Raw genomic sequence first — 40,768 nt, 5'->3', positions numbered from 1 at the left:
TCCGTTTTCTCTTGTTTTAAAAGTTTCCTGCATTGCAAGATTTGTAAAATATGCAAGTATGCAAATACAAGTAAAAGTTACAATAATTTGAAAGCAAAGGCCAACTATTTCTGTACTCTCAAAGAAAAAACCAGGTATATTTACAAATTTCATAATAGATATAAAGGGCCATACCATATTGACAGCTTCTTTCATTCCAAACTTTACGATAATTAGTAAATAACATGCAACATAAATAATTGTGCTGATCATAATAAATCTTTTATTTATCATTATGTTTTTTTCTTTTATTGATACCTTGCTATTTGAAAACAATAGTACTGATGAACCGAAGAATCCAAGAAGTGCAATTGGAACTGATTTTACTACACCTTGCACATCAGCTGGATAAATGGGAAATATATTTGTGTAATCTGCATAATACGTAGAAAAAATTATTATCAGCAAATAAGGTATCAGTGCTACTATAACAGCTATATTGGTAATGTTGGCTATTGACTGTATTCCTTTTTTGGCAGCATATCCAGCTATCAAAAGAATTACAATAATAATTGTGCTTATGGGCGTTCTAAAAAGCATCATAAGTTTAATCTGTTCAGCAAAATCCTTCATGAGCAGGCTGTTTGATAATAAAAACATCAGTATGTAGTACAATCCAATAAATTTTGAAATTGCTTTTGGAAATAATTTGTTGGAAATGGTTATTATTGTATCTTCATTGTATTTTGTCATCACTTTATTTATTGGCTTCAAAACCAAGTACAAAAGTAATGCAGCTATTGCAATTGAAATCCATCCAACAGGTCCATCAATTTCAGACAATATTATTGGCATGAGCATTGATTGAAAAGCAAATGAAATCAATATTAAAATCGATATATTTTGATATGGGGTAATATCCTGATTAAACATTTATTTTCCTTTCTCTTTTTCTATTTGTAAATATCTGGGCTTATGAACCATATCTTTGATTTTTGGTCTTACGATTGTATCCTTTAAATCTTTTCTGCTTTCAATGAAATTTGAAAATGGCGTCATATATGGTACGCCGCAGCTTTTTAATGTGCAAAGATGAATTATTAAAATACATAATCCAATTGATATGCCAAACAATCCAAAAGTAGCAGCAAGTATGATAAATGCAAATCTTATCATTCTTAAAGATGCGCTGAAATTATAGCTTGGAATAGTAAAGGAAGCTATAGCCGTTAAAGCTACAATAATTACAGCTAAGGGCGTAATCAACCCTGCTTCAACTGATGACTGTCCTATTACCAAGCCTCCTACAAGCCCTATAGTTGAACCAACAGGACTTGTAATTCTAAGTGAAGCTTCCCTTACAAGCTCTATAACAAGTTCCATGAGAAGCGCCTCAAAATAAGGAGGAAAAGGAACATTTGCTCTGGAGGCGGCAACATAAAGGGCAAGCTGGGTAGGCAGCATATTAGGATGAAACTGAGTAACCGCTACATACAAAGCAGGAAGAAGCATTACAATAGGCAACGCCAAATATCTTATCAATCGTGTGACGCAGGATGGCAACCATCTTTCATAATAATCCTCCGAGGATTGCATAAAGGAAACAAAAATTGCAGGGGCAATCAGAACTGATGGTGTATTGTCAACTGTTATTACAACTCTGCCTTCTAACAACGCTGATGCCGCTGCATCTGGCCTTTCTGTGTTTTCAATTTGAGGAAAAAGCGAATAACTATCGTCTTCTATCATTTCTTCGATGTACGAACTTTCTAAAATAGCTTCAATATCAATGTTTTTTATTCTTTTTTCCACTGTATCCAATACTGTTTTATTTACTAAATCTTCTATATATAATATTGCAATGTCTGTTTTTGATCTGCTCCCTACCTGGGTATATTTAACCTTAAGTTTTGGATCTCTAATTCTCCTTCTTATAAGTGTGATGTTGACTTTCATTGTTTCATTAAAACCATCTCTCGCACCTCTGATAAGTGTTTCTGCGGATGGTTCTTGAATGCCTCTCATTGGCCATCCTCTTGAAGCAAGCATTATTCCCTTTGAACAAGTATCTAAAAGAAGCACCGTTTCACCTGAAAGTATTTTGTCAACGCACTCTTCAATAGTCATAAGAGATTGCACTTCTGAAATTGCTATGCTCGTTTTTATTATTGCATTTTGCAGCTCGCTGTCAGGACTGTTTTCAAGCTTTTCTAAATCTAGGTTCAATAAAAGCTTCTCAATTGCATATTCGCTTATTGCTTCTTTTGTGGTCATTCCATCCACGTAAACAATAAGCATTTTTAACTTATGGTTTTGACCGCCCTCCAATTTTCTGAAAACTATATCATTTGCATTTTCAAATACTTCTCTTAATGCTGATTCATTTTTGCTTATGTCAGTTTCAATTTTTCTTTGTATTTTTTGTTTATTTTCACTCATTTCATCACCTATATATATATTGCCACTACAGCAGCAAGAGCAAGTATCCCGTATAATACCCCAGTAGTCTTAACTATTTTATAATCTATGTGATAATTGTTGCGCTTAAGCTCCTTGCTGGTATTAAAAATTAAAATATAACTTATAACTAAAAAAATTATTATTATATCATTGTTTATTATGTGCTTTAAATCATTTATAAAATACATAACCCCTCCTATGCTTGTAACACACTATTAGTAATATTTGCATTTTTAGGTTTTTTATTCATTATAAAAAAAATAACCGCTTGCGCGGTCATAAAAGTTAATTATTTAAATTATATTTTTGTTTTTTCCTTACTAATGTTGATATGTCTATCCCCAGTCTTCCTGCTGCTTCTTTCAAATTCTTTGAAACAGCTAATGTTGTTTCAATTATCTCTTTTTCATAATCATCTATTTTGTCTTTTAATGTTTTATTGTCGATTAAAAATATATTGTTGTTTGCTGCATCGCTACCTGTCTCATAAAGCATTAAATTCTCTGTGAATAAATTTGTATCAATGAAAGCTTCATCAGTCATAAGCACTAAACGTTCTATTATGTTTTTCAGTTCTCTTATATTTCCCGGCCAATCATATACTAAAAAATGTTCAAGGCAATTTGCAGTAAAATAACAATTCTTGCCATACTTATTGTTGTAATATTCAATAAATTGCTGAGCAAGGGGTATAACGTCTTCTTTTCTGTATCTTAAAGGAGGAATAACAAAAGTTACAACATTTAATCTGTAATATAAATCAGCTCTGAATTTTTTTTCTTCAACAAGATGTTTTAAATCTACATTAGTTGCAGCAATAATACGTGCATTAAATTCTACAGCTGTTGTACCTCCAATTCTGTAAAACATCCTATCATTTAAAGCACTTAAAAGTTTAACTTGCAGTGTATAAGGCATGTCTCCTATTTCATCTAAGTATAAAACTCCACCGTTGGCTTGTTCAAAAAGTCCTTTTTTACCTCCTTTTTGTGCACCGGTAAAAGCACCTTCTTCATAGCCAAAAAATTCTGATTCCAAAAGATGTTCAGGAACAGCGCTGCAATTTATTTTAATAAACTTGCCATTTTTACGATTGCTTATGCTATGAATATATGATGCAATAAAATCTTTTCCAACCCCAGTTTCTCCTAGAATTAAAATTGTGCTGTCCACATTCGCGATTTTTTTAGCCCTTCCATAAATATTTTTCATTTTTTCATTATTGAATACAATAACCGGTTCTTTATTACCTTCCATGACTTTTACATCGGAGTCATTGTTTTCAATAAATAAATTTTTTTCTTTAGCTATATTTTTCATTAAAACATCAAGTTCAGACACGTCCCTTATTACAGCAATGGTTTTTGCCAATCTGCCTTTCTCATCAAATATAGGAGAACCTGATACTAAACATCTTTGACCTTTGTAATAATTATTTATTGTTGAAACAGGCCCATTTGCTTCAATTACTTTTGCACAGCATGAATTCGGCAAAATATTTAATTTTCTTAAATTATAAACAGTTTTTCCAATAATTTGTTCTCTTGTTAATCCTGATAAATTTAAAAAAGCATCATTGACAAATGTAGTTGTTCCTTCTTCATCCGTTATGTAAATTCCGTCATTCAATTTATTTAACATTTCATTGTACAAGTATTGCTGACTGCTTAATCTTACAATTTGTTTTTCTAATTCATTACCTATGGAAAAGTCACAGAAAAAAAATATGTAAAGGTCTTTGTTGTTAAGATTTAGCTTATTATGCAAAACAAAATACACAGAGTTATCCGCGTATTTTACCGGATAAAATTCTTCATTATCAACTTTAATATCTTGAAAAAAAATTGTTATTTTTTTATTTAATATATCTTCACTATTTTTGCATATATTTGTTTTAAAATATTTATTACGATATAAAACATTGAATTTATCATCAGTTATAACAAATCCCACGTTTAAATCAATGATTTTCGACTCCATTTATCCCCCTATGAATAATATATTTAAAATTTTAATTGATATTTTTTTTACAATATGGTATATTTTAACTAAGCATTAATAATATATATTACAAAAATGCATATACTATTATAATATGGAATATGCATTTTTGCAATGTATATCTTAATTTCATATGCATTTTTGCATATAAAAAATGCCGTTTAATTATTTTAGCATCTTTATTTATTGAAATATTAATAATTTATTGCATATAAATTTTTTGGCACGAAAAATGCAATTGATTATTTATATTAAATTTAGGAGGCAAATTTATGAAAAAAGCAGTTATTGTATCTGCAGCAAGAACTCCAATCGGTTCTTTTGGTGGTACTTTATCACCATTATCAGCAGTAGATTTGGGCGTGGTTGCAGCAAAAGAAGCAATTAAAAGAGCAGGAATCGAACCATCAATGATTGAAGAAGTTTATTTTGGCAATGTTCTTGGAGCAGGATTGGGACAAAATGTTTCAAGACAAATTTCCATAGGAGTAGGGGTTCCTGTAGAAATTCCAGCACTCACTATAAACATGGTTTGCGGCTCTGGCTTAAGAGCTGTGAGCATGGCTGCACAATTTATAGAAAGTGACCAATGTGACATAATTCTTTGCGGAGGAACCGAAAGCATGACTAATGCTCCGTATCTTTTACCTAAAACAAGATGGGGTCAAAGAATGGGCGATGGAAAAATCGTTGACTACATGGTTTATGATGGTTTGACAGATGTATTTAATCAATACCACATGGGAATTACTGCTGAAAATATAGCAGAACAATATGGAATAACAAGAGAAGAACAAGACAGAATAGCTGTTCAAAGTCAAAACAGAGCAGAAGAAGCTCAAAAATCAGGAAGATTTGCTGATGAAATAGTACCTGTTGTGATACCTCAGAAAAAAGGTGATCCTGTTATAATTGATCAAGACGAATTCCCAAGACATGGATCTACACTAGATAAAATGGCAAAATTAAAACCAGCATTTAGAAAAGATGGCACTGTTACAGCAGGTAATGCTTCAGGCATAAATGACGGCGCTGCCGCTTTTATCGTAATGAGCAAGGAAAAAGCTGATGAACTTGGAATAAAATATTTATGTGAAGTAATCGCATATGGCTCAGCAGGAGTTGATCCTTCAGTAATGGGGTTAGGTCCTATACCTGCAACATTAAAAACATTATCCAAGGCAGGCTGGACAATTGACGATTTAGATTTAATAGAAGCAAATGAAGCTTTTGCATCTCAAACAATAGCTGTAACACGCGACCTTGGTTTAAAAGAAGAAATAACTAATGTTAATAGTGGCGCTATTGCCCTTGGCCATCCAATAGGAGCTTCAGGAGCAAGAATTCTTGTTTCGTTAATATATGAAATGCAAAAAAGAGATTCTAAAAAAGGTCTTGCAACATTATGTATTGGCGGCGGAATGGGAACATCAATGTTAATACAAAGATAAATTCGGGAGGGATTACCCTCCCCTATATAAATTAATGTAAACTATAAATTGAAAGGATGATAATCTTGATAAATAAAATCATTTCTATTAAAGAAGCAGCTGAAAAATTACAAGAAGGTATGAGTGTGATGGTTGGAGGATTTCTTGCAAATGGAACTCCAGACCGTTTAGTAGATGCACTTGTGGAAAGGAATGTTAAAAATTTAACCCTTATATGCAATGATACCGGTTTTCCTGATAAGGGTGTTGGAAAAATGGTTGTGAATAAGCAATTTAAAAAATTAATTGCTTCTCACATTGGAACAAATCCTGAAACTGCTAATCAGATGAATTCAGGAGAAACTGAGGTTGTATTAATTCCTCAGGGAACATTAGCTGAGAAAATCAGATGTGGAGGAAACGGACTCGGAGGTTTCTACACACCTACCGGAGTTGGTACAGAAGCGGAAATAGGAAAAGAAAAGAAAATTATTAATGGAAAAGAATATATTTTCGAACTCCCTTTAAAAGCTGACATCGCATTGTTAAAAGCTTCAGTTGTTGATAAAAAAGGAAATATGTTTTTTGTTAAAACAACTAAAAACTTTAATCCTTTAATGGCAACAGCAGCAGATGTTGTAATTGTTGAAGCAGATAAAATAGTAGAAGTCGGGGAAATCGATCCGGAACATGTTATGTGTTCAGGAATTTTTGTTGACTATATTGTTGGAGGTGACAAATAATGGATGTTAAAGAAATAATCGCAAGAAGAGTCGCACAGTTATTAAAAGATGGAGACGTTGTAAATTTAGGAATCGGTCTTCCTACCATGGTTGCAAATTATATTCCAGAAGATATAGATATAACATTCCAGTCAGAAAATGGGTTACTTGGATTGGGCCCTGCTCCAGCACAAGGACAAGAAGATTGGGAACTTGTAAATGCAGGAGGAATGCCTTCATCAATTGTTCCGGGAGGAATGTTCTTTGACAGTGCTACATCATTTGGTATAATTCGTGGTGGACATGTTGATGCGACTGTACTGGGTGCAATGGAAGTAGATGAAAAAGGTAATCTGGCTAACTGGAAAATACCGGGTAAAATGGTCCCTGGCATGGGTGGAGCAATGGATCTTGTTGTTGGAGCTAACACAGTTATAATTGCTATGGTACACACTCAAAAAGGCAAACCAAAGATATTGAAACAATGTACTCTTCCATTAACTGCAAAAGAACAGGTTAATATAATAGTAACTGAAATGGCTCTTTTAAGAGTTACTAAAGAAGGTTTTGTTCTTGAAGAACTAGGACCTGATGCTACTGTTGAAGAAGTTATTGCTGCAACAGATGCTAATGTAATAGTATCTCCAAACTTAAAAAAGTATAATTTTGCAAATTAATAAAATTCAAAAAGGATATGAAAATATCCTTTTTTTTATGCACTATTTAAAAAACTTCAGTGCAACAATTAATGCCAAACAAAAAAACAGGTAAATTTATCAGACTATTGACAAACCCCATTTATGTCATCTGAACAAAGTGAAGGATCTCATCTTTGTTGAAAACATAAGATTCTTCGCCTACGTCTCAGAATGACAAGGTCTGAAAGTTAACTTTGAAATTAAGCTGACAGTAAGACTGTTTTTTTGTTGGAAGATTTTTAATGAAAATTGTTTTTGATTTATCTCTGTTCTATAAATCTGTCGGATTTGTTTTTAATGTCATATTGATATTTTCCTCATTGCCATTTCTAATTATAGTTAACTCTATATTGTCGTTATTCTTATATTCATATAAATTTCTTTTTAAATCTGACATGCTTTCAATTTTGTCACCATCTATAGCTATTATTACATCACCTGGCTTCAAACCTGCTGACACAGCTGGTGAATCACTCATTGTTTCGATAACTACAACACCATAATCTGCTGCAACATCAACTCCTAAAGCCATTTCATACGTTTCAACATCTACACCTTTAATTCCAACATACACTGTTGAAAATGTTCCATCATCTATTATTTGTTCAATTATCGGCTTTGCAATATTTATCGGAATTGAAAATCCTAATCCTTCAGCAGTGCTCATTTTTGCAGTATTGATTCCAATTACTTGACCTTTTGCATTAAACAATGGTCCACCGCTGTTTCCTGAGTTTATGGATGCATCAGTTTGAATTAATGGTTCAATAACTGTTCCATCTTCAAAGGCAATCGCTCTGTTTAATCCGCTTATTATACCTTGCGTAACAGTTCTTTCTAAATCCAGTGTCATTGGATTTCCAATTGCCACAGCAGGTTCTCCAACCATTAATTCATCCGAATTTCCTAATTCTACAGCCGGAAGTCCTGTTTTATTTATTTTAACTACTGCCAAGTCCAATGTTGTATCATACCAGAGAACTTCTGCTACTTCAGTTGATCCATCTATTAATGATACCGTAATATTTTCATATCGTCCGTCTCCGATAACATGAGCATTTGTAACAATGTATCCATCTGAATCAACTATGAAACCCGATCCCATACTCTGTGATTTTTGGGTTTGAGGTCCAAAAAATGTATTATATTGTTGCACAATGTTAGTAGTTATTCCGACTACGGTTTTTTGTGTTTTTTCAGCAACTGCTGCTGCAAAATAAACATCATCAGTCAAGTTAATATTAACATCCTGTGCGTTTAAAGTTTCTCCGCTGTTTTTATCGATTATATTTAATTGATTTGTTGCAATATATCCGCCTGAAAGACCTCCAATTAATGAAGAAACCAATGCTACTGCAATGTATCCGAAAATTGATTTTTTCTTTCCTTTTTTCTTGGGTTTTGGCTCCTCATATGTCGGTAATATAAAATTTACGTCGCTTATATTATTTTTGTCGCCTGAAGATTCAGTATTTTGATTAAACATATTTCTTTCATTTTCGTCCATGATATTCCTCCTCATATTACTAATGTTTTTTAATTATTTGTAATGATACCCATGGATTGTGATAGAATTGTGGTGATAATTATTTAAAAATTTTATGAATTATGACAATCACTTTTATTCTTCCACTTTATCCATATATTATCATCAATTTCTTTATTGAAACTTAAAAAATGAACTTTTATACTGGCATAGTATGATTTTCATAATACAAAAAAACACCAGTGGAGAGCATAATTATGTCCATCACCCGTGTTTTTTACTGTTGTATTAAACATTTCTCATTTATATCTTACATTTCTACTTATTTAAAACAAGCTTAATATTTTCTAAATTAGTATTTAGAACAAGTTCTTCCGGAAATTCCAATTCTTTTAGTAGTGCTTCTGCCTCAGTAAACCTACCAACATCATAACAAATATGACTATCAGAGTTTACAATTATTTTTGCACCATACTGCTTGCACTTGACAAGACATTCTCTTGCGTGTAGTATTCCATCTTTTCTTGTTGATTGTGGCAAGAGCGACGAATTATTAAGCTCTATCACTGTGCCATATTCAATTGCAGCTTTTATCAAAGTATCATAATCTACTATATATCTTCCGTCATCTGGATGACCTATTATTTTTACATTCTTATTTTTCATAGCTTTAATCAAAGCATTTGTATTTTCTGTTGGTGTCCCGCTTTTAAAACATGGAGAATGAAGGCTTGCTATAATATAATCTACTTTAACAGCCAAACTATCATTCACATCAATTGTTCCGTCAAAATCTAAAATATTTGCTTCTACACCCGCGAAAATTTTTATACCTTCAATTTCTTTGGGAATAACTTTAAAATTTTCAAAATATATATTTTTAAAAGAACCTGGCATCATCTCGGCATGGTCGCTGAAACCATAGCCCAACAAACCCCTTTTTTTAGCTATTTCGATATTTTCCCTCAATGTGCTATAAGCATGCCCACTGGCTATAGTATGTGTGTGTAAATCAAACAGCAATTTCATTTAATTCTTCCTTCTTTATTAATATTACTTCATCGCCTTCATCATATTTATCCGTAGCATTAGAAAATACATTGTATAATTCTTTATCACACTTAACCTTATAGTGTATTTCTCTGCCGTTGTATTGCTTATTTACAATTGTTCCTTTTATTCCGTTACCAACTGTGGCTATCAATAATTCTTCCGGTCGGATGGGGTATACATTATTTTGTATAAAACAACTCTCTATATTGGGATTTTCAAACACAACTGTTGAATTATTTACGCAAAATTTTTCTTTTTCCCATATCCCTTTAATGAGATTGCATTTACTGACAAAAGTCGCTGAAAAGATTGTCTTTGGTTTTTTATATATATCCATTGGAGTTCCAATCTGCTCTATTTTCCCATCTTTCATAATAATTATTCGATCTGCCATAGCAAGTGCTTCGCTTTGATCGTGGGTAACATAAATTATTGTAGCGCCTGTGAGCTTATGAATATCTTGTATTTCTTTTCTCATGCTTATTTTCAGTTCAGCATCCAATGAACTTAATGGTTCGTCCATTAAAAGAATTGAAGGTTTCCCTACAATCGCTCTTGCTAACGCAACCCTTTGGCGTTGACCACCTGATAATTCTCCGGGAAGCCTTTCTGAATACGCAGTAAGTCCTGTGCTCTCTATAGCTTTCTCAACCAATTCTCTTTTTGTTTGTAAAGACATATTTTTATTTCTTCTGCTTTTCAATGGAAACTCGACTTGCTCTTTTACCGTCATGTGCGGCCAAAGAGCGAAAGATTGAAATACCATTCCCAAATCCCTTTTCTCTACAGGAACATTAATTTTATCTGATGAATAAATTTCTTCACCAAATCTAACCAATCCTTTTGTCGGTTGAATAAACCCTGCAATAGTTCTTAAAAGAGTAGTTTTGCCACATCCTGAAGGACCTAAAATTGCAATAAATTCTCCATCCTTAATTTCTACCGATATATTATTTAATGCTGTAGATTTTCCAAACTCTTTAGTTAAATTTTCTATAACTAAGCTCATCCTACCTCCTAATTGTTGTTATCATATATTAATTTTCCTATTATCGATTTTTTTTGTTGGGACATTCTCTGTTTTTTAGTATGGTAATTTTCTTTAAAATATGTTGAAACAACAAATAATATGACAACCATTCCAACAATTAGCGAACTCATAGCTGCCGATAAATTATTGTTTCCTGCCTGCTGCAAGCTGAAAATTGTTAATCCGATTGTTTTTGTTCCTGCTGCTGCAAGCATAGAAGATAATGTCAGTTCTGTTAACGATGAAATAAAAATAAGAAATGTGCTGGATAATACCTGTTTCGTTAAAAGGGGAATCATTATTTTCCACCATGTTCTTATTTTACTGCTGCCACATACCATTGCAGCTTCTTCTAACGACGGCTCTACAGCTATGACTGCAGTTGTACTTCCTTTAATTTGAAGTATCAAATATCTGGTGACATATGCGATTAATAATATTTTAATCGTTCCATATACATTTGGAATTGCTGTCCAGTGAAATATCATTGCAAGTGCTAAAACTATTCCTGGAACGGCATATGTCAATGAAGCGCCTGCCTCTAATATTCTAATGCTTTTTGCATTTTTTCGTACCTTTATGTATGCTATGGCAGTTCCAATAACAATACATATAATACAAGTGATGACAGCTAATGTAAAACTATTTATAATTGCATGCTTAACTCCACTGTTAGTAAATACAAACTTATAGTTCTCAAAGGAAATTCTGTCCAGTGCAAATTTACCGAAGTTTGGAAGAAAACTTGAAGCAATCATGGTAATTAGAGGAATTATATTGATACATGTTAAAAAAGCCAAAGAAATCCACTCAACATACTTCCTTTTGTTACCCAATTCTATCCTTATTGAGCAGTCTTCCTTTATGCTTTCCATGTTTGAACTTTTTTTAATAAACTTTCCCTGAACTGCAGTACCAATAATGGCAATTATGGAAAGCATAACAGATAATGCTGCAGCTAATCCAAAAGAATCAGGACCAAAACTTATAGCCTTTTCGTAAATATATGTGCTGAGTACAGGAATCCCTGATGATATACCTAAAAACGCTGGAACAGAAAAATTATCTATTGCTGCTAAAAAAGATAACATTCCGCCGCCAATTATTGCAGGCATCGCTTGAACTAAATTAATTTTTCCCATAGTTTCCCAGATGCTGTAACCGGATACCAATGATGCCCACTCCAAATCTCTTGGTATTTTTCTAAGCATATTTACCGTTATTAAATATACAATAGGTGTATTGCAAATTCCAAGAACAAATATTATTCCCGTCATTGTATATATGTCAACCGCTCCAAGTCCTATGCTCAAAAGCATTTGGTTTATAATTCCTTTTTTCGAAAGGAGGCTGCTCCATGACAAGGTTATAATATATGATGGTATGACATATGGTGCCAACACCAGGACTTCCATCATTTTTTTTCTTTTTACATCCGTGTAAGCTACTATGAAGGAAAAAAAGCATCCCATTAAAACTGAAAACATAGTGGAACATACTGCGATGATTACTGTATTTTTAATAGCATTTATAGTTCTTGCTTCATTCAAAAGGTATGCATAGTTTTCTAATGTAAAAACAGATTCAGTTTTAAAACTCATCTCCACCAATCTTAAAATTGGCAGAATGAAAACAAAAATTACCATGAAATAAAACAATGCCTGAAATATATATTTTTTTATTATCTTTGTATCCATTTGATTCTCCTTGTAATATAAAACAGGTTACAACCGTACCCTGTTTTATACATTACATTTTACACTTTAGTTATTCAAACATTTTAGCAAAAGCTTCTTTGTCTGCTTCTCTTGTTTCAACTAAGGTTTTAATATCAAATGTAAGGTTTTTTATTTCATCTGCTGCTTTGAATCCCTCAGGTGCTTCTACTCCTGATTTGATAGGAGTATATCCAATTTCAGATGTTGCCTTTTGTCCATCTTCGGAAAGAATAAAATCAACAAATGCCTTTGCAATATCCTCTTGTTCTGTTCCTTTAATGATTCCAATTGGCTCTGTTACTATTAATGAGCCTTCGCTTGGATAAATAAATTCTACAGGTGCACCTTCGGCTTTCGCTCTAATGGCCATATAGTCAACGATAATTCCACATCCTTTTTCTCCTGCTAGGACTGCAGTCTGAACTGTACCATTTCCCTTGCCTACTGTTACTCCATTTTCCTTGATTCCTTGATAAAAATCCCAACCAAGATTATATGTTCTTGTAATAACCCCTAAATTATAGGCTGCTGCTCCGGAATATAAAGGACTTGGCATTATCAATTCATCCTTTATTTCAGGTTTTAACAAGTCTTTTAAAGATGTAATTTCTGATTTAACTACATCAGTATTAACGATAATTCCTGTAGAAATGATTTTTGTTCCTGTATAAGTATGATCTGCATCATAAAACTCACTGTTTATTCCATCAAGTTCTTTAGATTCATAGCTCATTAATAAATCTTCTTCTTTCAAAGATTCGAAAGTAGCTGCATCTGCCACCAAAATAACATCTGCCTGCAATGAATTAGTTTCTTTTTCCGCCAATACCTTGCTTACAACCTCTTCTGTACCACTTCTGAATATTTCCACATCGACATCTGGATAGCTTTCATTGAAAACTTCTACCAACGCCTGAATGTCAGCTTCCGGCTGAGATGTATACACTGTCAAATCGCCTTCCAATTTGGTTTGGTCTTGTGCTTGTTCGGAATTTTCCGCCTTGCTCTCCTGCGCAGGTTTTACCTCATTACTGCTTGCAGCTGAGCCGCTTTGACAACCTGCAAGACTTACTGCCATAGCTAATCCTAATAAACCCGTTACAAAATATTTCTTAATCATTTTATTCCTCCGATTTTTTTCATAAATTCTAAATTATCTTTCAACACTCCAAAATCATTTCCACCATCGTACCCTTCAATAACTAAAGGTATCTTATGCTGCCTCAATTTTAGAATGAGATCTTTAAAGTTGAAATCCCCCTCAGACAACTTCGTGTGCAATTTTTTGCCCTTTTTATTGCTTATATGAATCTTCGATACATTTTCAACTCTATTGAAATATCTCCAAAATTCTTCCTCTGAGCTGCAGTGTGCCACATCAATTGTATAGGTCATTTCTTTATATAAATCTCTAACCATTACCTTTAATTCTTCGTCTGTTGTCACGAGCTCATTTGTCTTTTTTTCCATTATCTCCAATGAAACTTCAACACCTTTCAACCTTGCAAACTCATATATTTCTCTTAGGCTTGTATATGCAATATCATAATAATACTCTTTATTTCCGCTAAAAGTCTCTCTTGGAGGATGCACCGTAACTTCTGTTGCTCTAACAGCTTCAGCCAATATTATAGATTTCTTTATCTCTTCAACAGATGCTTGTCTTATAGATTTATTCAATGAAGCAAAATTTAAATCCCAGCTCTTGCTGTGCACTATGGTATCAATCCCGTATTGTTCAGCTACTTTTGTATATTCTTTCACCTGATAATTACGCGTTTCAAATTGTTGATCCCAAAGTTCAATTCCTTTTATGCCATACAAATTAACAATTTCAATAATCTGATCAACTGATGCATTCCACATTAGTGTAGAAGAAAAATATATATTATTCAAATTTTTGATTTCACTCCTTTTCTTCTCTAATACACAATGAAGTTTAACACTCAAATGTAAATTTGAAATATTTGTAATGTAATTTTTTAGTATATTTCAATTTTTATAACAAAAAAAAGCACTTTCGTGCTTAATTTTTACTTGTGTCTTTTCGTCAATTCTTTTTTTAAATCGTCAATGGTAACACCTTCATTTACCATAAGCACTAATGAGTGATATATTAAATCGCACATTTCATAAACAAGTTCATCTTTATTTTTATTTTTAGCACCTATAATAACTTCACTTGTTTCTTCTCCAACTTTCTTTAATATTTTATCTAATCCCTTGTCAAACAAATAATTTGTGTATGAACCTTCTATAGGATTTTCTTTTCTGTTGATAATTTGATTGTATACGCGATTTAATATTGCTTGATCCGTTACGTCTTCTTCATATGCTTTATTGAAGAAGCATGAATATGCTCCCGTATGACATGCATTTCCAACTTGATCAACTTTCATCAATATCGCATCTGCGTCACAGTCAAAATATAATCCTTTTAAATACTGAACATGCCCGGATGTATCTCCCTTTCTCCAAAGACATTGTCTGCTTCTGGAAAAATAACATGTTCTTTTTTCTTTTAATGTAATTTCCAAAGATTCTTTATTCATGTATGCAACCATAAGTACTTCGTTTGTTTTATAATCCTGAGCTACTGCAACAACAAGCCCCTTATCGTCAAATTTAACTTCATTTAATATTTTTTCAATTTCCATTTCTATATCCTTCTTTCTTTATATATTAATAATTTATTAACTGATTGAAATATAATATTTTATCTGACTTTGCGGATATTTTGTGGAATTGTACGAAAGAAGAAAAACAGTTTTGGCACATTTAGCGAAGCGTATCTGTGCCATTGTTTTTCGTATTGAAGTAACAATTCCCAAAATTTTAGCAGGAAGAGAAAATATGTATTCAATATTTATTACATTCTTATTTCAACACCATTTTCTTTTAAATACTTTTTCAAATCCATAATTTTAATTTCACCGAAATGAAATACTGACGCAGCCAGTATGCCATCGGCATTAGCGTATTTAACCGCTTCTAAAAAATGTTCATACTTCCCGGCACCGCCCGAAGCAATTACAGGCACATTTACAGCATCAGTTATTTTTTTTAACAATTCTAAATCGTATCCATTTTTCATGCCATCTTCATCAATACTGTTTACAACTATTTCCCCAGCTCCAAGCTCAACACCTTTTCTGGACCACTCAATTGCGTCTAAAGGAGTTTTTTCTCTTCCTCCTTTAACATATACACTCCAAGAACCTTCATCATTTTTCTTTGCATCTATGGACAGTACAACACATTGATTTCCAAAACGTTCTGCTGCTTCCTTAATCAAGTTGGGATTTTTAACTGCTGAAGAATTAACTGATACTTTATCGGCGCCGTTTCTTAAAATATATATAAAATCTTCTAGCGTTGAAACGCCGCCTCCAACTGAAAATGGTATATTTATTTCATGTGCGACTTGTTTTACAAATTCCAAAGAAGTTTTTCTTTCTTCATTTGAAGCTGTTATATCATAAAAAACAAGTTCATCAGCTCCAAAGTCGCTGTAATATTTACCCAATCTTGCCGGATCATCGACATCTTGTATATCCTTAAAATTCTTACCCTTTACAACTCGTCCGTTTCTAACGTCCAAGCATGGTATTATTCTTCGTGCAAGCATAATTCTCTCCTTTTAACAATATATTGAGCAATTGTCTAATGCTTAATACTACCGCTTTATTAATTGATTGATTCTCTATTGCTTCTATATCATTCTTAACGCTTCTTTAAAATCCAATTTATTGTCATAAAGTGCTTTTCCTATTATTGCTCCGTACATATTCATGCTATTTAATTTTTGAATGTCTTCAAGAGTTGTAACTCCTCCTGATGCAATTATGTCTAATTTAGTTTGCTTTGACAATTCTTCATAAACATGAAAATTTGGGCCGGAAAGCATGCCGTCTTTTGATATGTCCGTATAAACTAAAGTTTTAATGCCAATGCTTTCCAAAAATTTGCATATGTCAATAGAATCTACATGACCAACAGACTGCCATCCTCTTGTAGCAACCTTACCGTTAAATGCATCAATTGAAACAGCTAAATGTTCTTTGTAAATTTTAGCAAGCTCTTTGAGCAGTTCTTGATTTTCTATTGCCATTGTACCAACTATTGTTCTTTCTACACCAATATCCAAAAGATTTTTTATTCTTTCTTCATTTCTGATGCCTCCACCGGTTTGCATTGGTATTTTAATTGATTTTGCTATTTTTTCTATTGACTTCCTGTTTTGAAACCCTTCATTTTTAGCTCCATCAAGGTCCACAACATGAAGGTATTCCGCTCCCATGCTCTCCCATTTTTTCGCCATTTCAACAGGATTATCAGAATAAACATTCATTTGTTCAAATTTTCCTTGCGTGAGTCTTACACATTTATTGTCTTTTATATCTATTGCCGGAAATAATATCATATCACTCAGACACGGGGACGTTTCACCTGTCTTTTCTCCTTTCCTATTTTTCTATAATTTCTTTGTATGCTTTAAGTATGTTAATCCCTGTTTCTCCACTTTTTTCAGGGTGGAACTGAATTCCGTAAACATTGTCTTTTCTCACTATTGCAGGAATTTTCTTTTCATATTCTGTATATGCCACAAGTTCGGAGTTGTCTGATGCTGCATAGTATGAATGAATAAAATACACATATTCATCTTGTTTTATATACTTCAATATTGGATCTTCTTTATTGAATTTAAGATTATTCCATCCCATGTGAGGAACTTTCAACTTTACATCCAAAAATTGAATATTTCCCTTTATTATTCCAAGTCCATCATAATCACCATACTCATATCCTTTTTCATATAAAAGCTGCATTCCAAGGCATATTCCAATAATATATTTTCCTTTAGACACTTCATCCTTTATAACAGCACTGAGTCCCGATTCATCCAAAAGTTTAATTGCATCCCTGAATGCTCCAACTCCCGGCAATATAAGTGATTTTGCATTTCTTATATCTTCTTCTTTATTGCTTACTTTTACATCCACATTAAGTTTTTCAAATGCTCTTTGAACAGATGCCAAATTTCCCATTCCGTAATCAATTATAACATGCATTATAGTACCCCCTTTGTGGATTGCAGGCTATCAGATGTCATGCAGCTTGCTGTTTTTAATGCCCTTCCAAATCCTTTGAATACAGCTTCTATTTTATGATGATCATTTTCACCGTAAAGAACATCAATATGTAGTGTAGTCAAAGAGTTATTCACAAATCCTTTGAAAAATTCCTTAAAATCTTCTGTTGCCATTTCTCCAAGCATACTGCGGTTAAAATCAACATTGTACACAAGGTAAGGCCTTCCGCTAAAATCCAATGCCACTCTTGCTAATGCTTCATCCATGGGCAACAACATAAAACCATATCTTTCTATGCCCTTTTTATCCCCGAGAGCTTCCTTAAATGCTTCACCAAGGGCAATTCCTACATCTTCAGCAGTGTGATGAGAATCGACATCCAAATCACCCTTGCACTTTACTATTAGGTCAAAGTTTCCGTGAAATCCAAACAGCGTGAGCATGTGGTTTAAAAATCCAATGCCTGTGTCTATGTCTGTCTTGCCGCTTCCATCAAGATTAAGTTCAACCTGTATATCTGTTTCTTTAGTTTTTCGACTTACAGTGCTGCTCCTCATATGCTTTCTCCCACAATATTTTTTATTTCCTGTACCAATATGTCATTTTCTTCTTTTGTGCCGACTGTAATTCTATTGTAAATCTCTTCATTATACTTAACTTTTCTTATAAGTACTCCACAACTCATGAGTTTTTCAAATAAGTTATCAACAGGTGCCTTAACAAATATGAAATTTGCTCCTGAATCATACACGGTAAAGTTTAATTTTTTTAAGGATTCGCTCAATTCTTTCCTAAGCATTTTAACTTCTTTTATATAATCATTCACTCTGTCTAAATTATCCAATGCCTGTTCAGCTGCATATTGAGATAATATGTTAATGTTGTAAGGTGCCTTCACTTTCCAAATATAATTTATTGTTTCTTCATTGGCAATCATGGCACCAACTCTAAGTCCTGCAAGACCAAATGCCTTTGACATAGTCCTCATTATTACTAAATTTTCATATTCATCAATTAAGTCAATAACTGAATTTTCTGAAAAATCCACATATGCTTCATCTAAAATAACAAGTGAATTTTTAACATTATTTAAAAGTTTTAATACTTCTTCTCTTGTGGATAAAAGACCTGTTGGATTGTTTGGATTACATAGTATTACAATTTTAGAATTGTTTTCATTTGCTGCAGCAATGAGTTTATCAATATTTTGTGTGTAATCTTTTTCATATTCAATCCCCACATATTCAGCACCACAAAGGTCACAGTATGTTTGGTACATGCTAAATGAAGGAGCAAAACTCATTACTTTGTCACCCTTGTCACAGTATGCATTTATAACCGTGTTTATTATTTCACTTGAACCATTTCCAACCATTATATTATCAGCTTTGCAGCCATAATATACTGACATTTTATCTCTTAATACTTTTGAGTCGCTGTCCGGGTATAAATTTGGCTGAAAGTTATCAATTTTAAATCCATCCTTCAATAAATAATTGCTTCCTTCATTTTCATCAAGCTTTACTCTGTAAGGAATGTCATTTACAAAATATGCCTGCAATTTTTCTACGCTTGGTTTTAATTTAATCATGTTTTTTACCTTCCTAATGTCATTATTTTTAATTTCATAATTTTAAACTTTATTTATAAACCTCTTATTTTAATTGCGTTTGCGTGGCCTGTGAGACCTTCATTTTCTGCAAAACGAATTATATCGTCACTGCTTTCTTCCAGAGCTTTCCTGCTGTAATAGATGAGTGATGTTTTCTTAATAAAATCATCCACAGACAAAGCTGATGAAAATTTAGCAGTTGAGCTTGTTGGCAATGTGTGGTTTGGTCCTGCAAAATAATCTCCAACCGGCTCAGGGCTGTACTCTCCGAGAAAAATTGCACCTGCATTTTTAATACTTTTATAAATTTCAAAAGGATTCACTGTCAAAAGTTCCAAATGTTCAGGAGCTATTTCATTTGCTAAATCAATACACTGTTTCATGCTGTCTGCAATTATTATGGCACCTTGATTTGTTAGTGATTTCTCTATTATTTCATTTCGTTTTAGTACTTTGACTTGCTTTTCCAGCTCTTTTGCAACTTTTTCTGCTAAAGACAGTGAATATGTTATTAAAACTGATGCTGCCATTTCATCATGCTCTGCTTGTGAAATCATATCAGCTGCAATATACTCAGGATTTGCCTTATCATCAGCGATTATTAATATTTCGCTTGGACCTGCTATCATATCAATTCCAACAAATCCCGAAACCCTTCTTTTTGCTGCTGCAACAAAAATGTTGCCAGGTCCTGTGATTTTATATACTTTAGGTATTGACTCCGTACCATATGCAAGTGCAACCACACCCTGTGCTCCACCAACTTTGAATATTCTGTCAACTCCTGCTAAAGATGCCGCCACTAAAATTGAATCCTTGATTTTACCGTCCTTTTGAGGAGGAGTTATCATTATAATTTCTTTTACACCTGCAATTTTTGCAGGTATGGCATTCATCAACACTGTGGATGGATAGGCTGCTTTTCCGCCGGGAATGTAAATTCCAGCTTTTTCTATAGGATTTACAAGTTGTCCAATTAAAATGTCTTTTCCTTCAGTCTTGTATTGATATCCTGTTCTTTTTTGCTTCATATGGAAAATTTCAATATTTTCTTTTGCTTTTTTAATAGTATCCAAAAGTTTTTCATCTATAGTGTTGAACGCTTCGTTTATTTCTTCTTGCGTAACTTCCAGATTCTCCAAATATACTTTGTCGAATTCATATGTGTATTTTTTCAAAGCTGCATCTTTGTTTGTTTTCACATCTTCAAGTATTTTATCAACAATTTCGTATACGTTGTTATAGTCCTGTGCATTTCTATTTTGAAGATCTGTTATGAAATTTGGTATATTTTTTTCTTTAATTATCCTTACCATACTTTTCATCCTCTTTCATGATTAATTCAATTATTTCTTTAATTTCTTTTCTCTTAAACTTATAACTTATTTTATTGGATATCACCATTGCAGTTATGTTGTGCATATCTTCAAAAACTTCAAGTCCATTTGCTTTTAATGTGTTTCCTGTTTCAACAATATCAACAATAACATCAGAAAGACCTAAAATAGGTGCAAGTTCTATTGAACCGTTGAGTTTTATAATTTTTATTTTTTGCCCTTTGCTGTTAAAATATTTCTTTGCTGTTTCAGGAAACTTTGTGGCCACTTTTATGATGGTGTCATCCTTGAATATTTTCTTGCCACTAATGCCTGCAACTGACAATTTACATTTGCCTATATTCATTTTGTACAATTCATAAATATCGGATCCATTTTCCATTATCATGTCTTTTCCTGAAATACCTATGTCAGCAACTCCGTTTTCAACATATGTTATAACATCAGAATTTTTTAAAAGAATAAATTTAATATTTCGTTTTTCATCATCAAATACAAGTTTTCTCGACTTTTCATCTATTGATTCCCCAATACCTGATGCTTTGAACATGTCAATGGCCTGGATTCCTAATCTTCCCTTTGGTATTGCAATTGTTAAGCTCATTACTGTTCCTCCTTGTACAGAACTTTTATCAATTCATCTAACTCTACAGTAAATCCTATGGCAGGTATTTTATATCCATACTGTTCTGTAAAAGAATCATATCTTCCGCCCTTAATTATTTCCTTGTTGGAACCATCAATATATCCCCTGAATATTATGCCGTCATAATAACTGAGTTCCGAAACCATTGAAAGGTCGTATGTTATTTTATCAGTAATGTTTTTCATGTAATTATCAATACTTTTAAGTTCTTCAATTCCTTGTTTCATTAAATCATTTAAATACAGTCCTTCTAGTTGGTCTATAATTTGTTCAAAGCTTCCTTCCAAATCAAAAATATTCACCAGTGTGCTCATGGGTTCTTTATAAGTTAATTTTGATAAGTATTCTTTTAGCTCCTGTCTGTTTTTTAAATACAGCAAATCCATAATATTTTCATAATCTTCTTTATTAAAAGAGCACGCTAACATTATTCCCTTCAAAAATTTACTGTTTCCTATTTCAAATAAATACTCATTGCTGTATTTGCTTATAATTCTTGTTGCAGTATTTAATATATTTTCATCAGTATTTTGATTTTTTTCTCCAATTATTTCAACACCCATTTCTCTGTTTTCTTTAATACCTATCCCATTGTGCTTGTATGTTTTTCCATAGTAAAATAATTTGAGTTTCGTCCCTAATTCCCACCTTGGCATAAACTTGTTCACTATACCTGTTGTTATATCAGGTGACAAAATTAAAATTTCACTGTTGTTGTCTAAAAGCTTAACTGTTGATCTTTTGTTGATTCTTGAATTTACGCTCGTAAATTCATCATATCCCTCAAATATGGAAGGTTCAATATTCATATACCCTTCATCATACAGAAAATTTTCTATTTCTTTTCTTAGTACAAACATTTTTTGAAAAAATTTCATTTCATCTTCAATATTTAAAAAATTCATTTCTCCTCCTTGTAATACAATGGTGCAATCCCCAAAAGTTAATCGTCACCAGTGGGCGTATCGCAGTCTCAATCATCAATTTGCTCCCTTTGGTCGAAAAAATAGGGTTAGGGTATAAAAAAAACCACTTGACTTATATCAAGTGGTTTGCATTTATTTATTCACCACAGATACAAGTCTTCATTCTATACGACGAATAGAGCTTGTAATCTGTGAACTTTGAAAGATCACTTACAAACTCTGTACCTATGATGATGCAATTGTTGTGCGCATAATAATTTAATTTCCATCTTACACCTCTTAAAAATTATACTGATTATACTACCAATAAATTTCCCTGTCAAGAATATTTTTACACTTTTAATTATAAAATTTACATTGGAGTTTACATTTTGAAGCATATCATAACTTGACTTAATCAAGCCTCAATGCTATAGTAATAATAACATAAAAAAGAGGTGTTGAGATGTTTTCTGATATAATAGGATTAAACCCTATATTTTTAGCGCTTTTAGGAACAACTTTTACATTTTTTGCTACAGCTGTAGGAGCAGCTATGGTATACCTAATGAAAAAAGATGTAAATCCTAATGTACAACATAGCTTTCTAGGCTTTGCGGCTGGAGTAATGATTGCTGCATCTGTGTGGTCATTGTTAATACCTGCTATTGAAATGGCTGAAGAACAAGGTATATCCGGCTGGATACCATCTGCCGGAGGTTTTGTAATAGGCGGCATATTCTTATTCATACTTGACAAACTTTTACCCCACTTACATATTGATCAAGACAAGCCCGAAGGCCTGAAAAGTTCTTTCAAGCGAACAACAATGCTTGTTCTTGCAGTAACTCTTCACAATATTCCAGAAGGAATGGCTGTTGGTTTATCCTTTGGTCTTGCAGGACAGTTAAATTCTCAATCTGCATTAATGAGTTCTGTTGCTCTTGCCATTGGAATTGGAATTCAAAATTTTCCTGAAGGAGCTGCAATTTCATTACCTTTAAGAAATGAAGGTTTTTCTAAAAATAAATCTTTTGTTTTTGGTGCCTTGTCAGGAATTGTTGAACCTATTGGAGGAGTTATTAGTGCTTTCCTTGTTTCCGGTGTAACAGGAATTATGCCATGGATGCTTTCATTTGCAGCAGGTGCGATGATTTACGTTGTATCTGAAGAACTTATTCCAGAATCACAATCATCAGAACATTCCCATGCAGGAACAATTGGAACAATGCTAGGATTTGTGGTAATGATGGTATTAGATGTTGCTTTAAGCTAATAATTAATTTAAAAATTAAGAAAGATGACTCGAAAGAATCATCTTTTTTGTTTTAATAAACTTTAACTCAATTTTTTCCCTTAAAAATAATTTCATTAAATTTTTTTAGTGACTTGACAAAATGAAGTTACTATGTTATATGTTATTTAGTAAGTATTTAGCTTTTTAATGATACATTAAAATTGAAATTTTATAAATAATTTATATTGAAATGTATATTATTATTTGAAATCAATTACATTAAAAGGAGAAAAAAATGAAAATTCAATACAATTTACCTTGTAATATAGCACAAACATTAAATATAATAGGTGATAAATGGTCTCTTTTAATACTTAATCAGCTTTTTGATGGCCGTGAAACATATAAAGAGATACAAGATGGGCTGGAGGGTATCCCCACGAATTTATTGTCAGAACGTCTTAAATCTTTAGAAACCAATAAACTGATTGTTAAAAAACTTTACCAAACTCATCCTCCAAGATATAAATATATACTTACAGAAATGGGATGTGATTTGGTTGATGTATTTAATAGTTTTATTTTATGGGGAGAAAAGCATTTAAATAAATGCTGCAACACATTAGTGCACAAATATTGCAACGGAAAAGTTGAACATAAATATTACTTTCCAAACTGTGACAGTTATTTAGAAGCAAGTGAACTTTGCGTTATACAAAATGAAAAAATAAGTGAGGTATAGTATGATTGATATGATAATAATAGGCGCCGGACCGGCAGGTTTATCGGCAGCTGTAAATGCAACTGCAAGAGGAAAAACAGTACGTGTTTTTTCAAGCAAAGAAAACTTTTTAACAAAAGCGGAAAGAGTTGATAACCATTTGGGTTTTTATAACATAAGCGGCAAAGAATTAATGGATAAGTTCAAAGAACATGCAAAAGCTATGGACATAAAAGTCGAAAATAACAAAGTTGTAAATATTCTTCCTCTTGGGGAAAGCTTCATGGTTAATATTAATGGTGAGATTGAAGAAGCAAAAAAAATAATTCTTGCCATGGGAATTTCTAAAGTAAAAGAATTGCCGGGAGAAGCAAGACTCCTGGGTGCAGGGGTAAGCTACTGTGCAACATGTGACGGAATGCTGTACAGAGGTAAAAACGCAGTTGTATGGGATCAATCGCATGATGCTTTGGAAGAAGCTAACTTTTTACAAAGCATTGGAGTAAATGTAACTTTTGTATCAAAAAAACCCCGTCCAGAAAATTTAAACAATGATATAGAATTTATTAATGGAACTATCAGTGAAGTAATAGGCGAAGATAAAGTGGAATCAATAGTAATAGGAAATGAAATAATCAAAACCGATGCAGTATTTATGCTGAGGGATGCTGTTGCTCCCACATCTTTAGTAGATGGATTGAAGACAGAAAATAATTTCATTGCAGTTAACAGATATATGGAAACAAATATCAAAGGTGTTTATGCAGCCGGTGATATAACCGGCAAACCCCTGCAGCTATCAAAAGCAGTTAGTGAAGGTTTAATTGCTGCACAAGATGCAGCGTTAAAAATAGATAAAATTGAGGAGAATTAAAATGACAGAAAAAATAACATATGTTAAAAACGCAAAAGAATTTGATGAATTATTAGCAAAAGAAAAATTTGTACTTGTAGACTTTTGGGCTGCTTGGTGTGCACCATGCAGAATGATTGCACCTGTAATTGAAAAGTTAGCTAATCAATATGAAGGAAAATTAGCTGTTGCCAAAGTAGATGTTGATTCTAACGAAGAACTTTCGATACGTTATGGAATACAAAGCATTCCAACGGTAATATTGTTCAAAGAAGGCAAAATCGCATCTAAGGAAATAGGTGTTAAACCTATGTCTTCCTTTACAAAAATGCTAGACAGCCATATCGCATAATAATATCAACATATAAATTTAAAAAAGAGATTTTTCGCCGGCACTCAAGATGACATAATTGTCATTCTTAAGACCCAGCCTAAACAATCTCTTTTTTTATGCAAAAATAATTATTACAATAATAGTCAATAATCCTGTTACCCCTATTGCAAGTCCGCTTGCAGCTCCAACTTCCTCATTCATTTCAACGGCTTTGGCTGTACCCATGGCATGAGATGCTGAACCTATACCGATTCCTTTTGCTATATTGTTCTTAATTTTGCCAATTCTCATAACAACAGGTGCTATTGCAGACCCTATCAGTCCTGTAATAACAACTGCTGCTATAGTTACAGCTTCATTGCCTCCTAACAGTTTTGTTGATTCGACGGCCATAGGAGTTGTAATAGATTTAGATAACAGTGAAAGTACAATTGTTGTGTCTATATTGAATAATTTGCTGATAGCCATTACAGTTCCAAAAGATGTTAATACGCTTGCTGTTACCCCGCAAATAATAGGAATGAAGTGTTTCATCAATTCATCCCTGTTGTTGTAAAGTGGAATGGCAAGCACAACTACAATAGGTCCCAGTCCACTTGCTATTACTTTACCACCCATATTATATGAAGAATATGGGATTTTAAAAATACTCAGAAATAAAATTATTAAAATTGCAGAAAGCATTATTGGATTTAATGCAGCTATTTTAAATTTTTTGTTCATTTTAACACTTAAAGCATATATAAGTACAGTTAATGCAACAAAAGTCAATGAAATAAAAATATCTTTAATCATTTGTTTTCTTCCTTTCATTATATATAATCAATAAATCTGTAACTTTGCTTGAAATGAGCATAACACAAAAACATGACACAAGTAAGATAACCAAAATCTGAATTATGCTGTGCTGTATGAGTTTGTATGAATCCATAAGACCTACTGTAAGAGGAACGAAAAAGAATCCCATGTATTTAATCATTAAGTTTCCTGCAGTTTCAATCATTGAAAGCTTCATTACATTTGTGGTTAACAATAATAATAAAATGACCATACCTATGATATTTCCCGGAATTACAACAAAATCTGAAATAAGACTGCTTATGAAATTTCCGGCAAGATAAATAATATATATTATTGCAATTTGAATCATCATTTTAAAAACATTTTTTAGCATCCTAACCCTCCTGATATTTTTACATTATAACTTATATCGGGTGCAATGCCAAATATATTTTTTATTATATTTTTAAATATGACAAAACCGCTGGGTAATCCCCAGCGGTTCCTTCAATATTCTTTTATAAATCTAATTTTGGGTATATTATCTCAATCCATAATTCTGACATATCTTCATTCCTAATATAAAGGTGGCTGTTAATAGCTTCTTGCATTGCTTCATAATACCACATTGTATCTGACAGGTCTGGAAATACCCTTGCTTCTTTTAATATATTTTCCTTATGTATTCCTCTTCCTAATACATTATTAACAAGAGTCACAAATTCCGCTCTGGTTATATATTGATCAGGTTTGAACGTTCCATCAGGATATCCTTCTACCCAACCTTTAGCTGCTGCAGAATTAATGTATTCAATTGCCCAATGACCGTCTATATCAGAGAAACTGTTGTTTAGGTATGCACTCAATTTGTCAAATTTTGATGCTATTGTTGCTAATTCTGCTCTAGTAATAGGGTTTTCAGGTTTGAAACTTCCATCCGGGTATCCTTCTATTATATTTCCGTTAGATAATGTAGCTATATGTTTAGTTGACCATCTATCAAAATTTACATCTGGGAAGTCCTCATTTTCTGTTAATATGCTCATTCTATAATTTGATTCAAGAAGTCTGTAGAATACCGCTGCAACTTCTTCTCTAGTTACTAATCCTTCCGGTCTCACTGTGTTATCCGGGTACCCTTGAATATACTGGAAATGGTCTTCTTTATTTAATTCAGCCACTGGAATTTCATTATCTTCGATTATTACTATTTCTTCATCGTCATCATCATCTTCATCTTCTTCAATTACGTGCGTTCCCTCAAGATTTATATATATGGGCATTTGAGCAATTATAGATTGCAATTCGTTGCCAGCTTCAGGACTCATTTGCAATGTATATTTTAAATCTACTGAATGACCTTTATCAATACTAAATTTATCATTAGAGCTTAGCAGATATCCTTGATATTGTTCATTATCTTCTATATAAAGAATATCTTTTAATTTAGTATATTCTAATATTGTTTTATCAAAATTAAATAGTACTCCTTTATTAACCTTGAGATTAACATTATTTATAAAAGAATCAAATACCTCATTACTAACTAATGTACCGTTTGATTTTTTTAAATTATTAATTCCTATGGCTAATGTATTTACATCTATTTTGTTAAATTGATTATTTATTCTAATAACACCTCTAATGCTGCCTAGACCCTTTTCTGCATCCTCCTGTGAGCTTGGATATAAATAACCATTAAATAAATTGCCATTTATTGTACTGTTTCCATTATTATTTATTGTAATTGTAATATTAGGTTCTAAATTAATAGATGCAGAAAAAGTGTAATCAATTAAATTGCTGGCTATAATGCCTACAATTATTATAATAATTAAAAACCTAATTGCTCTTTTAAAAAGGGTACTATAAAGTTTCAAATAAATCACTCCTTCTGATTACTAATTTATTTCTATCTTTATTAATTTTGCTTATTATGCAGATTCTTCTTCAATAACCGTTTCTTCTTTAGGTACTAAATATTCTAAATCCAAAACAAATATTTCATCATCATTTATAATAAAAACTTGTTTATTTCTTTATAATTATCGCTATGTTTATAAAAGATAGGTTTATTTATTTCATCAGCTAGTCTAACTAAATCATTTATTGAAACTACATTTTTAGCATTAGATGTGTTTACATTACTTGTTAATGCTACTAATCTAGCTCCGTGTTTCTTAAATATATTATTTAGCGCTTTTTCCAGAGCATCTTTCTTAGGTGCATCTTTAGTAAAAAATAATAAAAATATTAATCCTAAAACACTAATGCCTATTACTATTCCAATGAGTGTAACTTTAATTTTGTCTAAAGGAAGTTGAACCTGTATAGTCTCTTCTATTGCCCCAGGTTTATCTATATTATTAGTTGTTATTTTAAATAATGAAGTATTTAATGGAACAACTAAACTAGGAGAAATACTTTCTTCGAATATTCCTTTATCTGTTAATCCTGTTAAATTTATTTGCATAATTAAGGTCAATGAAGTATCGCAGTTTATTTTTGTTGCTTGTATTGTTTCTTCTACAAATTTATTGTATTCCGTTAAATATAAATTAACTTCTTCATTAATTGATTTATTTTCATCATTGAAACTAAAATCTTTATCTTGAACTATTGGATAATCTTTTTCCCATATTGATATAAAATTTTCACCCTCATAAGTGAAGCCAGTAACTCTAGCTATTATATTATATTTTCCTTTTACTTCAGCTTCTTTATCTCCTAAGAATTCATAATTAAAATTTGTACTTAAATAGTCCACAAATTCAGTGATATAAATTCTTTCAGGTCCTAAGGGGTTTTCTTTATATAAATTGTTAGGTTTAAGAAATACTTGGTAATTTGCTGTTCCTTTATTATTATAACTAAGTAATTTATTATTTTGTTCTTCAAATTTTGGAATATTCACTTCTCTATATAATAACAAGGAATTAATACCAATTAATATAATTGAGACTACAATTAATGCAATTTTTAGTTTCTTATTTATCTTTATCTTCATTATAAAACCCCCTAAATGCTATGTTTATAGAATCTATTTACAAAAACCCTTATGTTGTATAAACATAACATAAGGGTTTTTACTAAACAATAATACTTTAACCTGTTATAACAATGCTATTATTCAATAACTTTTTCTGGTTCATTAAATTGTTGTACCTTTGCGTTGATTGTAAAAGAATAATTTGCATCTTCATTACCTATTACATTATCTTGATGGAAGTTTTTGTTATTTGCTTCTGAGCTAAATTCCAATTCAAATTTTACTTTTGTAGTTCCTTCATTATAATTGTAATCAAAATTTTGCTCAGAACTTTTATCTACAAGTTCTGTATCAACTGCAATTCCTTTTCCACTTCCATAATCTTCGTTAATAAATGCTAATGCTTCAGCTAAAGTTCCATAATTAAAACCAGTTGGTTTTCCATCAATTTCAATTCCATTGCAAAGAATTAAATTTGTATTGAAACCTTTAGTTGCATTTGAAATTGAAAAATCATCAACATATGCTTTTAAAGTTCCTACATTAGTTAAAGTAAATTCCAAGTCACTTGTAAGACCTGGGAAAGCTTCTTTAAATGTAACTTGCATTCCTTTTCCGTTTTCTATTGGTGTACAATCTGCATTTGGTTGATATATACTTCCTTCTGTAACAGTAGCTGGTTCTATGAATAATACTTCTAGATCTCCAGTATCTACAGTTGTATTAATTGTTAATGCTTCACCCCAATATGCATAACCAGCGCCAACCAACATTACTGCTACTACTAGCGTTAAAGCTAATAATCTACTCTTTTTCATTTTTATTTCTCCTTTTTTAATTTAAAATTTTATGTATCTTTCATAATTCATATTATAAATTAGGAGAAAATTTTATGCTCCACTCGAAGGTATACTTTCTAATGAACCTTAGTATAATCTTTATACTACTAAAGTATTAGATTTAAAAAACTATATCATCTAAATCTATTTCTTTATCACTTTTAATCAATAGTGTAGGCCAACCGATTTTTGGGATGGTATATTCAATGGTACCTTTTACATCTTGTGCTTCTACTAAATTACTATCTACTGCTGAGTTGTTATCACCTTTTGTTCTAAATTTTATACCTTCTTTATCGTCATCAACAACTTCAATAATTCTATGAGATATAAGAATACTATTTCTTCTAAATTGAATTACATCACCTTCCCGAAGAGCGTTTATTCCATCCATGTCCATTATCTTTCTTACTAATATAATATCTCCTGGTTTTATCATTGGCTCCATGCTTCCTGTAGCAATAACTGAAGGATATACGGGAAAAACCCCAACTGCAAACCATATGATTCCTATGGATATAACACTTGTAAAAAGCCATCCAACGGGACTCTCATCATTTTGTTCTCTCTTTTTAATTTGTTTAGTGGTTTTTAAGTATATAGACTGCATGGTCATTTGAAAAAAAATAGGGCACATAATACCTATTAAAGCTGTTGTTATCCAAGTTAAATCAGGTAGAATTGGTGAAAGCCATTGAAATCCTTCTATGATTCCTAAATATATTATTGATAAAATAGGTCCACATAAAAATACTAAATATGTTGCAAAAAAATTATGAGAAAATTCCGGAATCATAAATTCAGCTAAAAATTGCACTAATTCTTTTAAACTTACTATGGATAAATACCTATTTATTGAAAATTTAGTTATTGTCATAAACAACGATATCAATACAAATATAAAATAGCTCTCTTTTTTAGCAAAACTATTAACTAAATAGCTCCTTATAAATTCTCTTCCTACTAAAGCAGAACCAACAAATGCAATGTTCATTAATATACCTTTCAATGTATGAGAATATGGACTTTCACCTAATCCATCAATTAATCCGGCTAATAATGTAATTACCACATAAATAATTCCAAAGTAAATTGTCCAAAATTTTAATAAAGATCTGTGTTTTAATTTTCCCATAGTCTTCATATGTGGCATTTTGTAGACTATAATTGCAACAATTACCCAAAGTAAAGGAGTAATTATATATGAAAATATATAACTACCAACATAATTAGTAATACGAGAATTTTCTAGAAAATATATTGATAATAAAAGAATAATTAATAAAGTTATTCTTTTAGATGATATTCTTGTAGGTGAATATTTGGGGGTTGTCTCCATTTTTATCCTCCTTTAGGTAAGATAAATAGTAGGATATTAAATAATATCCTACTATTATTTCTGATCTATATTATTCGTATTATCTGTATCTGTATTATCAATATAAGAATCGCTGATAGTAGTGTCATTCTTATCTTCTGATGGTTCTTCTTGTTCAGCTGCTTCTTTGATAAATTCTTCTTTAGATTCCTCATTAGTTATTACTTCTTCTTGTATTGGTTCATCTTTAGTTGCTTCGACTTTTGGCTCTTCTTGAATAGGTTTTTCAACTTCAACCTGTTCTTCTTTCTCAGCTGCTTCTTTGATAGATTCTTCTTTAGATTCCTCATTAGTTATTACTTCTTCTTGTATTGGTTCATCTTTAATTGCTTCGACTTTTGGCTCTTCTTGAATAGGTTTTTCAACTTCAACCTGTTCTTCTTTCTCAGCTGCTTCTTTGATAGATTCCTCTTTAGATTCCTCATTAGTTATTATTTCTTCTTGTATTGGTTCGTCAATAGCATCATTGCTAATAGATATTTCTTCAACTATTTGACTAGCTGCCATAGATTCACTCAATTGACTTGGAACTTGTTCTGTTAAACTCTCTTCTATTAATAATGCTTGTTGTTGTTCAGCAAGTAACCTCTCTTGTTCTAATCTTTCTTCTTCAAGTCGTTGCTGTTCAATAGCCCTTTCTAAATCTTCTTTTGCAATTGTCAATTCTAATTGCAAATTTTCTAAATCTAGTTTCATTCCTTCTAGTACCTTTGGATCTGGCCCAACTGTTATATCACCTTTTACATTAAGACTTTCTGTCCATATTCCATATCCCCCAGACATTAATATAAAAGCTAATGCTATACTTATAATTATTACAGTTCTTTTCCTCATATTTACCCCCACAATATTAATGGTAATTATATTCCTTGCTCAAATAATAACTTATAAAAAAAATTGTATTTTTTTACTTTATCATATTCCCTAATTTCTTCTTTTAACCTACTTATATCATCATTTAATTGATTTACCTTATTTTCAAGCCTTCCAATTTCTCCTTCATCATATAATGAAGCTACATTAGAATTAATATAATAATTACATAATTTATTTATATTATTATTTTCACTATCAGATGCTGATATATTTAAAGTAAACGATTCTGCTTCATTGTTAGGATCAACTATTTTATTCATATCTATAACATCATTTGTACCAACATATTTACTCATAGGTGTGAATTTATTTTTAGTAGTTGATATATCCTTATGTTTTGTAATCTCTCCATCATTTTCAATTATTAGTTTGCTAAATTTTGAAGGTATAGTTCCTTGATTTTCAATTACTATTGGAATATCATTTTTAAAGGATGGATAAACATACCCTTCTATTTTCAAATTGCTATCATCAATAACTTTCATATTAAAACTCTCACAATTTTCTAAAGGCAACTTTTTCTCATCTACCTTAAATGTAGTAAATATACTCGCAGTTGTTATTTTAGTTTCCAAAAATAAACCCTGAGTCCAGAATGCATATCCTACCCCCATTAAACTAAAAGTTGATATTATTACAATAGAAATGATAAACTTCTTTCCAAATACTTTTTTATGACTTTTTTTATGCATAAGTCACACCTCCTGGTGAAAACTGGTTTACTAATAAAGCTGCTTGTGTTCTATGGTTTAAGTCTAGTTTTAATAAAATACTGCTTACATGTTTTTTTACAGTATATTCTGATATAAATAATTTCTTTGCTATTTCAAAATTACTCATACCCTTGCCTAATTCAACCAAGACGTCATATTCTCTTGGTGTTAAATCTTCAAAAATGTTATTAGAACTTTCAAGCTGATACTTAGTGATTTCAGGATCAATATATTTTCTACCCCTTAAAACTATATTTATTGCATAAATTATATCTTCTGCAAATGCATCCTTTAGTATATAGCCGTCTGCACCTGCTTCTTCTGACCTTATAAAGTCTTCTTTTTTTAATGATGAGGTAAGAATAATAAATTTAGTATCAAATGCTTTATTTTTTATTCTTTTAATTATATCTAGTCCATCTTCCTTTCCTAAATTTAAATCTACAATTGCAAGATTTGGTTTTTGCAAATTTATTATGTTTACAGCTTCGTTTACATTTGCCGCTTCTAAAACTGTTTTAATATTATTTTCGCACGCAAGAATAGACAAAATGCCCTTTCTAACTAAAGGGTGATCATCTACAACTAGTATCTTCATAAAGCAGCTGCTCCTTTCTGTATCGTGTTTGGCAATGTAACGTTAATTGTAGTTCCGCTGTTCAATTCACTCTCCATATTTATTTCCCCGTGTAATATTTCCGTTAATTGATTCAAATTTTGTATACCTATGCCATTCGTAGAAGCCTTCATTACATTCTTTAAATCAAATCCTATACCATCATCAATTATGCTAAGGTTGGTGTATTCAGATGTAATATTTAATTTTATTTCAATATTTTTTGCTTTACCATGTCGGACAGCATTTCCTATGCCCTCGCAAATCATTCGATACAAGGTTTTCTTTTGTTCAATTGAAAGAGTTTCAATACTTCCATGAATACTAAATGGAATATTAACATGGTTTAATCTCTTTATGTCATCAATATATCTTTTAATATCCAGATTAAAACTGCTGTGTCCTGATTTCTTCCAACTAAGTCCGTATATCTTATTTCTAAGTTCCTTCATGGTAGAATCAATAATCTCTCTAAATTGATTTAGTTCATCTGTAATCTCAATAGGTTTATAATTATTTAAATTCTTAATTAGTGAAAACATTCCGCAAGACATGCTAAAAAGTCTTTGCAACACGGTGTCATGTATCTCATTTGCTATTCTATTCTGTTCTTCAGTTATTAATAAGCTGTCGTTTATTTCTTCCAATGTCAACCTTTCAAACGCATTTGAAATCAATTCAGATAAAAATTGTAATTGATAAGCGTTGTTACTGTATATTATGTTATCCTCATTGCTGTTAGCTTCCATACCCAACACCCCATATGTAGCATAGCTGGAACTGACAGATATAATCAGAAACTTAGAATTTAATATGCAAATTTTTAATGGAATATCAGATTGTAAAATTTTATTTAACTCTTTTAATATATGCTCTTCCGTGGTTTTTAATAAGTAATTTTCCTCAGAAAATAACATTTTATTAGAATTAATATCATAGTAAAATACTATATTTGTCTTTGTAATTCTTTTTATATGCTCAAATGCAAATTTTATTATCCCTTCTCTATTTCCTTGATTGGTTAAAATATTTACTGATTGGTACAACTCCTTAATATGATCTATGGATTCAAGTATCATCTTATTGGCTATTTCTAATTGAATATTTGCTTCTTTAAGCCTTAGGCTCTCTTCTTTTGCCTTTCTTATAAAAATTGCCAAAACTTGAATTGCAACAATTATCATAATAAAACTTAAGAACAAATTAGATTCGTCCTTAAGAAATTTTAAAATATATATATTATTATCTGTAAAATATTTCATAATTATTCCATAACATAAAAAATATATGAAAAAATTAATCCAACCATATAAATCCTTCAAAAATATAAAACTTATTAATATGGTATTTAAGCTATACCAGATAAATGGACTTTTTATTCCCCCTGACGGTACCAAAAGCAATATATTTCCAATAATTTCAATGATAAGTAATACTTTTATGCTTTTTTGAGATTTCTCATATATAGGATATAAATATGACAATATTAATGAAGATACTGAAAGACAACCTATAATTATCATTTTTCTTATTAACCCATGCTCTGGGTTATTTAATATATAAAACATAGATGTAATAAAAAAGGATATAAATCTATAAGTAACTAATATCTTTGATTCATCCGATTTATCTTTAAAGAAAATTCCTAATTTTCTAACTAATTTTGATATCAATATTGTCACCCCATTATTAAAAAACAAAACAAAAACCAACTATTTATATTAGTTGGCCGGTTGCACCACTTACTCCATATGTTCTGAGGTGCCCAAGTTAAGAACATACTTCATTGTATCAAAATAATATATACTAGAGTATAACAATATGATTTGTTATTTCATGTCAAAAGTTGAAACCTACATTCAAAACATTATTTTAATTTTTTAGAAATGGGGTGTTTATATGACTTTTTTTATATTTTATTGTCATAATTTATTATATTCATTATAATTTTAAAGATTATTTATACTTTCAGACTTTTGTCAAACCCTATTCATGTCATCCTGAACGCAGTGAAGGATCTCTTAAAACATTCTTAAGATGAGATTCTTCGGCTTCGCCTCAGAATGACAAGGTCGAAAAAGACAAGGAGCATTTTTCTCCTTGTCTTTTTATATTATTTCTATTCTATTGATTTACTTCTGTTGTTTCTGTATTTTCCATAGTTTCAGTATTTATAACATTTTCTGTGTTTGTTTCTGTGTTATTCGCATCTTGCGAACCATTAATCATTAAATTTAACTGATTTAATATGTTTTCAAGTTCTTGTATACTTTCTCCGTAGGCTGCCCAGTCTCCACTTTGAGATGCTTCATTTGCTTCATTAAATATTCCATTGGCTCGTTCAATCAAGTCATTTATATTTGTGTTATCATATTGTCCATCATCCTGTTTTTCTGGTTCTTCTCCGGAAATTACTCCGAAAATTTTGTTTAATGCTTCTTCAAGAGTAGGTGCCATCAATATTTTTTCACCCAATGAAACAACTACCATTTTCATTTCCGGGAAATTACTTTCTGTATCGGACTTCAAATAAATCGGTTCAACGTACAGTAATGAATCCTCTATAGGAACAACCAGTGTATTTCCTCTTAAGACTGTTGAACCTACCTGGCTCCACAATGTAAGCTGTGATGAAATTACTGTATCCTGATCTATTTTAGTTTCTATCATATTTGGACCGGCAATTGTCTTGGTCTTTGGAAACTCATATAGAACCAATTCTCCGTAATTGTCTATGTCATTCCTTGCAGCCAAAAGAGCTATCATGTTGTCTTTGTTTTGAGGAGTATATTGTGTAGTCAATAAAAATTCAACATTTTCTTCTTCGGGCAACTTAAACATCAAATAGCTTGATCCAACAGACTGTTCTCCATTATTCATATATTTTTCATTTGCTATATCCCAATAATCTTCTCTTCCGAAAAATACTGTAGGATTTTCTATATGGTAAAGTCTGTACATATCTGCTTGCACATCAAAATATGACTGTGCATATCTTACATGATTTTTAATACCTTCCGGCATCTCACTCATTGGTTTAAATAAATCAGTAAATATTTTATCATATGTTTTAATAACAGGATCACTTTCATCTGCTATGTAAAAATCTGTTGATCCATCATATGCATCTACTACAACTTTTACGGAATTTTTTATGTAATTTACACTCCACCCTTCAATAAACTTATCTGTCGGTTGAGAATATGGAAATCTGTCACTTACTGTAAAACCTTCAACAATCCAATACAGTTTTCCATCTTCTTGATTAACTACAACATATGCATCAGGATCATAATATAAAAATGGAGCTATTTCAGATACCCTTTCCATAATGTTTCTATTTAAAACTATCTTACTGTTACTATCTATATTATTAGAAATCATAAGCCTGTAGCTTGCTTCTCTTATGCTGAACAGCAATCTGTTCATAAATGAAAGATTAATGCCTGCAGTTCCTTCATACACTGTTTCCATATTGTCAGAACCCGATGGATAATCAAATTCTTTTTCATCCGTATTCACAATAACATATTCATTTGCCATTTCACCAAAATATATTTCAGGTTTATTAATTTTAAAATCTGTAATTGTAGTTGGAGGTATATTCTTCACAACCATTTCCGGTTGTCCTTGACCGGTTACTTTATTAACCTGTGAAAGAGTTATTCCATAACCATGAGTATATTTTAAATATTGATTTATCCAAGTTTTAGCCTGCTCATTGAGTCTGCTTTGGTCAAGTTCTCTCGCAGATAAAAATACCTGTTTATAATCTCCGTCAATAACATATCTGTCAACATCCACATCATTAAAAACATAGTAAGGTCTTATTCCCTGTAGCTGATTGTATACCTGTATTAAAGGTTCTTGATCATTTATTCTTATATTATCTATAACTTCCTGATTAATTTTTATGTCTTCAATCGTTAAATCATTATTAGCTGGAAATTTTACAAGCTTTACATCATCCAGCCCATAAGCCTTTTGCGTGCTTTGTATGCTGTATTCCATATACTTTGTTTCTTTCGATAGTTGGTCAGGTTCAACAATAAAATTTTCAACACCACCCGCTAATGCTGTTCCTACGATTGACAAAACAATGAGTCCTGCAGGTACCGCAAGTGAAAACATCATATTTTTTCGTTTTGCTCCAACAAAAAACGTTATTGCTGCAATAAAGCAACCGACTGATAAAACTCTGTACACATTCAATGTAATATTTATATCTGTATACCCTGCCCCAAAAACTTTTCCAAGATGTGAATAAAGTAAATCATAACTTCTCAATGCAAAGCGTATACCTAATAAAATAAATACAAAAACACCTACAAAAGCCAATTGATTTATTATTTTAGTTATAAACTTTTTATTAAGCACTGAACTAAAATCTATTTGGCGAGGAAATTGTGTCATATTTTCAAAGTGATCAGACATTTTCTTTATACTATCTTTAATTGCAAGATAACCATAAAATAATACTGTTATAACTATGAGCATAAATAATATATTGATTAAAAAATCAACAACAGTATTTATTAAAGGCAGCTTAAACACATAAAATTCCATATCATTGTTAAAAATCGGGTCTACAAAACCAAAACTTTTACTGTTTATAAACTGTAGTATTTCAAACCACATAGTAGATACTATATTTACAGTAATAATAAAGCTGATTCCAACAGATAAAATACTTATCCACAGCCCTGTTTTTTTATTGGTATCAATATTCACAATTTCTGTTTCTGCATCATATTTCTTTTTAAGTTTTTTTATAAATACATTCAACAAAATGCTCAATAAAACAAAAATAGGAATTCCTATCATAAACTGAAATTTTAATTTAGTTAAAAATGTTTCTGTATATCCAACTTCATTAAACCACAAATAATCGGTAAAAAATTTTATTGCACCACCAAAAGAATTAATTATTAAAAATAAAATAATTATAATTCCAATGGTAAAAAATCTGTTTTTATTCTTCATATTTCCTCCTTAGAAATAATTAAATATGTGGTTATTTTTAAAAATACAATATATTATCCAATAATTATATTATTTGTTAAATTCAACTCTTAATTTTTCCAAAGATTTTTTTTCTATTCTGGAAACTGTCATTTGAGAAATATTTAGTTCTTTTGCGATATCACTTTGTGTTTTATTAGAATAAAATCTTTTAATAATTATTTTTCTTTCTAATTCATTTAATTTATCCATAGATTTTTTAATAAACTCTTCATTTTCAATTTTAATGAAATATGTATCATCTGAGCCCACTACATCCATTAGTGATATATCACTTTCATCATTGTTCGTGTCAAACTTTTCATCCAGTGACTGCGAATTGAACATTTTTCCTGCTTCGAATGCTTCTAATACTTCTTCTTCTGTAATATGTATATATTCTGCAATTTCTTTAATTGTTGGAGCTCTGTTAAATTGACTTGCAATAAGATTGTTATAATCATTTACTTTTTTTGAAACTTCCTGAATTTTTCTAGGCACTTTAATAGCCCAACCTTTATCCCTGAAATATTTTTTAATTTCTCCAAGTATAGTTGGCGTTGCAAAACTTGTAAATTCAAATCCCTTTGAAATATCAAATCTTTCAATGGCATAGATTAAGCCCATACATGCTATCTGATATATATCATCGTGTTCAATACCCCTGTTGCTGTATTTCCTGGATATAATTTCTGCCATATATTTATATTTATCAAAAATTTGATTTCTTACTTCAATATCCCTTGTTTCATTATACAGAAAAAACAAATCTTGATTTTTTATGTTTTTGGGATTTTGATTAGCTCCATTCATATTATCAATGCCTATTCCTTACTCATATTCTTTTCAAATATTATTTTTTTATTTTTTAAATCAAAATTGTAATTGTCTGCCAAGCTCTCAATAATCATAATGCACATTTCACTGTTTATTTTGTTCTCTTCTGTAATTTCACCTTCATTTAAATCGGAAACTTCAACTTGTAAGCTTTTATTACATAGATGATAATCAATATTTAATGGTTCATTGTTGTGTTCAACATTGTTAATAAAAAATGTACATACTTCCGAAACAATAACTTTCAAATCTTCTATATCGTCAACATTAAAACAACCTAAATTTGACAATGCTGAAGTAGTAAGTCTTATAGTACTCATGTATTCTGATTTTTTAGGAATAATTAAATTAATCTTGTCCATTTTTTAACTCCTGAATATCGAATACTTTAATTAAGCCTGTTATGTCAAAAAGCTTATAGATATTTGATTTTAAATTTGATATTTTAATATTTAAACTATTTTCCTGCATTTTCTTATAAATACTCATCAAAACGCCAAGTCCTGTACTGTCAATGTACTCCAATTTTTCTCCATTAATCGTAATATTTAATTTATTATTATCAATTAATTCAAATATTTTATTTTTCAATTCAGGAGAGGTATAAATATCTACCTCACCTACAGGTTTTATTTCTAATTCATTTTCTGAAGTTATACTGTATTCTATTTTCAAAGACATACTATTTCCTCCGATTTATTCTTAATCCTCTGCTTCAATATCGACGTCATCTTCTGAAAAAATTTTCGCAATAGAGGCAACCTTATCGTCACCATTCATTCTCATTGCAATAACTCCCTGAGTATCTCTTCCCATAATTGAAATACCAGATGAATGCATTCTTATAATAGATCCATTTGTGCTTAAAATCATAAGGTCATCTTCTTTTTCAACAATCAATGAACCAACAATCAACCCTGTTTTTTCATTAATGTTGTGTGCTTTCATACCTTTACCGCCTCTATTCTGGCATCTGTATTCCTGGGACAAAGTTATTTTAGCATAACCATTTTCTGTAACAGTCAAAATATATTTATTTTCATCGCTTTCTTTAATAATGCTCATTGAAACAAGTTCATCGTCGTCTGATGTAGTGATAGCCTTAACTCCCATTGTGTTTCTTCCTGTATCTCTTACATCATTTTCACTGAATCTTATTCCTTTGCCATCTTTCGTAACAATGAATATATCCTTTGTTCCATCTGTTTTATTGACACTAATAAGCTCATCGTCATCAGCTATTTTAATTGCAACAAGACCTGTTTTTCTTGATGTATTAAATTCGCTCAATTTCGTTTTCTTTATAATTCCCTTTTTAGTTGCGAGAATTAAAAATTCATTTTCATTTTCAAAATCTCTTATAGGAATTATAGCTCTTATTTGTTCACCTGCCTCAATATTTATTAAATTAATTTCAGCAGTTC

General features: G+C 31.2%; 41 protein-coding genes and 1 riboswitch. Of the genes, 7 read left to right on the top strand and 34 right to left on the bottom strand.

The window, feature by feature from the left end:
- The 4 genes from SA378_RS07480 to SA378_RS07465 all read right to left on the bottom strand — a co-directional run.
- Window positions 1–912, bottom strand: a 912-nt coding sequence (locus tag SA378_RS07480) for an endospore germination permease (RefSeq protein ID WP_318525362.1), incomplete at its 3' end; no start/stop codon positions are given.
- Window positions 913–2,418 (bottom strand): spore germination protein, encoded by a 1,506-nt coding sequence (locus SA378_RS07475; protein ID WP_318525361.1) that lies wholly within the window; start codon window positions 2,416–2,418, stop codon window positions 913–915.
- A gap of 8 nt (window positions 2,419–2,426) precedes the next feature.
- Complete coding sequence (locus SA378_RS07470; protein WP_318525360.1) at window positions 2,427–2,627, bottom strand: CLC_0170 family protein; 201 nt, start codon at window positions 2,625–2,627, stop codon at window positions 2,427–2,429.
- Window positions 2,628–2,724: 97 nt separating this feature from the next.
- Entirely contained in the window at window positions 2,725–4,419 is a 1,695-nt protein-coding gene (locus SA378_RS07465; RefSeq protein ID WP_318525359.1) for a sigma-54 interaction domain-containing protein, read from the bottom strand.
- 293 nt (window positions 4,420–4,712) lie between these two features.
- Here SA378_RS07465 and SA378_RS07460 point away from each other — a divergent pair, with 293 nt between their 5' ends.
- From SA378_RS07460 to SA378_RS07450, 3 genes are all read left to right on the top strand, one after another.
- Window positions 4,713–5,891, top strand: coding sequence for an acetyl-CoA C-acetyltransferase (locus SA378_RS07460; RefSeq protein ID WP_318525358.1), 1,179 nt, complete (start codon window positions 4,713–4,715; stop codon window positions 5,889–5,891).
- Window positions 5,892–5,959: 68 nt separating this feature from the next.
- Window positions 5,960–6,613: a CoA transferase subunit A gene (locus tag SA378_RS07455; RefSeq protein WP_318525363.1), complete on the top strand. Its 654-nt coding sequence runs from the start codon at window positions 5,960–5,962 to the stop codon at window positions 6,611–6,613.
- Window positions 6,613–7,269, top strand: a complete 657-nt coding sequence (locus SA378_RS07450) for a 3-oxoacid CoA-transferase subunit B (protein ID WP_318525357.1) — start codon at window positions 6,613–6,615, stop codon at window positions 7,267–7,269. The genes SA378_RS07455 and SA378_RS07450 overlap by 1 nt, the downstream gene beginning before the upstream one ends.
- Window positions 7,270–7,561: 292 nt before the next feature.
- Here the strand turns inward: SA378_RS07450 and SA378_RS07445 are convergent, their stop codons facing one another.
- The 15 genes from SA378_RS07445 to SA378_RS07375 form a co-directional block, all read right to left on the bottom strand.
- Entirely contained in the window at window positions 7,562–8,797 is a 1,236-nt protein-coding gene (locus SA378_RS07445) for a S1C family serine protease (RefSeq protein WP_318525356.1), read from the bottom strand.
- 297 nt (window positions 8,798–9,094) lie between these two features.
- The gene (locus SA378_RS07440; RefSeq protein ID WP_318525355.1) at window positions 9,095–9,805 is read right to left on the bottom strand and encodes a phosphatase; all 711 of its coding nucleotides are present in this window, start codon (window positions 9,803–9,805) and stop codon (window positions 9,095–9,097) included.
- Window positions 9,789–10,838 (bottom strand): ABC transporter ATP-binding protein, encoded by a 1,050-nt coding sequence (locus SA378_RS07435; protein ID WP_318525354.1) that lies wholly within the window; start codon window positions 10,836–10,838, stop codon window positions 9,789–9,791. The genes SA378_RS07440 and SA378_RS07435 overlap by 17 nt, the downstream gene beginning before the upstream one ends.
- An 8-nt stretch (window positions 10,839–10,846) precedes the next feature.
- Window positions 10,847–12,556, bottom strand: coding sequence for an iron ABC transporter permease (locus tag SA378_RS07430; RefSeq protein ID WP_318525353.1), 1,710 nt, complete (start codon window positions 12,554–12,556; stop codon window positions 10,847–10,849).
- A 70-nt stretch (window positions 12,557–12,626) separates the two neighbouring features.
- The gene (locus SA378_RS07425) at window positions 12,627–13,697 is read right to left on the bottom strand and encodes an ABC transporter substrate-binding protein (RefSeq protein WP_318525352.1); all 1,071 of its coding nucleotides are present in this window, start codon (window positions 13,695–13,697) and stop codon (window positions 12,627–12,629) included.
- A complete protein-coding gene (locus tag SA378_RS07420; protein WP_318525351.1) occupies window positions 13,694–14,473 on the bottom strand; it encodes a sugar phosphate isomerase/epimerase family protein in 780 nt (259 codons plus the stop codon). The genes SA378_RS07425 and SA378_RS07420 overlap by 4 nt, the downstream gene beginning before the upstream one ends.
- A gap of 137 nt (window positions 14,474–14,610) precedes the next feature.
- On the bottom strand, window positions 14,611–15,234 hold the full coding sequence (gene hisIE / locus SA378_RS07415; RefSeq protein WP_318525350.1) for a bifunctional phosphoribosyl-AMP cyclohydrolase/phosphoribosyl-ATP diphosphatase HisIE: 624 nt from the start codon (window positions 15,232–15,234) through the stop codon (window positions 14,611–14,613).
- Between the two features lie 212 nt (window positions 15,235–15,446).
- Window positions 15,447–16,205 carry an imidazole glycerol phosphate synthase subunit HisF gene (hisF, locus tag SA378_RS07410; protein WP_318525349.1) on the bottom strand — a complete coding sequence of 253 codons (759 nt, stop codon included), beginning with the start codon at window positions 16,203–16,205 and terminating at the stop codon, window positions 15,447–15,449.
- A gap of 84 nt (window positions 16,206–16,289) precedes the next feature.
- On the bottom strand, window positions 16,290–17,000 hold the full coding sequence (hisA, locus tag SA378_RS07405; RefSeq protein WP_318525348.1) for a 1-(5-phosphoribosyl)-5-[(5-phosphoribosylamino)methylideneamino]imidazole-4-carboxamide isomerase: 711 nt from the start codon (window positions 16,998–17,000) through the stop codon (window positions 16,290–16,292).
- A 43-nt stretch (window positions 17,001–17,043) separates the two neighbouring features.
- Window positions 17,044–17,649 (bottom strand): imidazole glycerol phosphate synthase subunit HisH, encoded by a 606-nt coding sequence (hisH, locus tag SA378_RS07400; protein ID WP_318525347.1) that lies wholly within the window; start codon window positions 17,647–17,649, stop codon window positions 17,044–17,046.
- Window positions 17,649–18,227, bottom strand: a complete 579-nt coding sequence (gene hisB / locus SA378_RS07395) for an imidazoleglycerol-phosphate dehydratase HisB (protein WP_318525346.1) — start codon at window positions 18,225–18,227, stop codon at window positions 17,649–17,651. Before hisB ends, hisH begins: the two co-directional genes overlap by 1 nt.
- Window positions 18,224–19,261, bottom strand: a complete 1,038-nt coding sequence (gene hisC / locus SA378_RS07390) for a histidinol-phosphate transaminase (RefSeq protein WP_318525345.1) — start codon at window positions 19,259–19,261, stop codon at window positions 18,224–18,226. The genes hisB and hisC overlap by 4 nt, the downstream gene beginning before the upstream one ends.
- Window positions 19,262–19,314: 53 nt before the next feature.
- Window positions 19,315–20,607, bottom strand: a complete 1,293-nt coding sequence (gene hisD, locus SA378_RS07385) for a histidinol dehydrogenase (protein ID WP_318525344.1) — start codon at window positions 20,605–20,607, stop codon at window positions 19,315–19,317.
- Complete coding sequence (hisG, locus tag SA378_RS07380) at window positions 20,582–21,223, bottom strand: ATP phosphoribosyltransferase (RefSeq protein WP_318525343.1); 642 nt, start codon at window positions 21,221–21,223, stop codon at window positions 20,582–20,584. The genes hisD and hisG overlap by 26 nt, the downstream gene beginning before the upstream one ends.
- A complete protein-coding gene (locus tag SA378_RS07375; RefSeq protein WP_318525342.1) occupies window positions 21,223–22,170 on the bottom strand; it encodes an ATP phosphoribosyltransferase regulatory subunit in 948 nt (315 codons plus the stop codon). The genes hisG and SA378_RS07375 overlap by 1 nt, the downstream gene beginning before the upstream one ends.
- 466 nt (window positions 22,171–22,636) lie before the next feature.
- Between SA378_RS07375 and SA378_RS07370 the strand changes: the two genes are divergently transcribed.
- From SA378_RS07370 to trxA, 4 genes are all read left to right on the top strand, one after another.
- On the top strand, window positions 22,637–23,446 hold the full coding sequence (locus SA378_RS07370) for a ZIP family metal transporter (protein ID WP_318525341.1): 810 nt from the start codon (window positions 22,637–22,639) through the stop codon (window positions 23,444–23,446).
- Between the two features lie 256 nt (window positions 23,447–23,702).
- Window positions 23,703–24,149, top strand: a complete 447-nt coding sequence (locus tag SA378_RS07365; protein WP_318525340.1) for a helix-turn-helix domain-containing protein — start codon at window positions 23,703–23,705, stop codon at window positions 24,147–24,149.
- Window position 24,150: 1 nt separating this feature from the next.
- Window positions 24,151–25,002 carry an NAD(P)/FAD-dependent oxidoreductase gene (locus SA378_RS07360; protein ID WP_318525339.1) on the top strand — a complete coding sequence of 284 codons (852 nt, stop codon included), beginning with the start codon at window positions 24,151–24,153 and terminating at the stop codon, window positions 25,000–25,002.
- 1 nt (window position 25,003) lies between these two features.
- Window positions 25,004–25,333, top strand: a complete 330-nt coding sequence (gene trxA / locus SA378_RS07355) for a thioredoxin (protein WP_318525338.1) — start codon at window positions 25,004–25,006, stop codon at window positions 25,331–25,333.
- 96 nt (window positions 25,334–25,429) lie between these two features.
- On the opposite strand, the gene SA378_RS07350 is transcribed toward trxA, so the two are convergent.
- The 15 genes from SA378_RS07350 to SA378_RS07280 form a co-directional block, all read right to left on the bottom strand.
- A complete protein-coding gene (locus SA378_RS07350) occupies window positions 25,430–26,110 on the bottom strand; it encodes an LrgB family protein (protein ID WP_318525337.1) in 681 nt (226 codons plus the stop codon).
- A complete protein-coding gene (locus SA378_RS07345; protein ID WP_318525336.1) occupies window positions 26,103–26,489 on the bottom strand; it encodes a CidA/LrgA family protein in 387 nt (128 codons plus the stop codon). The genes SA378_RS07350 and SA378_RS07345 overlap by 8 nt, the downstream gene beginning before the upstream one ends.
- A gap of 124 nt (window positions 26,490–26,613) precedes the next feature.
- Complete coding sequence (locus SA378_RS07340) at window positions 26,614–27,975, bottom strand: S-layer homology domain-containing protein (RefSeq protein ID WP_318525335.1); 1,362 nt, start codon at window positions 27,973–27,975, stop codon at window positions 26,614–26,616.
- A 134-nt stretch (window positions 27,976–28,109) separates the two neighbouring features.
- Window positions 28,110–29,102 carry a DUF5305 family protein gene (locus SA378_RS07335; protein WP_318525334.1) on the bottom strand — a complete coding sequence of 331 codons (993 nt, stop codon included), beginning with the start codon at window positions 29,100–29,102 and terminating at the stop codon, window positions 28,110–28,112.
- 119 nt (window positions 29,103–29,221) lie between these two features.
- A complete protein-coding gene (locus SA378_RS07330; RefSeq protein WP_318525333.1) occupies window positions 29,222–29,902 on the bottom strand; it encodes a hypothetical protein in 681 nt (226 codons plus the stop codon).
- A 142-nt stretch (window positions 29,903–30,044) separates the two neighbouring features.
- On the bottom strand, window positions 30,045–31,262 hold the full coding sequence (locus tag SA378_RS07325; protein WP_318525332.1) for a signal peptidase I: 1,218 nt from the start codon (window positions 31,260–31,262) through the stop codon (window positions 30,045–30,047).
- 54 nt (window positions 31,263–31,316) lie between these two features.
- Window positions 31,317–32,135 (bottom strand): hypothetical protein, encoded by an 819-nt coding sequence (locus tag SA378_RS07320; protein ID WP_318525331.1) that lies wholly within the window; start codon window positions 32,133–32,135, stop codon window positions 31,317–31,319.
- Window positions 32,136–32,161: 26 nt separating this feature from the next.
- Window positions 32,162–32,869, bottom strand: a complete 708-nt coding sequence (locus SA378_RS07315; protein ID WP_318525330.1) for a hypothetical protein — start codon at window positions 32,867–32,869, stop codon at window positions 32,162–32,164.
- Window positions 32,862–33,488, bottom strand: a complete 627-nt coding sequence (locus SA378_RS07310) for a response regulator transcription factor (protein WP_318525329.1) — start codon at window positions 33,486–33,488, stop codon at window positions 32,862–32,864. The genes SA378_RS07315 and SA378_RS07310 overlap by 8 nt, the downstream gene beginning before the upstream one ends.
- A complete protein-coding gene (locus SA378_RS07305; protein WP_318525328.1) occupies window positions 33,485–35,179 on the bottom strand; it encodes a sensor histidine kinase in 1,695 nt (564 codons plus the stop codon). Before SA378_RS07305 ends, SA378_RS07310 begins: the two co-directional genes overlap by 4 nt.
- Window positions 35,180–35,224: 45 nt before the next feature.
- A riboswitch (cyclic di-GMP riboswitch) is annotated at window positions 35,225–35,309 on the bottom strand.
- 321 nt (window positions 35,310–35,630) lie between these two features.
- Entirely contained in the window at window positions 35,631–38,489 is a 2,859-nt protein-coding gene (locus SA378_RS07300) for a UPF0182 family protein (RefSeq protein WP_318525327.1), read from the bottom strand.
- A 69-nt stretch (window positions 38,490–38,558) separates the two neighbouring features.
- Entirely contained in the window at window positions 38,559–39,320 is a 762-nt protein-coding gene (locus SA378_RS07295) for a SigB/SigF/SigG family RNA polymerase sigma factor (protein ID WP_318525326.1), read from the bottom strand.
- Between the two features lie 11 nt (window positions 39,321–39,331).
- Window positions 39,332–39,706: an ATP-binding protein gene (locus tag SA378_RS07290; protein ID WP_318525325.1), complete on the bottom strand. Its 375-nt coding sequence runs from the start codon at window positions 39,704–39,706 to the stop codon at window positions 39,332–39,334.
- Window positions 39,693–40,025: an STAS domain-containing protein gene (locus tag SA378_RS07285; protein WP_318525324.1), complete on the bottom strand. Its 333-nt coding sequence runs from the start codon at window positions 40,023–40,025 to the stop codon at window positions 39,693–39,695. The genes SA378_RS07290 and SA378_RS07285 overlap by 14 nt, the downstream gene beginning before the upstream one ends.
- Window positions 40,026–40,046: 21 nt before the next feature.
- Window positions 40,047–40,768: DNA gyrase C-terminal beta-propeller domain-containing protein (locus tag SA378_RS07280; RefSeq protein ID WP_318525323.1), on the bottom strand; the 722-nt coding region annotated here is incomplete at its 5' end.

Origin of the sequence: Sedimentibacter sp., assembly GCF_033447055.1 — a bacterium.
Classification (GTDB): Bacteria; Bacillota; Clostridia; order Tissierellales; family Sedimentibacteraceae; genus Sedimentibacter.
This window is presented reverse-complemented; position numbering and strand designations above follow the sequence as displayed.

Coding starts and splice junctions, on each gene's coding strand:
- SA378_RS07450 (WP_318525357.1), top strand. CDS start 6,613: ATGGATGTTAAAGAAATAATCGCAAGAAGAGTCGCACAGTTATTAAAA.
- hisG (WP_318525343.1), bottom strand. CDS start 21,223: ATGAGCTTAACAATTGCAATACCAAAGGGAAGATTAGGAATCCAGGCC.
- SA378_RS07335 (WP_318525334.1), bottom strand. CDS start 29,102: ATGAAGATAAAGATAAATAAGAAACTAAAAATTGCATTAATTGTAGTC.
- SA378_RS07470 (WP_318525360.1), bottom strand. CDS start 2,627: ATGTATTTTATAAATGATTTAAAGCACATAATAAACAATGATATAATA.
- SA378_RS07320 (WP_318525331.1), bottom strand. CDS start 32,135: ATGAGGAAAAGAACTGTAATAATTATAAGTATAGCATTAGCTTTTATA.
- SA378_RS07375 (WP_318525342.1), bottom strand. CDS start 22,170: ATGAATTTTTTAAATATTGAAGATGAAATGAAATTTTTTCAAAAAATG.
- SA378_RS07300 (WP_318525327.1), bottom strand. CDS start 38,489: ATGAAGAATAAAAACAGATTTTTTACCATTGGAATTATAATTATTTTA.
- SA378_RS07285 (WP_318525324.1), bottom strand. CDS start 40,025: ATGTCTTTGAAAATAGAATACAGTATAACTTCAGAAAATGAATTAGAA.
- SA378_RS07315 (WP_318525330.1), bottom strand. CDS start 32,869: ATGCATAAAAAAAGTCATAAAAAAGTATTTGGAAAGAAGTTTATCATT.
- SA378_RS07460 (WP_318525358.1), top strand. CDS start 4,713: ATGAAAAAAGCAGTTATTGTATCTGCAGCAAGAACTCCAATCGGTTCT.
- SA378_RS07430 (WP_318525353.1), bottom strand. CDS start 12,556: ATGGATACAAAGATAATAAAAAAATATATATTTCAGGCATTGTTTTAT.
- SA378_RS07365 (WP_318525340.1), top strand. CDS start 23,703: ATGAAAATTCAATACAATTTACCTTGTAATATAGCACAAACATTAAAT.
- SA378_RS07360 (WP_318525339.1), top strand. CDS start 24,151: ATGATTGATATGATAATAATAGGCGCCGGACCGGCAGGTTTATCGGCA.
- hisF (WP_318525349.1), bottom strand. CDS start 16,205: ATGCTTGCACGAAGAATAATACCATGCTTGGACGTTAGAAACGGACGA.
- hisC (WP_318525345.1), bottom strand. CDS start 19,261: ATGATTAAATTAAAACCAAGCGTAGAAAAATTGCAGGCATATTTTGTA.
- SA378_RS07330 (WP_318525333.1), bottom strand. CDS start 29,902: ATGAAAAAGAGTAGATTATTAGCTTTAACGCTAGTAGTAGCAGTAATG.
- SA378_RS07295 (WP_318525326.1), bottom strand. CDS start 39,320: ATGAATGGAGCTAATCAAAATCCCAAAAACATAAAAAATCAAGATTTG.
- SA378_RS07370 (WP_318525341.1), top strand. CDS start 22,637: ATGTTTTCTGATATAATAGGATTAAACCCTATATTTTTAGCGCTTTTA.
- trxA (WP_318525338.1), top strand. CDS start 25,004: ATGACAGAAAAAATAACATATGTTAAAAACGCAAAAGAATTTGATGAA.
- SA378_RS07345 (WP_318525336.1), bottom strand. CDS start 26,489: ATGCTAAAAAATGTTTTTAAAATGATGATTCAAATTGCAATAATATAT.
- SA378_RS07290 (WP_318525325.1), bottom strand. CDS start 39,706: ATGGACAAGATTAATTTAATTATTCCTAAAAAATCAGAATACATGAGT.
- hisA (WP_318525348.1), bottom strand. CDS start 17,000: ATGATATTATTTCCGGCAATAGATATAAAAGACAATAAATGTGTAAGA.
- SA378_RS07350 (WP_318525337.1), bottom strand. CDS start 26,110: ATGATTAAAGATATTTTTATTTCATTGACTTTTGTTGCATTAACTGTA.
- hisH (WP_318525347.1), bottom strand. CDS start 17,649: ATGCATGTTATAATTGATTACGGAATGGGAAATTTGGCATCTGTTCAA.
- SA378_RS07475 (WP_318525361.1), bottom strand. CDS start 2,418: ATGAGTGAAAATAAACAAAAAATACAAAGAAAAATTGAAACTGACATA.
- hisIE (WP_318525350.1), bottom strand. CDS start 15,234: ATGGAAATTGAAAAAATATTAAATGAAGTTAAATTTGACGATAAGGGG.
- SA378_RS07440 (WP_318525355.1), bottom strand. CDS start 9,805: ATGAAATTGCTGTTTGATTTACACACACATACTATAGCCAGTGGGCAT.
- SA378_RS07435 (WP_318525354.1), bottom strand. CDS start 10,838: ATGAGCTTAGTTATAGAAAATTTAACTAAAGAGTTTGGAAAATCTACA.
- SA378_RS07325 (WP_318525332.1), bottom strand. CDS start 31,262: ATGGAGACAACCCCCAAATATTCACCTACAAGAATATCATCTAAAAGA.
- hisD (WP_318525344.1), bottom strand. CDS start 20,607: ATGAAAAGTATGGTAAGGATAATTAAAGAAAAAAATATACCAAATTTC.
- SA378_RS07445 (WP_318525356.1), bottom strand. CDS start 8,797: ATGGACGAAAATGAAAGAAATATGTTTAATCAAAATACTGAATCTTCA.
- hisB (WP_318525346.1), bottom strand. CDS start 18,227: ATGAGGAGCAGCACTGTAAGTCGAAAAACTAAAGAAACAGATATACAG.
- SA378_RS07465 (WP_318525359.1), bottom strand. CDS start 4,419: ATGGAGTCGAAAATCATTGATTTAAACGTGGGATTTGTTATAACTGAT.
- SA378_RS07310 (WP_318525329.1), bottom strand. CDS start 33,488: ATGAAGATACTAGTTGTAGATGATCACCCTTTAGTTAGAAAGGGCATT.
- SA378_RS07425 (WP_318525352.1), bottom strand. CDS start 13,697: ATGATTAAGAAATATTTTGTAACGGGTTTATTAGGATTAGCTATGGCA.